The sequence below is a fragment of the Pseudolysinimonas sp. genome (assembly GCF_051954455.1).
Classification (GTDB): domain Bacteria; phylum Actinomycetota; class Actinomycetes; order Actinomycetales; family Microbacteriaceae; genus Pseudolysinimonas.
This window is the reverse complement of sequence record NZ_JBQCHS010000012.1, coordinates 111,159-165,991: the sequence shown is the minus strand read 5'-3', so window position 1 is coordinate 165,991 and position 54,833 is coordinate 111,159. Positions and strand designations below refer to the sequence as shown.

Genomic DNA, 54,833 nt, shown 5'->3' with positions numbered 1-54,833 from the left:
AGCGCGGCCTGGGTGATCCACAGGGCGCCGAACACGTTGGTCTCGAGCTGAGCGCGGGCCTCGTCCTCGGCGAGCTCCTCGATCATGCCGAAGTGGCCGTACCCGGCGTTGTTGACCACGACGTCGAGACGGCCGAACGCCTCGGCGGCGTGCTGAACGGCGACGACATCCGCCGCCCGGTCGGTCACATCGAGGGTGATGGGGAGGATCGCGTCCCCGTAGCGCGCCACGAGGTCGTCGAGAGCCGAGGTGTCGCGAGCGGTGGCCGCGACGCGATCGCCGCGCTCGAGGGCGGCGATCGTCCACTCGCGGCCGAACCCGCGGCTCGTCCCGGTGATGAACCAGTTCTTCGTCATCCCCCCATCCTACCGGAGGCTGCCTCCGCCTGTGGCGACGGGCGGCGACCCTGACAGCCGGCCGCGAGCGGTGGGCGAGTCGGTCGGCCGGCACCTACCGTCGCCGCATGAGCGATCTGAAGGTCGGCGACCGGGTCAGCTGGGGCACCTCGCAGGGGCGCACACGCGGGCGGATCGTGGCGAGCCGCGAGAAGGACTTCACGTTCGACGGCCAGCACTTCACGGCCTCCGCATCCCGGCCCGCCTACATCGTCGAGTCGGAGAAGACGGGCGCGAAGGCGGCCCACAAGGGCTCGGCGCTGCGACGGCTCAAGGACTGAGGCGCGCAGCACACGCCCACCCGCGTGCGTAGGGTGGAACGGATGCGACCGCTCACCATCCCCGAGATCCGCGGGTCCATGGTCAACGCGACCGTGGCCGAGATCGAGCGCATGCCGATGCCGGGCCTCCACGAAGTCGTCTGGTCCGACCGCGAGTACCTCGGCTGGCGCGACCCCTCCGCCGCCCAGCGCGGCTACCTCGTCTACTGGCGCGGCGACCGTCCGGTCGGGCTCGTGCTGCGCTCCGCCACCTCGCCGCTCCGCGCTGGAGCCGCGATCTGCTCCCTCTGCAGCACCGGCCAGCCGGGCGGCCAGGTCACGCTGTTCTCGGCGCCGCGCGCCGGCGAAGCGGGACGCCGTGGCGACTCCGTCGGCACCTACATCTGCGCCGACCTGTCGTGCTCGATGCTCATCAGGATCGCCCCGCGCTACTTCGAGCAGATCGGCGGCGCCGACCAGGTGCTGGCCCGCAAGTCACAGCGGCTCGAGACCCGCCTCGACGCGTTCGTGTCGCGGGTGCTGCAGGAGGCGTAGCGCTCAGCGCGCGCGGCGCCGGACCTCGGCGACGAGCCCGGGCAGCACGTGCCGCATGTAGGGGCCCCAGAACGCCTTGACGATGCCGGCCACCACGAGCCCGCGACCGGGCTTGGCGAAGAAGGTGTAAGTCCAGCGCACGCGGGTGCGCTGCTCCTCCTCCGCGAACAGCCACTCGGCGCGGGCGTGATCGACGAGCACGCCGAAGACGCCGCGGAAGTCGGTCAGCTCGTAGACGAAGCGGTACGGCTTCTGCACCGACTTGAGCGTTTCGACGACCGATCCCCCGTCGGAGAGCACGAGCTGGCGGCTCTGCCCCTCGGCGTCCCAGTCGCCGGTCTGGTCGCGCACCGCGACGGTCGCCGGGATGACACGGAATCGCGGGTAGAAGTCCGACGGATCGACGGGCGTCATGATCGCGAACGTCTGCGACGGCGAGGCCGGCGCGAGCGCGCTCACGGTCGCACCCGATCCGCGAACAGCCATGGGAGGGATTCGGAGCCGCAGGCCCCGCGGTTCAGTCGGCCTTGCCGAGGAAGTGGAACGGGATGGCGAGCGAGACGCAGATGGCGGCGATGCCGCCGAAGAAGACCCACGGCGCCGCGGCCTCGACCGCGCTGAACGCGAAGCCGAAGAGCAGCATGCCGCCGAGGAACAGCACGAACGCGACGACGAACGCGAGGATCTTCATGGCTCCACAGTACCGGAGCCCGCGCCGCCGCCCGGCGCGCGCCGCCCGGAGATCCGGCCTGTTGTATAACCGAGCGGTTATGATAACTTCACGGTTATGGACGACGTGCTGAGCCCGGTGTTCGCCGCGCTCGCCGACCCCACCCGCCGCGCGATCCTGCAGCGGCTGCGCGGGGGCGACGCGACCGTTGCCGAGCTGGCCGAGCCGTTCGACGTCAGCCAGCCGGCGATCTCCAAGCACCTGCGCGTGCTGGAGTCCGCGGGGCTCATCTCGCGCTCGCGCGTCGCGACCGCGCGTTACAGCCACCTGGAGCTGGGCGGCCTCGAGGAGGCGACGGAGTGGATGGACGCCTGCAAGCGCGTCTGGAACGACCGCTTCGACCGCTTCGACGCCGCCCTAGCCCGTCACCAGGACCCGACTCCCGAACCGGACCAGCAGGAGGAGACCGCATGACCGTCCCCGACATCCCCGTCGCCGCCGACACCGACGTGCTCATCACGCGCGCATTCGCCGCGCCGCGGCACGTCGTCTGGCGCTTCTTCACCGAGGCGGAGCGGCTGGCCGAGTGGTTCGGTCCGGTCGGCGTGCAGGTCGACCTCGCGACGACGGTCGTCGAGCCGCGCGTCGGCGGCCGCTGGGAGCTGGCCATGGTCGACGAGGACTGCAAGTACTCCCCCATCATCGGCACGTTCACGGCGTTCGACCCCGAGGACTACCTCGAGATCCGGATGAGCGCGCGCCCCGACCCGGGCGTGGAGCTCGACGACATCGTGATCCGGCTGTGGTTCCACGACCACGGCGAGCGCACCCGGCTGACCCTGCTGCAGGGGCCGTTCGCCCCCGGGTTCCGCGAGCGCACGGCCGAGGGCTGGGAGCTGTCGTTCGGCAAGATCGATGCGCTGGTGGGTGCCTGATGGCGGCGACCGCGGCGCTCACGACCGAGTTCGCGACCTCGGCCGACGGGACGCGCATCGCGTTCGACCGGCTCGGAGCGGGGCCGGCGCTCATCCTCACGGACGGCGCCCTGTGCTCGCGGGAGTTCGGGCCGGCCCGCGACCTCCAGAAGGTCATGAGCGCGGGCTTCACCGCCATCGCATGGGACCGGCGGGGCCGCGGGGAGTCGGGCGACACGCAGCCCTACGCCCCCGATCGGGAGGCCGAGGACCTGCACGCGATCATCGAGGCGGTCGGCGGCGACGCGTTCGTGTTCGGCCAGTCCTCCGGCGCCGCGCTCGCCTTCCGCGCCGCGGCAGCCGGGGTGCCGATGCGCAGGGTCGCCGGATTCGAGGCGCCGTGGGTCGGACGCCGCCCCGGCGAGGACTACCTGCAGACGCTCGACCGGCTCCTCGACGGCGACGAGCGCGGCAAGGCCGTCGACTACTTCCTGACCACGATGGTGGGCGGGCCCGGGTTCCTCCCCGTGATGCTCCGGCTCATGCGCGGGCCGTGGCGCTCGATGCGGGAGGCCGCCCCGACGCTGCGCTACGACGCCCGGGTGATGGGCGCGGACTTCGCGGTGCCGACCACGGTGCTCGCGCGGATCGCCGTCCCGGCCCTGGTGCTCGTCGGCGGACGCAGCCCCGTGCGGATGGCCGCCGCCCAGGAGCAGGTCGCCGCCGCGATCCCGGGCGCCGAGCACCGCGTGCTCGACGGCCAGAGCCATCAGGTGAGCGCGGCGGCGCTCCTCCCCGGGCTGACCGCGTTCTTCGGAGGATAGGGCCGTGCCCACCTTCACCTGGACCCTCGAATCGCAGGGCGGCAACAACACCGGCTTCGTCGTGCCCGAGGACGTCGTGCTCGCGTTCGGCCGCGGCCGCCGGGTGCCCGTCGTCGTCACGATCGGCGACTACACGTATCGCACGACGATCGTGTCGATGGGCGGCCGCTTCCTGTTCGGCGTGAACGCGCAGCAGCGCACGGACACCGGGCTCGCCGCGGGCGACGTGGTCACGCTGACGATCGAGCCGGACGACGCCCCACGCGAGGTCGAGATGCCCGCGGAACTGCAGGCGGCGCTCGACGCCGACCCGGCGGCGAAGGCGGCGTTCGAGAAGCTGTCGTTCACGAACCGCAAGGAGGCGGCGCGTCAGGTCGGCGAGGCGAAGGCGGAGGAGACCCGCGCGCGACGCATCGCGAAGATCCTCGACTCGCTCCGCGGCTAGGGACGGCAGCCGGCGGTCAGCGCCAGGTCCTCGGACCGCCGGTGCCCGCCGGATAGCTGTCGAGCGGGACCGCGTTCTTGCGCCACGCCGCGAGCACCGGTGTGACGATCCTCCAGCAGTCCTCGGCGATGTCGCCGCGCACCGAGAGCGTCGGGTCGCCGGCCAGCAGCTCGGCCAGGACCTCGCCGTAGGCCGTCATCCCGGTCGGCTCGAACCCGGCGGTCATGGTGCTCCACTCGAGGTCGAACGGGTCGCCGCGCCCGTTCGTCACGACGTCGAGCGAGAGCTGTCCGGGGGTGTTGATGCCGATGCGCATCTGCGCCTGCCGGGACGGCCCGCTGAACCCGATCGGCAGGTGCGGCACGTCGCGGAAGGTGACGATGATCTCCTGCCGCGCATCCCCGATCGCCTTGCCCGAGCGCAGCGTGAACGGGACACCGGCCCAGCGCCAGGTGTCGATCGCGACCGTCATCTCGGCGAGCGTCTCGGTGCCGCGCGACGGGTCGACCCCGTCCTCCGACGCGTACGACGCGAACTCGCGCCGCCCGACCTTGCCCTTGGTGTAACGGGCACGACGGCTCGCCGTGCCGTTCTTCAACCACGGCCGCGTCGCCCGCAGCACCGCCGCCATGGCGCCGCGCAGGTCTTCGGAGGAGACCGACGACGGCGGCTCCATCGCGGTGAGCGCCAGGATCTGCAGCAGGTGGCTCTGGATCATGTCGACGAGGGCGCCGGCCTTGTCGTAGTAGCCGGCGCGACCCTCGAGACCGAGGGCCTCTTCGATGACGATCTCGACCTTCTCGACGTTGGTGTTCGAGAACACCGGCTCGAAGATGATGTTCGCGAAGCGCAGCCCGATGAGGTCGAGCACCGTCGACTTGCCGAGGAAGTGGTCGACGCGGAAGATCTGCTCCTCGGGCAGGAAGCGCTGCAGCAGGCGGTTGAGCGCCTGCGCCGACGCGAGGTCGGTGCCGAAGGGCTTCTCCAGGGCGAGGACGATGCCGGCGGGCAGGTCCATCCGGGCCAACTGCTCGCAGAGCTTCTCGGTGATCGCAGGCGGCAGCGCGAAGTAGAGGGCGACGCGGCCGCTCGCGGCGTCGAGCACGCGTTGCAGGTCGTCGCGGTTCGTCGCATCGGCCTGCAGCCAGCGGGCGCTCTCGGCGACCGCGGTGCCGGCCGGCGAAGCGGTGCCGGAGAAGGCCTTGGCGACGCGCGAACGCCAGCGGGCATCCGTGACCGCGTCCCGGTCGACCCCGATCAGCTGCAGCTTCTGGGCACGCCGCGACGAGAGGAACGACCCCAGTCCCGGGAGCAGCAGGCGCGAGGTGAGGTCGCCTCCCGCCCCGAAGATGACGAGCGTGTCGATGGGGGCTCCGGGCATGGTGCGAGGCTACTCCGCGCGCTGTCAGGACCCGCCCTGAGCATCGGCCGAGAGCGCTGACGGACACTCAAGAGGGGGTAGACCTCGCGTTCCGTCCGGCGTATCGTGCCCTGCACAACGACGGATGACCAGGGGGTGGTCTGACCGTGGATCAGGGGGCGATCGCCGAACCGGGCGGTCGACGGACGTGGACGCCGCTGCGCGCGATGCTCATCGCGCTCGGAGCGGTCGCCGGCGGCATCCTGCTGAGCGTCGCGCTCGGCGGTCCGGCCCACGCCGACACCCCCGACAGCCCGTCCCGGCCTGCTGCCACGAGTTCGGGCACCTCGCTCGTCGACCGGGTGTCCGGAGCGCTCACCGGCGTGACGGGCGCGGTGGTCGCCCCCGTGGACCACGTCGTCACGACGACCGTGACCGCCGTGCTCCCGACCCGGGCAGCCCCGCCGCCGGCCGCGACGCCGAGCCGCCCGGCTCCGACCGCCCCGGTGGCCCGGGCCCCGCTCGCTCCGGTCACGGCCGCCGTCTCCGAGCTCCCGGCGGCACTCGACGGCGCGCTCGCGCAGGTGCCGATCGCCACCACGCCTCTCTGGCAGGGCGTGCTCGGGCCGCACCCCGTGGAGAGCCTCACGAGTCCGCTGGCCGTGACCCTCCGTCCGGTCGCGCCCGGCGTCGTCGATCTGCTGGCGCCGACATCCGCCGTCACGGTCGCGACCGCGGCCGCGGCCGCCTCGGCTACCGAAAGAGCCGTTGCTCCGGCCGCACCGGCCTCGGCGGCCGCCGCCGGTTTCCCGGCGCCCGCCTCGCACGCCGACACGTCGGGAGTCACGGCCCGGCCCGACGCCGCTCCCCCGATGCCCGGACCGGCCGCGCCCTCGGGCGCCGTCGACGGGATGCTCGTGAGCGTGCCGACGGCATCCGCGACCGGCGCCGCCCTGCTCATCGCGGCCTTCGCGATCCTCCTGCTCGTCGCGACGACGGCCCGTCGTCGCGGCTGGACCCTGCCTGCGGCGCCCGTCTTCGGCGCCGACGTCTCGCCCGACTGATCCCGGTCCGCCGCGCCTTCTCGCGCGGCTTCAGGACACCCGCGCCCTCGGGCGCATTCGGATCAGGAACGACGGGCGCCTCGGCGCGCCCGGAGATCAGGCAAGGAGCAGTACGAAATGAACAGGATCATCTCGCGGGGGCTCGTCACCCTCGCCGTCAGCGGAGGCCTCGTCCTCCTCGGGGCGGGCGTCGCGCACGCCGACCCCGGTACATCGGGCCAGGACGGCACCGGGTCGGGGACCCAGGCCATCCTCGGCATCCACCTGCCCATCACGATCGGGGGCAACGGAATCTCGGTCATCGGCGACTCGTCGAGTGCCGGGTCGTCCGTGCCCGCCACGGGATCGGCACCCGCTCCGGCAGCTCCGGCAGCGCCAGCAGCGCCAGCAGCGCCCGCGCCGGCGGCTCCCGTCGCTCCGGTGTCGGTCTCGCCGTCCACCTCGGGCCTCGGCGGGCTGCTAAGCGGCAGCCAGGCGCTCGTCCACGCGGACGCGCCTGTCACCGTGAGCGGCAACGCGATCTCGGTGATCGGGCAGAGCGGCACGGCGTCGTCCACGGTGACGAGCCCGTCGGCGGCTCCCTCCGGCGGGACCGCCTCGACGTCCGGGCAGGACGCGACCGGGTCCGGGACCCAGGCGCTGGTCGACGCGCACGCGCCGGTCACCGTCGGCGGCAACGCGATCTCCGTGCTCGGCGACTCGTCGAGCACCGGCTCGACGGCCGGCTCCGGCTCGATGGCCGGGGCGAGCGGTTCCGGCGCCGGGTCGGCGTCGGGATCCGCGCCGACGACCTCCGGATCGGACGGCGCGCTGAGCGGCTCGCAGGTCGGTCTCGGCGCCGTGGCCCCGGTCACCGCGTCGGGCAACGCCGTCTCGGTGATCGGCGACTCCTCGAGCGCCGACTCGAACAGCACGCCGGGCTCGTTCGTCATGCTGCCGGTCGGCGGCGGCGCGCCGAGCACCTCGGGCTCGAACGGCACCGCGAGCGGCACCCAGGCGGTCGTCGACGCGGTGGCGCCGGTCACCGCGGGCGGCAACGCGATCTCCGTCGTCGGGGACTCCTCGAGCACGGGATCGACGGCCGGCTCCGCGGGTTCGTCGGGATCGGGCGCGACGCCGGGTTCCGGCGGTGCTCCGGCCACGTCCGGCTCCGACGGCACGGCGAGCGGCACCCAGGTCGTCGGTGGCGCCTCGGTGCCGGTGACGGTCGCGGGCAATGCGATCTCGGGCGTGGGTGACGCGACCAGCACGTCGTCGACCACGGGCGGCGCGGGCACCGGCACGAGCGGCTCCGGTCCGATCACCAGCGGCAACGGCGGCCTCCTCGGCGGCACGCAGATCGCGCCCGTGCTCGACGTCCCGATCGTCATCTCGGGCAACGCCGGCTCGGTCCTCGGCGACACGACGACGACCGGCTCCACGACGGGCACGACCCCGACGGAGCCGACGACGCCGGTCACTCCGGTGACTCCGGTGACGCCGGTCACCCCGGCTGCGCCGACGACCCCGTCGGTCCCGGGGCAGGCGATGACGGCGGCGCTGTCGCAGTCGGTGCTGGCGCACACCGGGGTGGACGCGATGCCCGCGCTCGCCCTCGCGCTGCTCGCGCTCCTCTCGGGCGCGGCGATCGCGATCTCGCGGTCCGTGCGGTCGCGCCTTCTGCGCGGCTGACCCGGACGCTCGGGGCCGACGGCCGTCAGGTCGTCGGCCCCGAGCCGAGTTCTGCTCGGATAGCGTCGCGAGGCTCCCTCCGGCTACGCTCGCCGCATGCCCGCCGTCGCCGTCGACGCCGCGAACCGATGATGATCCGCACTCCCGTCACCTCCTCGGTGATCCGCGCCATCGGGTACGACCACGCGACAGCGGAGCTCGAGATCGAGTTCCGCAGCGGCGACGTCTACCGCTACTACGCGGTCCCGCCCTCGGTGCATCGCGACCTCATGGCGGCCGAGAGCCCCGGCGCATACTTCAACCGGCACGTGAGCGACCGCTACCCGACCCGGCAGCAGTACGAGCACTGAGGATCCGCTGAACGGGGAATGCCCCGGCCGCCGGGGCGATTGCCCCTCACATGGTGAATGCGGTGTACACGGCGGTGGCGACGAGCCTGGGCGACGGACGGAACGGGACGGCGCGCACGAGCGACGGCCGGCTCGAGGTGACGCTGGCGACCCCGACCGAGATGGGCGGGTCCGGCGAGGGCACCAACCCGGAGCAGCTCTTCGCCCTCGGGTATGCCGCGTGCTTCCACTCGGCGATGAAGGGCGTCGGCGGTCAGCTCGGCATCCCGGTGATCGACTCGGCCGTCACGGCGGAGGTCGGCATCGGCGCCCTCGACGACGGCCCGGGCTACGGCCTCGTCATCACCCTGCACGTCGAACTCGGGGGCGGGATCTCGCAGGCCGACGCCGACCGGCTCGTCGAGGCAGCCCACCGGGTCTGCCCCTACTCCAACGCGACGCGCGGCAACGTCGAGGTGACCCTCGAGGTCGAGACCGCCTGAGGGCGGGGCGACGTCGGGCAGACTGACGTCGTGCCGACCCGTCTCGTGATCGTCAGCGACACGCACGTTCCCCAGCGAGCGCGCAGCGTGCCGGAGCTGCTCTGGCGGGCGATCGAGACGGCCGACATCGTGATCCACGCCGGCGACTGGAACGCGCTTCCGCTCCTCGACGAGATCGAGGGGCGGGCGGCTCGGCTCGTCGCGGTGCGCGGCAACAACGACGGCCCGGAGTTCGACGACCGGCTGCCGGAGGAGGTGCACGTCGAGATCGACGGCATCCCGGTCGCCGTCGTGCACGACTCGGGTCCGTCGACCGGCCGGGAGGCGAGGATGGACGCGCGCTTCCCGGCGGCGCGGCTCGTCGTGTTCGGGCACAGCCACATCCCGTGGGACACCACGACCCCGGCGGGGCGGCGCCTGCTGAACCCGGGTTCCCCCACCGACAAGCGACGGCAGCCCACCGGCACCTTCCTCACCGCGGTCGTCGACGCCGGGGCGCTGCGCGACGTGGAGCTCGTGCCCATCCCGCGTTGAGCCCCCGCCCGGGTGGCACCCGAAGACGCGCTAGAACGCCCCCGCTCGCCGCGAGCACACTGGCGTCATGGGCACGGGGGCGGCCCGCGCGAGGGGAGCAGCCGTGGCTGCGGGCGGAACGACGATCGATGCGGCGCGCGAACGCGAGATCGCCGACGACAGGGCTCGCCTGAGCGCCGTCGCCCGGCAGCTCGCGGCCGGATTCCGAACGGCCCACCCCGGGCGCCGCCTCGCGCAGACGCTGATCGAGCTCGAGCCCCTCGGGTGGGCGGTGCTCGCCGACCGGCGCTGGCCCGGATCCCTCACCGCCAACATCGACCTCGTGCTCGTGGGCCCCGGCGGCGTCATCATCGCCGACGCCCGCGACTGGCGCGACGTCACGGTCGGCGCCGACGCCGTCGTGCGCGGGACGAGCGACGTCACCGACGAGATCGCGCGTTTCGCCGACCTCGTCTACCGCGTGCAGGGCCTCCTCGCCGAGGCCGGGGTCGCCCCCGGCGAGGTGAGCGGGCTCGTCGCCTTCCCGGGCCCCGACGCCCCGGACGCGCACCTGTTCGGGCTCCGGCTCCTCGGCGAGGCCGCCGCAATCGCCGACGTCGCCGCCCGCCCGCGTCGGCTCGACGAGCGCCGGATCGCCGCCATCCGCACCGAGATCGAGCGGATCCTCCCGCCCGCGGCGACGACCGGCCCGCTCGCCGTCGTCGTCCCGGACGCCGACGCGCCCCGACCGGAGCCCGCCGACGCCGACGCCGAGCTCCGGGATGCGGAGATCGACGTCGCCGCTCTCGAGCGGGCCCTGCAGGGCGCCGCCGCGGCCGAGCCCGTCGAGAGCTGGATGACCTCCCTCCACCCCGACCAGGCCCGCCTCGCGCGTCGCTCGTTCTCCGGTCCGGCCCGCGTGCGCGGCGCCGCCGGCACCGGCAAGACCGCCGTCGCGCTGCACCGGGCCGCGTATCTCGCCCGCACGACCGCGAGCCGCGTGCTCGTGACGAGCTACGTCCGCGCCCTCCCGCGCGTCCTCGCGGCCCGGATGCAGCAGCTCGCGCCCGACGTCGCCGACCGCATCGAGTTCGTCAACGTGCACGCCCTCGCCCGCCGCATCCTCGTGGAGCGCCGCGGCGAGATCGACATCGACCCGCGTCAGGCCGACGACGTCTTCCGCGAGCTGTGGGTGCGACTCGGCAGCGACACCCCGCTCGTCGCGATCGACCCGGCGCACCAGTACTGGCTCGAGGAGCTGCACCACGTCATCAAGGGCCGCGGCCTGACCCGGTTCGAGGAGTACGAGAGCCTCCCGCGCACCGGGCGCCGCCGGCCGATGAACCGCGAGCAGCGCGCGGCGATGTGGCGCCTCTACGTCGCCTACGAGCAGGAGCTGCGCCGCCGCGGCATCCTCGACTTCGACGACATCGTGCTGGAGGCGGAGGCGGGCCTGCTCGACGAGCCGCTCGACCGCTACGACGCGATCATCGTCGACGAGGCGCAGGACCTCTCCTGCGCCGCCCTGCGGCTGCTGCACCTGCTGGTCGGCGACCGGCCGGACGGGCTGCTCCTCGTCGCCGACGGCCGGCAGTCGATCTACCCGGGCGGCTGGACCCTCGCCGAGGCCGGCATCTCGGTCGCCGGCCGCGGTGCCGTCCTCACCACCAACTACCGGACCACCGCGGAGATCGCTGACTTCGCCGCCGCGATGCTCGGTGACGACACGGCCGTGGACCTCGAGGGCGCAGCCGACGACGAGCCCGCGACGAGCCTCCGCCACGGTCCCGAGCCGGTGCGCCGCACCTTCGAGTCGCGTGCCCTGCACGACGCGTCGTTCATCGAGCACGTCCGCGGCATCGTCGCGGCCGGCGGCCGCCTCGGCGACATCGGCGTGCTCGCGCTGTCGAACGTGGTGGCGCAAGAGGCCGCGGCCGCGCTCGAGGAGGCGGGCATCCGCGTCGTCGACCTCGAGCGCTACGACGGCCGCCCGGTCGACGCCGTGAAGGTCGGCACGATCAAGCGCGCCAAGGGCCTCGAGTTCACCGACGTGCTCGTCGTGCGGGCGCCCCTCCACCTCGTGCAGCCGATCGTGGGCGACGTCGACCCCGGCGTGGTCGAGCGGCGCGACCTGCAGCGGCGCGAGCTCTACGTCGCCATGACCCGGGCGCGCGAGCACGTCTGGGTGGGCGTGGCCTGACCCCGACCGTTCAGCGCTCGGTCGCGCGGAGCGACGCCTCCTCGGCGTCGATCGAGGCGAGCACCGCGAGGATCGCGGGCTCCTGGTAGCGGTTCTCGCGCCGCGCCTGGAGGACGGCCGCGCGCTCCGCCTGGATCATCGACCGGCGCAAACGCTGGTACGCCTTGATCGGGTGCTCCACGCCCTCCTCGAACGCGACGCCGTCGAGCTCGCCGTGGAAGTCGGCGGCCTGGCGCAGCTGCTCGACCACCCGCTCCGGGTCGTCCCCGGTCACGATGCGGTCGAGTTCCGCGGCGCCCGCCGCCTTCGCCTCGCTCATGAGGTTGCCGCGCTCGGAGTACTCCTGCGCGATGTTCGGCGGCGGCATCCGCAGCGCCCGCAGGATGAACGGCAGCAGCAGGCCCTCGAGGAGCGTTCCGACGACGACCACGAACGCCAGGAACTGCAGGAACGGCCGCTGCGGGATGTCGGGCAGCAGGAACGCCGCGACGAGCGTCACGACCCCGCGGATCCCGGCGGACGAGACGGCGGTCGCGCTCTTCCAGCTCCAGCTGCGCGCCCGGATGAACATCGGGCCGTGCCGGTAGAGCAGCGTCGTGCCGAACACCCACGCGGTCCGCGCGACGATGAGGGCGAGCAGGATCCCGACGCACGCGAGGACGGTCTGCCCCACGCTGTAGCCGCTGTCGAGCGCGCCGACGACGATCGGCCGGAGGTTCAGGCCGATGTAGAGGAACACCGCGTTCTCGAGCAGGTACTCGATGGTGCGCCAGTTGATCCGCTCGGCGATGCGCGCCTCCGCCGACTGCACGCTCGGCGAGCGGTAGCCGAGGAACAGGCCCGCGATGACGACGGCGAGCACGCCGGAGCCGTGCAGCAGCTGCGCGACGATGAACGCCAGGTACGGCGTGACGAGCGAGATGCTGGTGTCGAGCACGGGGGCGTGCAGCTGGCGCCGGATGAGCGAGAGAACCCAGCCGACGAGCAGCCCGATCCCGACCCCGACGACGACCTCGAGCACGAACTCCAGCGCGATCTGCCCCGGGTTCAGCACCCCGCCGATCGCGGTGATCGCCGCCGTCAGGGTGACGAGCGCGGTCGCGTCGTTGAGCAGGCTCTCCCCTTGCAGGATCGTGACGACCCGGCGCGGGAGCGGGGTGCGGCCCACGACGGCGGTCACCGCGACCGCATCGGTGGGGGCGATCACCGCGCCGAACGCGACGGCGGCGGCCAGCGAGAGCCCCGGCACGAGCGCCCACGTCGCGACGCCGGCGACGAACGCGGTCGCGATGACGAGGCCGACCGAGAGCAGCAGGATGCTGTCGCGCCGGGCCCGCACGTCGCGGAACGAGGTCTGGATCGCGGCCGCGAACAGCAGCGGCGGGAGGACCCCGTAGAGGATCAGGTCGGGGTCGAGCTCGATGTCCGGCACGCCCGGAATGAACGACACCCCCGCGCCGACGAGGACGAGCGCGACCGGCGCCGACCAGTTGACGCGTCCCGACAGCCCCGTGACCGTGACCGTGACGAGCACGAACCCGACGATCCAGATGATCGACTCGACCGTGGTGGTCATCGCGAGGGGCTCTTTCGGGGCGCCGGACGCATGGGCTCACGGTAGCGGAGGCGCGGGCGTGCCAGGATCGGCGTCGTGCGCGTGCTGGGGCGGACGGTGCCGCTCGGGGCGGCGCTCGTCGTGATGTACGCGCTGTCGCGCGCCGTCTCCACCGGGTTCCTGCTCCTGGCCTGGCTGCTCCCCCATCACCGCCCCGCCGCCTACCTGCAGCCGGGGCCGGGGTTCACCGGGTTCCTGAACGCGTGGGACGCGCTCTGGTACCGCGAGATCGCGCTGCACGGCTACCCCGAGCAGCTCCCGCTCTTCCCGAACGGCGACGTCTCCTACAACGCCTGGGCGTTCTTCCCGGTCTTCCCGGCCGTCTCGCGGGGCCTCATGACCGTGACGGGGCTGCCGTTCGAGATCGCCGGGCCGCTCGTCGCGACGATCGCCGGCGGGGCCGCGGTGTTCGCGCTGCACCGCGTCGTGCGGATGCGGTTCGGCACGCGTGCGGCGTGGTGGGCGTCGGTATTCTTCGCGTTCGGGCCGATGGCGTGGCTCCTGCAGCTCGCGTACGCGGAGTCGCTCGTCCTCTTCCTGATGTTCTGCGCGATCGCCGCGATGATGCGCCGGAAGTACTGGCTGATGATCCCGTTCGCGGTGCTCGCGTCGTTCACGCACCCCGGCGCCCTCGCGCTCGGGGCCGCGCTCGTCATCAAGGCGGTCGTGCGCCTGGTGCGGCGGCAGCCGATCCGCGCGCATCACTGGGCCGGGGCGGGGATGGCGATCGTCGTCGTGATCGCCGCCGGGCTCGCGTGGCCGATGATCGCGGCCGGGGTGACGGGCGACCCGAGCGCGTACTTCGACACCGAGTTCGCCTGGTGGCAGGACTTCATCGGGCGCACGGTGCTCGTCCCGTTCTCGCCGTCGTTCCGGCTCTGGACGCGAGTGCTCGGGGTGGGGGGCGCGGTGCTCGTCGCCGCGGTGCTGGCGGCGTTCGTGACGCTGATGGTGAGCCGCGCGGGACGGCGGCTCGGCACCGACCTGTGGGCCTTCGTGTTCAGCTACGGCGGCTACCTCGCGGCGGTGTTCCTGCCGACGCAGAGCCTGCTGCGGATGCTCATGCCGCTCTCGCCGCTGTTCGGGCATCCGTTCTTCACCGGCTCGGCGCCCCGTCGCTGGATCTCCTTCGGGCTCGGGGTGGCGCTGCAGTTCGTCGCGATCGAGCTGCTCTGGGTCGTCTACCCGCCCTGAGCGGAGGCGCGCAATAGGGTCGCAGCATGGCGCAGCGCGGTCCGACCCTCGCGGGCGTCGCGGACGAGCTGTACGCCCTGCCGCCGCAGGAGTTCATCGCCGCGCGCGACGCCCGGTCGAAGGAGCTGCGGGCCGGCGACCGGGACCTCGCGGATGCCGTGAAGGCGCTCCGCCGCCCGGCGCCGGTCGCGTGGGCGGTCAACCTGCTCGCCCGCGACGCCGACCTCCGCGACGTCGACCGGCTCGGCGAGCGGCTGCGGGCCGCGCAGGCCTCCGCCGACCGCGAGGCGCTGACCGCCCTCGGGCGCGAGCGCCGCGACCTGGTCCGGTCTCTGGCGGCGCGCGCCGGCGAGCTGGCCGACGCCGCCGGACGCGCGCTCGCGCAGGGCGTTCTCGACGAGGTCGCCGAGACCCTGCAGTCGGCGATGGCCGACCCGGAGGCGGCGGCCGCGGTCCGCTCGGGCCGGCTGCTCCGCGGGCTGGAGGCGGTCGGCTTCGACCCGGTCGACCTCGACGGCGCGGTGGCCGTCCCCGACGGCGCCGCGACGGCCCCGCGTCCGGCTCGGCGGACCGGCCCGCGCGCCGTGGTCGACCCGGAGGCCGAGCTGAAGCGCGCTCGGGCGGATGCCGACGCCGTGGTGGCCGATGCACGCCGCGCCGCGGGCCGTGCCGAGGCCGCCACCCGCGAGCTCGGCGAGCGCGCCGCGGACGTCGATCGGCGCCGCGAGGAGCTCGCGACCGAGGTCGACGATCTGGAGACCGAGCTGCGCGCGGCCCGCCGCGGGCTCGCGGGGGCCGAGCGCGAGCTCCAGCGCCTCGACCGCGATCGGGGCGGCGCCGAGCGGCGCGCCGACCAGGCGCGCGCGGCGCTCGCCCGCGCCGAGGCCGCCCGCGCGAAGCTCGGCTAGCCGCCCATCACCTGCCGCAGCACGAGCTGGAAGTCGCTCGGCCCGATCGCGATCGTGCCCGAGTACGGGTGATCCATGCTCGCCGTCTCGTAGATGAGCAGCCCGACGTAGAGCGCGATGAGCCCCGCCATGACGACGTGGATCGTGAGCCGCTTCACCTGGATGAGGGCGAGCATCACGGCGTTGATGACGGCGCCGGTCCAGAGCACGCCCCAGAGCAGCCCCGGCAGCGCGACCTCGGTGTCGGCGATGCGCGAGCGGCGGGCGGCGACGAACGAGTTGTACTCCTGGATGGTCTGCCCGAGCAGCGCCTGGTCGCCCGGCGAGCGCGGCTCGAGCGCGAGCAGCCGGGTCTGGAACGAGGTCAGCGCCGCGTTGCCCTCGTTCGGCGGCACGTCCATCCGCTGCAGCGGCCAGTCCTGGGCGATCACGATCTGCGTGTAGTGCCGCAGCCCGTCCTGCAGCGGCGCGCTCTGGTCGTGCGGGAATCCCGACACGTCGCGGTAGAGCGCCGCGAGCTGCGAGGTCTCGTTCAGCACGTCCTGGTGCACGGCGGTGAAGTTGTTGTAGACGGAGACCGCGACGAGGGCGAGCAGGATGCCGTAGAACAACCCGAAGGACGCGATCGCGTAGCCGAGCACGCGGTCCCACTCCTCGTGGTCGGCCGCCAGCCGGCGCACGAGGGGCCGCAGCGCGAGCAGCACGACGAGCGACAGGATCACGAACAGACCCACGAACAGCGGCAGCGACACGGCCTCCGGCAGGCCGTAGAACCAGTCCATGGCGACACCCTAGGCCGGGCTAGGCTCGCCCCATGGCCGAACCCTCAGACGGGCGCGTCGGCGTCTACCTCGACTTCGACAACGTCGTGATCTCGCGCTACGACCAGCTCTTCGGGCGGGGCGACTTCTACCGCGACAACGCCCGCCGCAGCGAGACGGACACCGCGAAGCAGCGGCTCGAGGAGGCGCGCGTCGACATCGGCGCGATCCTCGACTACGCGACCTCATTCGGGACGCTCGCCGTCACCAAGGCCTACGCCGACTGGTCGGCGCCGGTGAACGCCAACTACCGCAGCCAGCTCGTCAACCGCGCGGTGGACCTCGTGCAGCTGTTCCCGGTGACCTCCGGCGGCAAGAACGGGGCCGACATCCGCCTGGCCGTCGACGTGCTCGACGACCTGTTCCGCTTCGACGACCTGTCGACCGTGGTGCTGGTCGCGGGCGACTCGGACTACATCGCCCTCGCCCAGCGCAGCCGCAAGCTCGGCCGGACCGTCATCGGCATCGGCGTCGCCGGCGCGACGAGCCGGGCGCTCATGGCGGCGTGCGACGAGTTCATCGACTACGACGCGCTGCCGGGCGTCGAGCCGCACGCGCCGGCGCCGCGCCGTGCCGAGAAGACGGCGCCGGCCGTCGAGCCGGAGCCCGCGGTCGAGGAGCCGGTGGAGCCCGACGCGGAGGCGCCCGAGTCGTCGACCCCCGAGGGCGCCACGGCGCTCCTCCTCCGTGCTCTGCGCGTCGTCGAGTCGCGCGGCGACGACGACTGGGCCTCGAACTCGCAGCTCAAGAACCAGATGCTCCGCATCGACCCGACCTTCAACGAGAAGACGCTCGGGTTCTCGACGTTCACGAAGTTCCTCGACTCGCGCACCGACGTGATCCGGGTGAAGAAGGACGCCGCGCCGAACGGGCCGCGGGTGCAGACGAAGCGCTGACGTGACCGACGCCCTCACCGCGACCCTCATCGGGGGCCCGACGATCCTGCTCGAGGTCGCCGGCATCCGGATCCTCGTCGACCCCACCTTCGACCCGCCGGGCGAGTACCCGAGCGGTCCGAGCGTGCTGGTCAAGACGACCGGGCCGGCGCTCGGCGCTGCGGAGGTCGGCACGGTCGACGTCGTCCTGCTGTCGCACGACCAGCATCCCGACAACCTCGACCGGGCGGGCCGCGAGTACCTCGCCACGGTTCCGCTGACGGTGACCACGACCGCCGCGGCCGAGCGCCTCGGCGGCACCGCGCTCGGGCTCGCGCCGTGGACCCACACCGAGACGACGCTGCCCGACGGGCGCACGCTCACGATCGGCGCGGTGCCGGCGCAGCACGGACCGGACGGGATGGAGGCGAGCTCGGGCCCGGTGATCGGCTTCGTGCTCGCCGGTGACGGCGTTCCGACGACGTACGTCAGCGGCGACAACGCGTCGGTCCGGGTGGTCGAGGAGGTCGTCGACAATCAGGGCCCGATCGAACTCGCGGTGCTGTTCGGCGGCGGGGCGCGCGCGAAGCGGCTCGACGCCTACCTGACGCTGCGCGCGCATCAGGCGGTGAAGGCGGCCGAGCTGCTCGACGCCCGGGCGATCGTGCTCGTTCACGCCGAGGGCTGGGCGCACTTCACGCAGGGGCAGCAGGACTTCGCGGACGCCTTCGCGGCAGCCGGTCGGTCGGAGCTCGTGGTGCTCGCGCCCGGCGAGAGCCGCACGCTCTGAGGCGGCGGTCCCGCTAGCCGATCGCGGCGGCCTGGCCCTCCAGCGCCGCCCACCGCCGGTCGCCCGCGGCCTCGTCGCGCGCCTGCGCCGCGAGGCCGCGGTCGACGTGATTGCCGGCGAAGTAGGAGCCGTTCGGGGCGTCGACCCGGGTCGAGGCGAGCATCACGAGCAGGCGCGCGCCCTGCTCCGGGGTGTTGATCGCGGCGCGCACGAGCGGCGCGAGCGGGCTCTTGTCGAGGTTCGCGAACCCGGTCGCGACGGCGCCCGGATGGAAGGAATAGGACCGCAGCTCCGGCTCCCGCTTCGCGTACTGCCGGGCGAGCATGATGTCGGCGCGCTTCGCGGCACCGTAGGCGGGCGTGCCGCGCAGCCAGGCCTTGCCGTCGCGGTTCGGGTTCGCGGGGTCGACGGTGCCCCACTTGTTCGCGGCGCTGCCCGTGAAGATCAGCGTGGATCCCGACTCCCGCAGCGTCGGCAGCAGCGCGTTGGTGAGCACGAACGGCGCGAGCACGTTGTGCTGCCAGGTGCGCTCTACGCCGTCGGCGCTCATCCCGCGGGAGCTGATGATGCCGCCCGCGTTGTTGGCGAGCACGTCGATGCGCGGGTAGGCCGCCGCAAGCTTCGCGGCGAGCTCGCGCACGTCCGCGATCCGGTCGAAGTCGGCGACGAACGGGTCGCCGTCGACCTCGCGGGCGACGCTCGCCGTCCGCTGCGGATCGCGTCCGACGACGACGATGTCGTGGCCGAGCGCATGGAGCATGTGGGCGGCCGCGCGGCCGATGCCGGAGCTCGCTCCGGTGATGACGATGAGCACGCATCCAGTCTGTACCGTCGAGGCATGCACCTCCCCGAGCCGCAGCACGTCATGGCGAGCGACGGGGTCCGCCTCGCGACGTACGACTTCGGCGACGACCCGCTCGCGCCGGTCGTGGTCGCGGTGCACGGGTTCTCGTCGAGCGCCTCCGACAACTGGGTCGTCACGGGCTGGGTCCGCGATCTGACGCGCGCGGGCTTCCGGGTGCTGGCCTACGACCAGCGCGGCCACGGCGAGAGCGGCAAGCCGCACGACCCCGCGGCGTACTCCATGCGCCAGTTCGTCGCCGACCTGGAGTCGGTGCTCGACACCTGGATACTCGACGACGCCGCCTACCTCGGCTACTCGCTCGGCGGCCGGGTCGGCTGGTTCGGCGCGATCGCGCTGCCGCACCTCATCACCCGCGCGGTGCTCGGCGGCATCTCCGACGGCGACAGCCTCACGGGCTTCGACGTGGGGGCCGCCCGCCGGCACGCCGCCGACGGGTCACCGATCGCCGACCCGCTCACGCGCGCGTACACGAAGCTCGCGGAGCGCAATCCGCGCAACGACGTCGAGGCGCTCATCGCGCTCATCGAGGGCATGAACGGCGGAGCGCAGCCGGACCCGCACGAGACGCCCACGCAACCGGTGCTCTTCGCGACCGGCACCGAGGATCCCATCATCGACATCTCCCGGGAACTCGCGGCCGCGACGCCGCAGGGCGCCTTCCTCGAGATCCCGGGCCGCACCCACTTCAACGCCCCCACCTCGGGCGAGTTCCGTCGCGCGGGCGTCGCCTTCCTCCGCGGAGAGCCCCTCCCCCCGGTCGAACAGCCGCAAAGCACCCTCCCGCGGGTCGAGTAGGCGCGAAGCGCCGCATCGAGACCCCCGACACGGAAGCGGCCCGCTCGCCGAGATGTGGACGAGCGGGCCGAGGGTCGCCGGCTGGGAGTTCCGGCGACCCCCAGGATTCGGAGACCCTCGCTCCCCCGGTTTGGATCGATTCCGGACCTTTCTCAGCCCCGATCGTGCAGCGTGATCCGGTACCCGTCCGGGTCGGCGAACGTGAACGTGCGCCCGAAGGGACCATCGATCGGCTCCGCGACGATCCGGTGCCCGTCGGCGACGAGCGCGTCGTGGATGGCCTGCACGTCGGTCGCGTGCAGCCAGACCGCGACGCCGATGCCGGGCTGGTCGACCGCGTCGAGGTCGGTGCCGGCGACCAGGTCGCGGAGCGCGAAGGCGATCGGGGCGGTCGCGAACACGACCGCGTGCGGCGGGCCGGCCGGCGAGCGGACGAGGCCGAGGTAGCGCTCGTAGAACGCCTGCGAGGCGTCGAGGTCGCGCACCTGGAGGGAGATGAAGTCGGGGCCGGTCACGGGCATGGGAGGTTCCTCTCTCGTCGTGTCAGTTATCTGACACAAAGAGAGTATGTCAGGCTACTGACATGGTGGACGACTCCCCCGGCATCGACCTCGACACCTCGCTCGGCTACCTCCTCAAGGAGGCGGCGAGCGCCCTCCGCGCCGCGATGGAGGAGGCGCTGCGCCCGCTCGGCCTGACGGTCACGCAGTACTCCTGCCTCGAGCTCCTCGCGCAGCGCCCGGGGCTCTCCAACTCCGACCTCGCCCGCGGCGCGTTCGTGACCCGCCAGTCGATGAACGTGCTGCTGCAGGCGCTCGAGTCCGACGGCGTCGTCACGCGCGAGGCTCCGGTCGGCAAGGCGCTGCCCACGCGCCTCACCTCGAAGGGAGCCCGGATGCGCGAGGCCGCGAGCGCCGCCGTCCGCGGGGTCGAGCTCCGCATGGTCGCCGACCTCACCGCCGCCCAGCAGGCCGCCGCCCTCGATGCCCTCCGCACGATGACCGCCGCCCTGCGCACCCCCATGCGGGTCGAGTAGGCGCGAAGCGCCGTATCGAGACCCCGATTACACCCGCGCGAGCACCGCGCCGAGGTCGCCGCCCGCCGGCAGGGCTCCGTACAGGTGCCCGTACCGCGCCCCCTCCCCCAGCCGCGACTCGACGAAGAGGTCGGAGACGGCCGCCGGCGCGTGCCGGATCAGCAGCGACGCCTGCAGCGCGAGGGCGAGGTCGGCGACGAGCATGCGCGCGTTCGCGGCCGCGGTGACGGGGTCGAGGTCCGCCGCCTCGCGCACCACCTGCTCCGTGATCGCGAGGTGCTCGTCGAAGACCGGGTTCTCCCCCGCGGCGAGCGCGACCTCCGCGAAGAACGCGTCGACCGACTCCGGCTCGGTGTTCAGCGCCCGGATGAGGTCGAGCGCGATCACGTTGCCCGACCCCTCCCAGATCGCCATGACCGGCTGCTCGCGGTAGCGGCGCGCGAGCGGGAAGCCCTCCGTGTAGCCGTTGCCGCCGAGGCACTCGAGCGCCTCGTAGGCGTGGCCGGGGCCGCGCTTGCAGATCCAATACTTGGCGACGGCGGTCGCGATCCGCCGGAACCCCCGATCGCCGTCCGGCGCGTCGACGTCGTAGGCGCGGGCGATCCGCATCGCCGTCGCGGTGGCCGCCTCGGTCTCGAGCGCGAGGTCGGCGACGACCGCTGTCATCGCGGGCTGGTCGACGAGCTTCGCCCCGAACGCCGAGCGGTGGCGCACGTGCCACGCGGCCTCCGCGGTGGCCTGGCGCATGCCCGCGATGCTCCCGAGCATCGAGTCGAGGCGCGTGCCGGACACCATGTCGATGATCGTGCGGACGCCGCGCCCCTCCTCCCCGAGCAGGAAGCCGACGGTGCCGTCGAACTCCACCTCGGAGCTCGCGTTCGACTTGTTGCCGAGCTTGTCCTTCAGCCGCTGGATCGCGAACGCGTTGCGGCTGTGATCGGGAAGGATGCGCGGCACGAGAAAGCAGGTGACGCCCGCGTCGGTCTGCGCGAGCACGAGGAACCCGTCGGACATCGGGGCCGAGCAGAACCACTTGTGGCCGGTGAGCACGTAGTGGTCGTCGCTCTTCTCGGCGCGCGTGGTGTTGGCGCGGATGTCGCTGCCGCCCTGCTTCTCGGTCATCGCCATCCCGAACAGCGCGGACTTCTTGCCCGGCCGCAGCTCGGGGTCGTAGTCGGTGCTGAGCAGCCGCGGGATCCACTGCGCGGCGAGCGCGTCGCTGTGCCGGATGCTGGCGACCGCCGAGTGCGTCATGCTCACCGGGCATGCGTGGCCGGGCTCCACCTGCGCGAAGAGCATGAACATCGCCGCGCGCGCCACCTCGGCGCCGGGCCCGGGATCGTTGTGCGCGGAGGCGTGCGCACCGCGCTTCAGCGCCGCCGCGATGACGCGGTGATACGACTCGTCGTACTCGACCTCGTCGATGCGGGTGCCGTAGCGGTCGAACTGACGCAGCTGCGGCGGATTGGTGTTGGCCAGCTCGGCGTCGCGCTGGAACGCGGCGGTGCCGACGTAGCGGCCGGCCTCGCGGAGGCGATCCTCGGCCCAGGCGGCATCGTGGCGCAGGACGGCTTCGACGAGGGGGATGTTGGTGCCGTACTCGTCGACGTCGACGCGGGGCGGGGGTTGGTTGGTTACCTCGTGGGTCGCCATGGGATTGAGGCTACTTTGACAGCGGCGACATCATGGTCGGCATATGAGGATCGTTAGCGTCCGCACCGAGAACGTGGGCGGTTTGGTGGATGGGTACACCGAACTACCGAACTCAAGCGTGATCGCTCTCGCAGGCTCGAACGGATCCGGAAAGTCCCGCTTTCTCCGATGCCTCGCTGCTCCCTGGGTCTATCAGGGACCGGAACCGGCTGACCCGGAACGGGCCGCGGTGACAGAAGTGACGATCGAGTTCGACGCTGCCGAACAAGCTGCCCAGGCGAACTACGCGATTCAAACCGGAATAATCGCTGCAATCGGGATCCCGTTGGTAACGATCAAGAACGTGCGGAGCCCCTTGGGGGGCAACCGAACCGAGACTGTTCCGGCAAGTCACGCTTGGGTCGCAAACATGCTCAAACAGGAGCAGATCGCTCGCTTTGTCCCAAGCCTCAGCTTGGTATACGTGCCAGCGGAAAGACGTCTCAACTCATACAACAACCCGTTCACCATCGTAAGCCTGAGTCCCGAGGACAATGCTCGGAGTGTTGCGGCAATGCGCGAGAGCCAAGGCGGGTTTGGACTCCTCGACGATTACGAATTCGAGGACTACGCGCGAACGTTGTGCGTAGCGGCTTATCTCCCGAACGAACATGGTGCGATTGATGGCGCCGCACGTCAGGCCTGGGATCGCTTCAAGTCTGGAATCGATGAAATCTTGGCGCCCAAGAGGCTTCTCCCACTGACTCAAGAATATCCTTCGAGTCTTCGAATTCAATTGCCGAGTGGCCAAACTCACGGCATCGAGGGGCTGTCCAGCGGAGAAAGGCAAGCCCTCATACTCGTCAGTCGCATATTTCGGGCCGGCGAGGGCCACAGTTCGGTATTGGTTGACGAGCCCGACGCGTACCTTCACCCCTCTCTTAGCTCCAAACTCATGCGCGCCCTGAAACTGGGATTGCCATCCGACAGCAGGCTCATTGTCGCTACACACAGCCCCTCAATTCTTGACGACGTCGAACCGACGGCGATCCTTCGGTTCGAGCAGGCCCAAAGCCCGTCTACCGTCCGCACCGACGATGAGCGTCTGCAGCTATATAGGCAGGCAGGATTCCGCGCAAGCGCGCTCACTCAGAGCGACTTTCTGGTAGTGACCGAAGGAGACCTCGATAGGGCAGTTCTCGGGGACTTGATCCCAGAGATGTCGCGGGGAGCGAGCCGTTCGGCAGGAGGTCGAGACCTTGTGCTACGAGACGTCGCCGCCTTGAAGCGATTTGAACTACCCATCATTGGTGTCGTTGACGCGGACGTCCTCGCGGCGCGTCCGTCGCCCGCAATCTCGAACAATGTACACGTTTGGTCAAAAGCCGATATTGAAGGCGTATTACTGTCTTCTTCCGAATTTCTTGCCGCTGCAATTGAGACTCGGTTGATCGATCCTTCTATTACCGATCCCTCCTACCTTCGGGAATATTTCCGAAACCTGGCCCTCGCTCGGCAAGAAGAAACAATCAGAGAGTTTGTTGTCAGGTGGCTTCGCGCACGGGCTTCCGCAGAATGGCCCTCTCCGCAACATGAGGATATTGAATCGGCACTCAAATCCGTTGGACGATCGCTATCCGCCGCCGTGAGCCAGGAAAGCATCGCTTCAGCCTTTGAAGAGGCGCACCGAAAATGGGAAGAAAATGCTACGGAGCCACTCGCGCTAGTAAGGGGGAAGCACCTTCTCAGTTCTGCGCGAAGCGCCGGTGTGGTGATGACTACCACCTCCGAAAGCTTTATCCGTGCGGCTCTGGTCAGCCGCCCCCGCATCCCAGAGATTGAATCGGTGAATGCAATGCTTTCCAGCCTTACGTCGTAGCTGCCGCGGACATCCAGCCGCCCTCGGCACGTACGCGGAATCGCCGCGAGCGCATCTGCCTTGAGGCGCTCGCTGAGCGTCCACCCATCACCACTCCGCCTTCCGCAGCATCGGCCAGTTCTGCGGACGAAACCGCCCCGCCCACTTCGACACCCCGAGCGTTTCGGTCGCCGGCAGGTGCAGCTCCGCGATCGTCCCGTCGTCGCGCTTCGCCCGCACGACGAGGCGCAGCCACGTCACGCGCCCCATCCCCCAGGTGAACATCATCGCCCAGCGGTCGAGGCCGTTGAGCACCCGCTCCTCGTGCCGCGGGCGGTCGCCGGGCGCGACGGCGAGGTTCGTGATCCGGTCAGCCGGGATCCGCAGCACCACCGGCCCGGTTGACGATGGCAGCAGCGCCACGCCGGCGTCGTCGATGCGGATCCACAGCCGCTCCGGGATCCCGCGCAGCACCGCCTCCGGGTCGCCGAACATCGGGCCGGCGTCGCGGAGATCGCGCTCCAGCGTCGGGGTGCGCCACGAGCGGATCAGCAGCGGTGCGAGCTCCTCCGTCATGTCAGCCGAACCTAGCGCGCACCCGCGCACCCCTCCGCCGCGATTCTTACCGTCTCCTTACGATCGACCGTCCTCGCTCTGATCCGGGGCGAGCATTCTGCGGTCATGGAGAGCTCGCCCGCCGCCCCGATCGTCGTCTCCTATGGCGCGGCCGATGTGCCGGAATCGTGGGAACTCGTGGCACGGGCGCTCGACGGAGCCCACCCCATCGAGGTCCCCCGTCGCGTCACCGGCACCGACCCGGTCGCCCAGCTGCTGGCCGTCATCGAGGCGCAGCCGGTGCCGCCGATCGTGATCGGGCACTCCTACGGCGGCCTCCTCGCCCGCCTCGCCGCGGGCTACGCGACCCGGCCCGTCGCGGGGCTCGTCCTCGTCGACGCGACCTCCTCCCGGGCCGCCGCCTCGCCGATGGCCCGCACCGTGCTCGGGTCGGCAGCCCTGGGGCTGCGGCTCGCGAAGCCGCTTGCCCGGACGCCGCTCGGATGCGTGCTCCTCGACCGCGACGCGGTGCGGTTCGTGCCCCGGCAGCGGTCGCTGCGGCAGGAGCTCGGCGCGGAGGGCTACGCCGCCTGGTGCGCGGAGATCCGACGCGGGATCGCCGACGGCACCGCCGCCGCGGAGCTCGCGGCCGTCGTCCCCACCGCCGCGCGCGCGGCGGGCCTCACCCCGACGAGCGCGCCGATCGCCGTCGTGCACAGCCGCAGCCTCACCCGGCGGCTCGAGCGGCCCGCCGCGACGACCACCCGGCGCGCGATCCACGTGACCGACACGCGCGACGGGTTCCACAACATCCACCTCGTCCACCCGGAGGCGATCGCCGACGCCGTGCGGGTGATCGCGGCGCTGACGGCCGACACCCCGGCCGCCGACGAGGAACCGGCCGTGGAGCCGGTTGTTGCCGAGCCGGTTCTCACCGAGGCCGCCTAACGCGCGACCGCCTGCGGGAGGAATCCCTCCAGCGCCGCGAGCAGCACTTCGGGGGTCTCGAGCTGCGGCACGTGCCCGGTGCGCTCGAGCAGCTCGAAGCGCGCGCCCGGGATCGCGGCGGCGTAGGCGCGACCGTAGTCGGCATCCGCGATGCGGTCCGACTCGCCCCACACCACGAGCGCGGGTACGTCGACCGCCGCGAGCCGCTCCCGCAGGGTCGGGTCGGTCATCCCGCCGCCGTAGACGGCGAGCGCGGCCTGGTTGCCGAGCAGGATGTCGCGCGCCGCCGGCGGAAGCGCGGCCGGGTCGGGAACAGTCGCCTTCGACGGGTCGTGCCACGCGAGCTGCGCGAGCTCGGCCGGCGACGACGCCTGCGCGACCGGGTGGCCCTCCACCTCGATGCCGACGCCGTTCACGATCGCGAGGCGGCCCACGCGGGGCGAGCGCCGCAGCGCCAGCTCGGCCGCGATCCATCCGCCGATCGAGTTGCCGATCACGGTGACGTCGGTGAGGTCGAGCGCGTCGAGCAGGCCCGCGTAGAGCTCTGCGAGGCCCGCGACGGAGTCGAGGTGCTCCGGGCGCTCGGTTCCGCCGAAGCCCGGGTGCACCGGCACCATGACGCGGGAGCCGGTGCGCTCGGCGAGCAGGTCGGCGAATCCCGTGACGGAGACCGGGCCGGCCCCGCCGTGCAGGAGCAGGATCGCGGGGCCGTCGCCGCGCTCGTCGGCGGTCAGGGGCACGTCGCCGCGCGAGGTGGGGACGGTGAGGGTGAGCGGGGTCGTCATGGCGGTCAGGCTATATCAACATGCTTATATAAACAAGCTGACTTCTGCGCTACGGTGGTGCCCGTGGCGACATCCCTCTCCGAGCTCGGGCTCACGGTCAAGCGCGTGCAGGCCAAGCAGCACCGCACGGCGACCGAGGCCCTGCGCCCCCTCGACGTGACGCTCGTCCAGTGGGATGCGCTCCGCCACCTCCACGCGAATCCGGGCGCGTCGCTGCACGGCCTCGCCGTCCTGACCTTCCAGACTGACCAGGCGTTCGGCACGCTCGCGGCCCGGCTCGAGGCGCGGGGGCTCATCACCCGCCAGAGCGGAGCGGGGCGCGCGATCCGTCCGGAGCTCTCCGCGGAGGGTGAGCGGGTCTACACGGCGGGGCAGCGGATCCTCGACGGCGTGCTCGCGGAGCACTTCGCTCCGCTCGGTGCCGACGAGCGCGAGGCGCTCGCGGGGATGCTCGCGCGGCTGCTCGAGGGGTGAGCGCCGCGCGGGTGCGTCAGGCCTGCGCCCGCTCCAGCACGAGCTCCCGCACGCGCGCCGCGTCGGCCTGGCCCTTCATCGCCTTCATCACCGCGCCGATGACCGCGCCGGCGGCCTGCACCTTGCCGTCGCGGATCTTCTCCAGCACGTCGGGCTGCTGCGCGAGCGCCTCGTCGATCGCCGCGATGAGCGCGCCGTCGTCCGAGACGACCTTGAGGCCGCGGGCGGCGACCACCTCGGCGGGCGTCCCCTCCCCCGCGATGACGCCCTCGACGACCTGGCGGGCGAGGCGGTCGGTCAACTCGCCCGACTCCACGAGCGCCACGATCTCCGACACCGCGAGCGGGGTGATGAGGGAGGCCGGCTCGGCGTTCCGCGCATTCGCGAGGCGGGCGATCTCGCCGGTCCACCACTTGCGGGCCTGGGCGGGGGCGGCGCCGGCGGCCACCGTCTCCTCCACCTCGACGAGGAGGCCGGAGTTCTGCACGTCCTGGAACTCAAGGTCGGTGAAGCCCCACGCGTCGCGCAATCGTCGACGTCGGACGGCCGGCGCCTCGGGCAGGGTCGCCCGCAGCGACTCGATGAGCTTCGGGTCGGGTTCGATCGGAAGGAGGTCCGGCTCGGGGAAGTAGCGGTAATCGTCCGCGTCCGACTTCGGGCGCCCCGGCGACGTCGTGCCGGTGTCCTCGTGCCAGTGGCGGGTCTCCTGCGTGATCGTGCCGCCGGCGGCGAGGATCGCGGCCTGGCGCTGGATCTCGTAGCGCACCGCGCGTTCCACGGAGCGCATCGAGTTGACGTTCTTGGTCTCGGTGCGGGTGCCGAGCTTCTCCTGCCCGCGCGGGCGGAGGCTGACGTTCGCGTCGCAGCGCAGGTTGCCGCGCTCCATGCGCGCCTCGCTGATGCCGAGGGCGCGCACGATGTCGCGGATGGTCGACACGTAGGCCTTGCCGACCTCGGGAGCGCGCCCCTCGGCTCCGATGATCGGCTTCGTCACGATCTCGACGAGCGGCACGCCCGCGCGGTTGTAGTCGACGAGCGAGTACTCAGCGCCCTGGATGCGGCCGGTCGAGCCGCCGACGTGGGTCAGCTTGCCGGCGTCCTCCTCCATGTGGGCGCGCTCGATCGGCACGGTGAAGACGGAGCCGTCCTCCAGCTCCACCTCGACGGAGCCCTCGAAGGCGATCGGCTCGTCGTACTGGCTGATCTGGTAGTCCTTCGCCAGATCGGGGTAGAAGTAGTTCTTCCGGGCGAAGCGGCTGCTGCTCGCGATGCTGCAGCCGAGCGCGAGGCCGAGCGAGATCGAATACTCGACGGCGGTCTCGTTGACCACCGGAAGGCTGCCCGGGAGCCCGAGGTCGACGGGCGTGATCTGCGTGTTCGGCCCCGCGGACTCGTTCTCGCTGTTGGCCGGGTTGGGCGCATCCGAGAACATCTTCGTCTTCGTCGACAGCTCGACGTGCACCTCGAAGCCGAGCACCGGCTCGTACAGCTCGAGGGCCTTGTCGAAGTCCATGAGATCCGCCTGGGCCATGGGTTCGATCCTATTTGCGCGGAGAGGGGGCGGTCGTCCGCCGCGATCCCTCCCCAGGCGCTCCCGCGCCGACTTCTTCTACTACCGAACATATGTTCGAAGGTCGAGAATGGACCCATGGACCTCGCGGCGCTCGACGATCGGCAGTTGCTCGATCGTCAGCGTGCGCTCGCGCTCGACCGGCGGCGGCTCGACGCGGAGCTCGCGGCGGTGGCGGCGGAGATCGCGCACCGGTCGCGGCGTGAGCTCGGGCACGAGGGGCTGGCGCAGCGGCTCGGGGCGCGGACGGCCGAGCGGCTGGTGCAGCAGGTCGCGCGCGTCTCGGCGCACGACGCGGGCGTCATGGTGCGCGTGGGCGGCCTGAGCGGGCCGGTCGCGGCGGCCGTGTCTGCCGGCTCGCTGTCGCTTGATGCCGCGGACGTCATCCGCGCGGTGCAGACGCCCGCACTCGAGGAGCAGCTGATCCGGGATGCCGGCTCGCTCCCGCCGGACCGGCTCGCCGCCCACGCGCGGCGCCTCCGCGACGACCTCGACCGAGCCGGCGTCGCCGAACGCGAGGCGGAGCTGCGGGAGCGGCGGTACCTGCATCTGACGCCGCAGGCGGATGGGATGACGCGGGTCTCCGGGCTGCTCGATCCGGAGTCGGCGGCCGTGGTGGCCGCGGCGGTGGATGCGGCGACCTCGCCGCGACGCGGGGTGCGGTTCGTCGACCCCGCCGATCGCGCCCGGGATGAGGCGCTGGCGGCAGCCGACGAGCGCACGCTCGAGCAGGTGGCGGCCGACGCACTCGTGGAACTGGTGCGCATCGGATCGGCGGCGGGCGCGGAGGATGTCCTCGGGGCGCACCGGCCGTCTGTGAGGGTGCACGTGACCTTGACCGACCTCGAGTCGCGGCACGGCTCGGGCGAGTTCGAGGGGCAGACCGCGGGAGTCTCCATCGCGACGGTCGAGCGGCACGCGTGCGCGACGGGGGTGGTGCCGATCGCGTTCGACCGCGACGGACAGCCGCTCGACGTCGGGCGCGATCAACGGCTCTTCACGGCGCGGCAGCGGATCGCGCTGGCCGCGCGCGACGGCGGCTGCCGGTTCCCGGGGTGCGATCGGCCGCCCTCCTGGTGCGAGGCGCATCACGTCCGGCACTGGTATCGCGACGAGGGGCGCACCGACGTGGCCGACGGCGTGCTGCTCTGTCGACATCACCATCTACTCGCGCACAACAACGGGTGGCGGGTGGTGCGCGACGGCGCGCGGTATGCGGTCGTGCCGCCGCGGTCGGTGGATCCGGCGCAGCGACCGGTGGACGCGCCGCCGAAAGGTGCGTTGGCGCGACGATACGCGGTGAGCGCGTGACGGGGGTGTGCGAGCGGGGCGGGACTCTCGCGCGGCGAGCCGCCGAGTGGCAGGCTCGCCGCGTGAGCGACGGTGCGCGTCACCTCATCGGGCCGGGGCGGTCTGCGATCGGGTCGGCGGCGGGGTCGGCGACGGGGTCGGAGACGTGGTCGGTGCGGCGGCGTCGCGGAGGCCGCGCGTGACGTTCGAAGTGTCCGCCGACGATCGCGGAGCGCTGACGACGGGCGCAGGTTGCGGGGCTGGATCCGGGGCCGCCCCGATCTGAAACACGACTCTCGACAGCCCTCAACACGGCCGAAACACGCCGATGCGACGCTGAAGCATGTTCGAAGTCGACGACGACCAGGCCGGGAGCGCAGCCCCCTGGGCGGACAGGCTCGCCGGTGTGTTCCTCGCCCGGCTCGCACCGCGGCCGGCGATGCACGCCCTCGACGTCTGCGCCGGCACGGGGGCCCTCACGGAGCCGCTCGTCGACGCGCTCGGCATCGACGCGGTCGCGGCCATGGCGTCGACACCCTCCGAGGCCGATGCGCTCGCGGCGCGACTGCCGGGGCTGGAGGTGCACCCGGGCGACGGACGCGAGCTCCCGTTTCCGGATCACGTCTTCGGGCTGGTGGCGGCCCAGCTCGTCGTACACCGCATGGCCGACCCGGTCGCGAACCTCCGCGAGATGGCGCGGGTCGCCGCCCCGCACGGCCACGTCGCCGCGACGGTCTGGGACCTCGCCGGGCACCGCGCACCGCTCTCGCTGTTCTGGGAGGTCGCCGGCGAACTCGACCCCGACCTGAGCGACGGGTCGACGCTCCCCGGCGCGTGCCGCGGCGCCCTGGAGCAGCTCCTCGCCGACGCCGGCATGGACCACGTCGAGGGCGGATCGCTTCGCGTGCACCTGCCCTACGACGACCCCGAGGACTGGTGGTGCGGTCACGTGCTCGCCGACCCGGCCGCAGCCGCGTACGTCGCGTCCCTGGACCCGGCCGCGCAAGGGGAGCTGCGCCGGCACTGCGTGGAGCGGCTCCACGACGGACCCGGTGCGATCGAGGCGACGGCGTGGCTCGCCGTGGCGACCGTCTGAGCCTCGCGACTGTCTGAGCCTCGCGACCGTCTGCGCGCGGCCCGCATCGCCCGGCGCACCGACGGACGCGGTGGCAGAGTGGCGGCATGAGCGGTACCGACGAGCTGCGCACCGAGTCCCCCGCACGGTCCACCACGGGATCCACCACCGGGCCCACCGCCGAGTTCTACGCCGGACTCGCGCGCGAGATCCTGCAGCACTACCCGCGCGGTCCGGTAGCGGTCGCGGTGACCGGGCCCGAGGCCGCGACCACCCGCGCGGTCGCAAACGCATTCGCGGAGGCGGTCGGCGAGCTCGGGCGCCGTGCGGCGCGTGCCGGCGGGAGCGGTGAGTCGCCCGACGCGGCGCGTGCCGAGATCGCGTCCTTCCGCGGTGCCGGGGGCGACGTGCTCGTGGTCGACGGACCGCAGCTGCTGCGTCCCGCGCTCCGCGGCTCGTGGAACGCGAGCATCTGGCTGGAGAGCGGTCCCGTCCTCGCCGGCGAGGCGCTCGAGTCGGAGCGCGCCTACGTGCGCGACGGCGACCCGCGGGGCGCGGCATCGGCCGTGCTGAACGTCGCGGACCCCGACCGCCCGCTGCGCGTCTTCTCCGATTCGTGCTGACGGGCCGGTGCTGACGGACTCGTGCTGACAGGCACGCGCTGACGGGCCGGCGCTGACGGGCTCGCGCCGACCGACGGCGCCCGCTGACAGTTCCATCAGCAGACCGCCGCCGTTCTCCGGGGCGCGCTCAGACTGGATGCATGACCGTCGAGACCGTGGCCGAACGCCTGCAGATCCATCCCGGTGACCGCGTCGCCGTCATCGGAGCCGACCAGGACGCGGAGGAGACGATCCAGCCGCTGCCCGACGTCGAACTGGTCGACGACCCGGCCGACGCCGACATCGTCCTCGCGTTCGGCGACGACCTCGAGCAGCTCGAGCTGCGGATCGCCGACGTCGAGTCGGCCTCGTCGGCCGCTCATCTCTGGATCATGTTCCCGAAGGACGCCGCGATCGACCTCGACGCGTTCGAGGAGGTCGCCGACCGCAACGGCTTCGAGGTCGGGGCGAAGGAGTCGCTCGACGCGACGTGGGAAGCGCTGCACCTGGTGCGGTGAGAGCGGGACGGCCGGTCTCGATACGGCGCGTCGCGGCTACTCGACCCGCTCGGGCGCGGCGTCACTCAGCTCGGGGCGGGTCGGGAGATCCGGGCCCGCGCGGGAGACGGTGATCGCCGAAGCGCGCGCCGCGAACCGGGCGAACTCCTGCAGCTCCTCGCGCGACGGGTCCCACGATCCGGACGACGCGACCGCGGAGATCAGCGCCGCCATGAAGCTGTCCCCCGCTCCGACCGTGTCCACCACGCGGTCCGCGAGCGCCGGCACCGTGACGCGGGCGTCGACGGTCGCCAGCACGGCGCCGTCCCCGCCGCGGGTCATCGCCGCGATGGTGGCGCCGAGCCCGAGCAGGTGGTCGAGCACCCCCTGCGGCGACAGCCCCGGGTAGAGGTACTCCGCGTCCTCCTCGCTCAGCTTCACCACGTCGGCGAGGCGGAGGAACGGCTCGATCCGTGCCACCGCGAACTCGCGCGGCAGGAACGCCGGCCGCACGTTCGGGTCGACGGTCAGCCGCACGTTCGCGGGGCGGTTCTCGAGCAGCTCGTGCACGTGCCCGGCGCCCGGCTGCAGCGCGATCGCGATGGAGCCGGTGTGGACGACGTCGATCCCGGTCCAGTCGAGCGCGGTCGGCGCGTCCCAGGTCACCGCGAAGTCGTAGCGCGCGTCGCCCGACGGGCTCAGGTGCACGTCGGCGACGGAGGTGGCGGGCGCGGTCAGCGCCCCGGACTGCTCCCGCACGCCGTTGTCGCGCAGGTGACGCCGGAGCAGCTCGCCGTACTCGTCCTCGCCGAGGTAGCAGAGCTCGCTCACCTCGTGGCCGAGCCGCGCGAGACCGACCGCGACGTTCGTGGGGCTGCCTCCCGGGTGCGCGATCGCATCGTCCGCACCGTGGATGACGTCGACGAGCGCCTCGCCGACGACGAGGAAGCGCGGGCCGGTCGCGCCCTGGCCAATCGCGCCCAGCTCGGTCACGGCCCGCTCGGTCACGTCCCGACCAGCCGCCGCAGCTCGGGTCGCGGATCGTCCGCGTCGCGGAATGCGCCGAGGGACGCGAGGAACTCGGCCACGAACCCGGGATCGTCGGCGAGCGCCGCGAACCAGTCCGGGTTCCGCAGGAAGCCGACGGGCTCCTCCGTCATCCGCGCCACCGCGTCGCGCACGGCCGGCTCCTGCCGGTCGCGGAACGGGAGGGCGTCGTCCCCGCCGACCACGCGCTCGGCGTAGCGCGCCCAGCCCGCGACGATCGAGGCGCTGAGCGGGGTCGCCGCCCCGCGCTCCCGCAGCTCGCGGATCACCGGCACGAGCCACTTCGGGATCCGGTCGGAGGCGTCGGTCGCCAGACGCCCGAGCGTGTCGCGCACGTACGGGTTCGCGAACCGCTCGATGAGCCGGTCCTTGTACGCGTCGAGGTCGACGCCCGGCACCGGGTCGAGGGTCGGGGTCGCTTCGCGATCCATGTAGGCGCGTAGGTAGGCCGCGATCGCGGGATCGCCGGCGCCCTCGTGCGCGAATTCGTACCCGGCGAGCAGCCCGCTGTACGCGAGCGCCTGGTGCGACGCATTGAGCAGCCGCAGCTTCATGAGCTCGTACGGGCGCACCTCGTCGACGAGCTGCACGCCGACGGTCTCCCACGCGGGGCGGCCGAGCGGGAACTCGTCCTCGAGCACCCACTGCACGAAGTCCTCGCAGAGCACCGGCCAGGCGTCGTCGACGGGGGCGCCGTCGAGCTCGTAGTTCTCGCGCACCCACGCCCGGTCGGCGTCGGTCGTGACCGGGGTGATCCGGTCGACCATGCAGTTCGGGAACGCGACCTCGCGCTCGATCCACGCGGCGAGCTCGGCGTCGACCAGCCGCGCGAACGCGGTGAACGTGCGGCGGGCGACCTCGCCGTTGCCCTCGATGTTGTCGCACGACATGACGGTGAAGGGGGCCACCCCGCGCTCGCGACGCCGCCGCAGACCGGCCACGACGAGGCCGAACACGGTGGCCGGATCGCCGGCACCCGCACCCGCACCCGCACCGTGATCACCGCGCAACGCCTCCGCGTCGGCCACGATCGCGGGATTCGCGACGTCGAACTCCCCCGTCACGTCGGAGATGTTGTATCCGCCCTCGGTGATCGTGAGCGACACGATCCGCACGGCCGGGTCGGCGAGACGCTCGAGCACCGCCTCCACGTCGTCCGGTGCGTGCAGCACGTCGACGATCGAGCCGACCCGGGTCGCCGGCGCCGCGCCGTCGGGGTGCCGCTCCACGAGCGTGTACTCGAACCCCTGGCCGGCGAGCGCGTCGCGCATCGCCCGGTCGCCGGGCAGCACGCCCACCCCGCAGATGCCCCAGTCGCGCGCGGCACCGAACGTCGCGGGATCCCGCAGCAGCCGGTCGAGGTACATCGCCTGGTGCGAGCGGTGGAAGTTGCCCACCCCGAAGTGCAGGATCCCGACCGAGATCTCGGAGCGGTCGTAGTCGACGTCGACGACGGAGGCGGTCATGGTGCCGCTACCGCGATCCCAGCGCCGGCGCCTGCGCGAGCAGCGGCCCGCCCCACGCGTCCACGAGCGCCTGTTCGAGCGCCGCACCGACGGTGTACAGCCGGGCGTCCTCCCGGGCCGGGGCCATGAACTGGATGCCGGCCGGCAGCCCGTCCTCCGGCGCGAGCCCGGAGGGAAGGGAGATGCCCGGCACGCCCGCGAGGTTCGCCGGGATCGTCGTCAGGTCGTTGAGGTACATGGCCAGCGGGTCGTCGACCTTCTCGCCCAGCTTGAACGCGGTGGTCGGCGCCGACGGTGTGGCCAGCACGTCCGCCTGCTCGAATGCGGCCGCGAAGTCGCGCTGGATGAGCGTGCGGACCTTCTGCGCGCTCCCGTAGTACGCGTCGTAGTAGCCGGCCGACAGCGCGTAGGTGCCGAGGATCACGCGCCGCTTCACCTCGGGGCCGAAGCCGGCCTCGCGGGTGGCCGACATGACGTCCTCGACGGTGCCGCCGCCGGGTGGGGTGACCCGCAGCCCGAAGCGCACCGAGTCGAACTTGGCGAGGTTGCTCGACGCCTCCGCCGGCAGGATCAGGTAGTACGCGGCGATCGCGTACTGGAAGTTCGGGGCGCTCACCTCGACGATCTCGGCGCCCTGGCGCTCGAGCACCTCGAGCGACTCGCGGAAGCGCTGCAGCACGCCCGGCTGGAAGCCCTGCGCCTCCTGCGACAGCTCGGAGATCACGCCGATGCGGAGGCCCTTCACCGCCCCGTCACGGGTGCCGGCGCGCGCGGCGTCGGCGAACGACGGCCACGCGTCGGGGATGCTCGTCGAGTCGCGGCGGGCGTGGCCGCCGATGACGTCGTGCAGGAGGCCCGCGTCGAGCACGGTCCGGGTGACCGGTCCGACCTGGTCGAGCGAGGACGCCAGCGCGATCGCGCCGTAGCGCGAGACCCCGCCGTAGGTGGGCTTCACACCGACCGTGCCGGTGACGGCGCCCGGCTGACGGATCGAGCCGCCGGTGTCGGAGCCCAGCGCGAGCGGGGCCTCGAGGGCCGCGACCGCCGCCGCGGAGCCGCCGCCGGATCCGCCCGGGATCCGGTCGAGGTCCCACGGGTTGTGGGTGGCGCCGTAGGCCGAGTACTCGGTCGACGAGCCCATCGCGAACTCGTCCATGTTGGTCTTGCCGAGCGGCACGAGCCCGGCCGCACGGAGCTTCGCGACCGTGGTCGCGTCGTACGGCGGCACCCAGCCCTCGAGGATCCTCGACCCGGCGGTCGACGGCATGTCGAGGGTGCAGAGCACGTCCTTGATGGCGACCGGCACCCCGGTCAGCGGCTGGACGTCCTCCCCCGCCGCACGACGGGCGTCGGCGGCCCGGGCGGCATCGAGCGCGCCGGCGTTGACGTGGAGGAACGCGTGGACGTCGCCGTCGACGGCAGCGATCCGGTCCAGGTGCGCCTGGGTGAGCTCGACGCTCGTGACCTCGCCCGCGGCGAGCGCCTCGGCCATCGCGGAGGCGGAGGCGGTGATGTCCGGGCGCACGTCGCTCACTGCTCCTCCCCCAGGATCGAGCTGACCTTGAAGAAGTCGCCGTCGCGCTCGGGGGCGCCGCCGCGCGCCTGGTCCGGCGTCAGGGTCTCGCCCGGCACGTCGGCGCGGGTGACCATGCCGAGCGGGATCGGGTGGCTCGTCGCCGGCACGTCGGGCGTCGCGACCTCGCCCACGGTCGCGACCGCGTCGACGATGGCGCCGAGCTGGCCGGTGAGCCGCTCGATCTCCTCGTCGTCGAGGCCGATCCGGGCCAGCGTCGCCAGATGACGCACGACATCGGGGGTGATCTCGGACATGCCTCCAGCCTAGGAGGCGCGCTCAGCCGCGAAGGACCAGGTCGCCCCGGTCGATGCCGATCAGCTCGATGTTGCGCAGCGACTCGGTGCCGGGCACGAAGTAGTCGATGTGGGTGGTCGCCGCAGCGAGCTTCCGCCCCGTCAGCGGGTCGGTCGCGCCGTCGACGCCGAACCGGTGCGCCCCGTAGGAGGGGGACGTCGGGTGGCTGCCGAACGCGCCCGTGGCGGGCACCGGATCCCACGACGCGGCGCCGACCCAGACGTTGCCGTCGGTCACCGACAGCTGCGACACGTTCTGCGCCGGACTGCCGGGCGATCCGGCGATCGCGAGGGCGTCGACGGAGAGGCCGCCGGACTGCAGCGCGAGGAGCGCGGCGGTGGAGCCGTAGGAGTGCGCCATGAGGGAGATGAACGGCTCGTGCCCCACCCGTCCGGCGCGCAGACCCGCGACCGACGCGGTCAGCTTCTTCTGCGCCTGCTCGGCGAGGGCGAGCGTTCCGACGTTGGAGATGTCGGGCGTCCGATAGCCGATCCATGCGACGACGGCGGCGGTCGGCGCGGGCTCCGCCGAGTCGGCCGGGTGGAGCTCGCGGAGCATCCGGTTCTGGTCGTCGACGATCTGCTGCGCGCTCGCGGCGAACTTCACGATCTGGGTGTCGACGCTCGAGAGCATGCCCGGGATCAGGTAGCCCACGTAGTCGGCGGTCGTCACGTCGCCCACGGTGACGACCGCGGTGCCGTCGCCGTCGGGGTCCAGGTTGATCAGCTCGCGGGCGGCGTCGCCGGAGGGCCCGGCGAGCGAAGCGCGCACCTGCTCCAGCATGTGCAGCCGGCGGGCGAGCTCGTCCGACGCCGCGCGGCCCTGGCCGGCCTTCAGCTCGGCGCGGACGGTCGCCTCCGCCTGCGAGAGCGAGGTGCGGTTCGCGCGGTCGCGGACGCTGTACGGCACGCCCTCCAGGTTGCCGACGAGCCGCGGGACCGCGGAGAGCAGGTTCTTCTGCTCGGCGGCCGGCACGCCGGTCCACCACGCGCTGACGTCGGCGGCGGCCTGCGGGCGGGCGCTCAGGGTCGCGAGGACGTCGCCGTGCTTCGCCGCGAAGTCGACGAGCTGAGCGCGGCTGAGCAGGCCGAGCTGCTGGAGGAGCGGGAGTCCGCGCATCGACGGCAGCTGGGAGGCCGGGACGCGCGCGGGCTGGGCCACCACGATGGAGGCGGGACGCGGTCCGGTGACGGGGTCGACGGCGGTGCCGTCGGTCGTCGAGGAGCCCGAGGCCGCGACGGGCTCGACGGCGACGGGCTGGGCCGCGACGGGCAGGGCCGCGGCCGGCTGCAGCACGACGGCGGATGCGCGGTCCAGCTCGGCGTGGAACTCCTGCTGCGCGACGGGGAGCACGACGGTCTGCACGACCGCCGTCCGCGGGGCGGACGCGAGCACGCTGAAGGCCTCGGCGACCGAATTCGGGTTCGCCGAGGACAGCAAAGCTGTGACGTCCACCAGCACGTCGGGTATCCCCTCGTCAGGGCCGTGCGCACCCGGAGCTTCCGCCCAGTCGGAATCCGTAGGGGTGCGCCCCCAAATATAGGGGCAATACGCACCCCGAAAGGGGGACTCGGAGGAAGAATTCTTCCGAGTGTCGTGGATTCAGCCGATTTTCAGGTCGATCCGGGGCCGTGGCCCCACATCGGAGGACACGCGACGGCGTGTCGCCCGTGATCTCGGGGCTCGCCGATCAGGCGGTCGTGTCCCCCGATTGCGGGGAGACGTCGTCGTCCACCGGTCCGTCCGCCGCCCCGTCGCCGACCGCCGCCGGGCCGCCCGCGAGGAGCGCCGCGAACTCCGCCGCGTCGAGGATGCGGAGCCCGAGCTCCTCCGCCTTGGTGAGCTTCGACCCGGCGCCCGGCCCGGCCGCGACGTAGTCGGTCTTCTTGCTGACGCTCGACGCGGCCTTGCCGCCCGCGGCGAGGATCGCCTCCTGCGCGCCCTCTCGGCTGAATCCCTCGATCGCCCCCGTCACGACGACGGTGAGGCCGGCGAGCGGGCCGCCGGCCGCAGCCGCATGCCCCGGCCCGGGGTGGCCCGGGATGGCGAACCGCACCCCGGCGCGCTCCCAGCGCTCGACGATCTCGCGGTGCCAGTCGACCTCGAACCACTCGAGGAGCGCGTCGGCGATGATCGGCCCCACGCCCTCGACGGCCGCGAGCTCCTCGCGCGACGCCGCGCGGATCGCCGCGAGCGACCCGAAGTACGACGCGAGCGCGCGCGCCGCGACCGGCCCGACGTGCCGGATGCTGAGCGCGACGAGCTGGCGCCAGAGGTCCTTGGTCTTCGCCTTCTCGAGCTCGTCGACGAGCTTGAGCGCCGCCTCGCTCGGCTGGATGACCCGGAAATCCTTCTTGAACCCGGCCCGCCGCCGCTCGGCGGGGTCGAGTCCCGCCGCCTCCGGCGGGTACTCGAGGCTGACCTTCTGGAACGGCGCACGACGGTGCACCGTTCCGTCCTTGTCCTCCTTGACGAGGCCCGTCTCCACGTCGCGGACGACGACCTCGATGGGCAGGAGGTCGTCGAGGGTGAGCTCGAACAGCCCGGCCTCCGTGTCGAGGGGCGGGGTGGACGGCACGTCCGGCTGGGTGAGCGCCGACGCACCGACCTCGCCGAGCCCCTCGATGTCGAGCGCACCCCGCGATCCGACGTGCTCCACCCGCCCGCGCACCTGCGCCGGGCAGGCCCGGGTGTTGGGGCACCGCAGGTCGATGTCGCCCTCCTTGGCGGGCGCGAGGCGCGTGCCGCAGACCGGGCAGAACTCCGGCATGACGAACTCGCGCTCGGAGCCGTCGCGCAGCTCGACGACGGGCCCGAGCACCTCGGGGATCACATCGCCCGCCTTGCGCAGCACGACGGTGTCGCCGATCAGCACGCCCTTGGCCTTGACCTGGTCCTGGTTGTGCAGGGTGGCCTGCCGCACCGTCGAGCCCGCCACGCGCGCGGGCGCCATCTGGGCGAACGGCGTCGCCCGGCCGGTGCGGCCGATCGAGACGACGATGTCGAGCAGCTTCGTGTTGACCTGCTCCGGCGGGTACTTGTAGGCGATGGCCCAGCGCGGCGCGCGGGTCGTCGCGCCGAGCTCGGAGTGCAGGGCCAGCTCGTCGACCTTGACGACGACGCCGTCGATCTCGTGCTCGACCGCGTGCCGGTTCTCGCCGTAGTGCGCGATGTACGCGGCGGCGCCCTCGGCGTCCGGGCGCACCTCGAAGTACGGGCTCGTCGGCAGGCCCCAGCCTTTGAGGACCTCGTAGACGCCCGACTGCGTGCCGATCGACGCGTCGGACCAGACGCCGATCCCGTGCACGTACAGCTCGAGCGACCCCAGACGCGCCACCGCACCCTCGAGCTCGAGGCCGGACTTCTTGTCGAGCTGCTGGCGGAGGCCGCCGCTCGCCGCGTTCCGAGGGTTCGCGAACGCCGCGAACCGACGCGAGGCGCTCAGCTCGGCCTTCTCGCGATCCACCCCGCGGGCCGTCTGCTCCTCCGCGGCCCGCCGGCGCAGCTGCTCCTGGAGCTCGTTGAGACGATCGAAGGCGGCGACCGGGAGGAAGACCTCGCCCCGGACCTCGACCAGTGCGGGCGGGTTCGGGGTGTCGAGTCGCTGCGGGATCGACGCGATCCGACGCACGTTCTCCGTCACGTCCTCCCCCGTGATGCCGTCGCCGCGCGTCGCGCCGCTGACGAGCACCCCGTTCTCGTAGCGGAGGTTCATGGCGAGCCCGTCGATCTTGAGCTCGCAGAGGTAGTCGACCCGCCGACCGGCGTCGCGCTCCACCTTCGCGGCCCAGGCCAGGAACTCGTCGCGGCTGAACACGTTGTCGAGGCTCAGCATCGGCTCGGCGTGCACCACGGGCGCGAAGAGCGTGTTGCGCGCGGCGCCGACGCTCTGGGTCGGCGAGTCCTGGCTCTGCAGCTCGGGGAAGAGCCGCTCCAGCGTCTCGAGGCGCTGCATCCACCCGTCGTACTCGGCGTCGTCGACGAGGAGCGTGTCGCGGCCGTAGTACGCGTCGCGCGCCCCGAGGATGCGGCCGGTCAGCTGGTCGGCCTCGGCCTTCGCCGCCGCGAGATCCGGGGCGGTGGACTCGGGGACCTGCTCGGGTTCGGGGGCTGCTCCGCGTCCTCGGGCCATGCCGTCAGTCTAGGAAGCACCTCCGACGCCGAACGCGGCGCGCCAGCGGGCCAGCAGCTCCTCCTCGGAATCGAGGTGGTCGGGCCGGATGATGCGGTCGTCCGCCACGAAGTAGAAGGCCGCGTCGATGCGGTCGACGGGCACTCCCGCCCACCGCGAGTACGCGAGCCGGTACAGGGCGAGCTGGAGCTGCTTGCGCTCGAGGTCGTCGGCGTCCTTCGGGGCCTTGCCGGTCTTCCAGTCGACGATCTCGAACCGCTCGGGCTCGAGATCGTCGCGGTACACCGCGTCGATCTTGCAGATGACGATGCGGTCGTCGAAGGGCAGGTGGATCTCGCGCTCCACCTCGACGGGACGGCGGTCGGCCCAGGGCGACGCCGCGAACGTCGCCTGGAGCCGCGACAGCTCCTCCGCCTCCGGCTCGACTCCGATGGCGGACCCGCCGAACCCGCCGAGCCCGGCGGCGTCGTCACCGAGGTCGTCGAGCTCGTCGGGGGCCGCGTCCAGCTCGTCGGCACCGGCGCCGATGCCGTAGCGCTCCTCGACCCAGGCGTGGAAGAGCGTGCCGAGGCGGGTGGCGCGGTAGGGCCGCTCGGGCATCGGCCGGAGCGTCGACGACGCGACCGCCCCCGGCTCCGACACGAAGTCCTTGAACCGGGACGCCGCGACGCGCACCGGCAGCGTCACGCGCCCCTCGCCCGCCGCGCGGGCGGCGCGCTCGGCCAGCAGCAGCGTCAGCTCCTCGGCGAGCCGGCCCGCGATCCCGGGCGTCGCGGCCCGCACCGCCTCCGCGGCCCGCTCCACCGCCGCGCGACGGTGCCCGAGGGGGTCGCGCGGCCAGCGGAAGGTCTCGAGGTCGTCGCCGAGCGGGTTCTCGTCGCTCGTCGGCGCGTCCGGCGGAGCCGGCACGACGCCGGCCGCGGCGATGTCGGCCACGAAGGCGCTCGCGCGCCGCGGCTTCTGCGGCGTCGACCAGAACGATCCCGAGAGCAGCAGCTCGTGCCGCGCGCGCGTCACCGCGACGTAGGCCAGGCGGCGCTCCTCGTCGTCGACGCGCTGCGCGACCGCGGCCTTGAAGTCCTTGCGCGCGGCGGCGACCTCCTTGCGGGTCGCCGCGCCGCGCCAGGCGAAGTCGGGGAGGTCGTCGCGGTCGCCGCGGAAGGGCCAGGGCAGCTGCCCGAACGCGAGCCAGCCGTTGGTGCCGTCGACGGGCTTCATCGGCAGCTCGTCCTGCACGAGGCGCGGGACGGCCACGAGGTCCCACTCGAGCCCCTTCGACCCGTGGATCGTGAGGATCTGGACCGTGCCCGGCTCCGGATCCTCGGGGCGCGGCGCGAGGTCCTCGCGGTCCTCGGCGGCCCGGAGCCAGGCCAGGAACCCGCGGAGGCTCGCGCTCTCGCCGCCGACCTCGAGCGCCAGGTAGCCGTCGATCGCGTCGAGGAAGGCCTCCATGGCGGCACCGTCGACGCGGCGGGTCTCGTTGGCGATCGCCTCGACGTCGAGCCGCAGCTCCTGCTCGACGAGCGTGACCAGATCCGGCAGCGGCATTCCGATCCGGCCCCGCAGCCGACGGACCGTCGCGCCCGCGTCGCGCAGCCGCAGGAGGCCCGCCTCCGTGAAGCGCGCGAGGGCGCCGTGCCCCTCGGGCGCGCCGGCGATGAAGTCGAGCGCGTCGACGATGGAGCCGGACTCCCCCTCGGTGAGGCTCGCGCGCAGCTTCTCCTGCAGCTCCTCGTCGTAGGGCCGCTGCGCGTGGTCGCGATCGCGTAGCCAGGAGGCGAGTCGGTTCAGCGCGTGGAGGTCCTGCACGCCGATGCGCCAGCGCGACCCGGCGAGCACCCGGATCAGCTCGAGCCCCGCGCCCGCGTCGTCGAGCACCGCCAGCATCGCGACGAGATCGGCGATCTCGGGCTCGGCCATAAGGCCGCCGATCCCGAGCACGTGGTACGGCACGCCCCGCTCGCGCAGCGCCGCCAGGAACACCGCCTGGGTCGCGCGGGCGCGGAAGAGGAGCGCCGCCGACGGCGGGCTCGCGACCGGGCGCTCCGCCGTGCCGACGCGCGCGGCGAACCAGTCGGCGACGGTCGCCGCCTCGGTCTCGATGTCCTCGTCGAAGGCGAGCCGGACGGCGTGGTCGGAGGCGACCGGCGACGGCGTGAGCTCGGCGACCGGCACCCGCGAGGCCGCCGCGAGGGGGGCGACGAGCGCGTTCGCGGCGTCCAGGATCCGATGACCGTTCCGCCAGCTCGTCGAGAGGGCGTAGGTCGGCCCGGAGGCGCCGAACTGCCCCGCGAACTGCTCGAGGTTCGAGGCGGAGGCGCCGCGCCATCCGTAGATCGACTGGTTCGGGTCGCCGACCGCCATGACGGGGTGGTCGGCGAAGAGCTCGGCGAGCAGCCAGGTCTGCACCACGGAGGTGTCCTGGTACTCGTCGAGGAGCACGACCTTGGCGCGGGCGCGCAGCTCCTCGCGAACGCGCGGCGCCTTGCGGACGATGCGGAGGGCGAGCGCGACCTGGTCGGAGTACTCGACGGCGCTCCGGGCGAACTTGGCCTCCTCGTACTCCGCGACGAGGTCGACGAGCACGTCGAGCGCCGCGACCTGGGAAGTGAACGCGAGGTCGGCGTCGCGCGGGAAGCGGTCGCCGTAGGGCAGGTCGGCGAGTGCGGCGATGTCGCGGGAGAGCGCGCGCACCTCCTCGGGGTCGGCCAGGTTCTCGGCCATCGCGCGGCTGAGGTTCAGCACCGCCGAGGTCACCGGGTCGAGGTTCTTGTCGAGGTCGGGCAGGCGCGGGTCGGCCGACCTCGTGACGACCCGGCGGACCAGCTGCCACGCGCCGGCCTCGCCGAGCACCGGGCCGTCGCCGTCCCGGCCGACGAGCACCGCGTTGTCGCGGAAGATCGCGTTGGCGAAGGAGTTGTAGGTCGCGACGTCGGGTGCCTCGAACGGGTCGTGGTCGCCCGGCACGAGACCGACGGCGGCGAGCTGCTCGATGCGCGTGCGGATGCGCGCCGCGAGCTCGCCGGCCGCCTTGCGGGTGAAGGTGAGCCCGAGCACCTCCCCCGGCCGCACGTGCCCGTTGGCGAGCAGCCACAACACGCGGTTCGCCATCGTCTCCGTCTTGCCGCTGCCGGCGCCGGCGACGACGAGGGCCGGCTCGAGCGGCGCCTCGATCACGGCGATCTGCTGGTCGGTCGGCGGCGGCAGCTCGAGCGCGGCCGCGATGTCGCGCGCCGAGACGCTGGGGTTCTCGCTCACGACGCCCCCTCGTCGCTCGAGATCGCCGGCACGCGGTGCATCCGCAGCCGCGGGATGGTCGGGAGGCCGCCGTAGCTGTCGAGCTCGAGCCGGCCCTCGTACGCGGCCGCCGCGATGAGCACCGCCGCTTTGCGGATCCGCTCGCGGATCGCCTCGAGCCCCGCCTCGTCGAGAGCCGCCTGCGCCCCCTCGCGGTAGAGCTTCTCGCCCTTGCCCGCTCGGACGTAGAGCAGCTTCGCCCCGCCCGGCCGGTGCGAGGCGATGCCGGCGAGCCGCTCGCCGAGGTGGCCCTCCGCGTAGGCGAGCTGGTAGGCGCCGAGCTGCGGCAGCTCGTCGATCACCGCCTGCGAGGTGATGGGCCGTCCGGTCTTGAGGTCGACGATGACGACCGAACCGTCCGGGCCGATCTCGACGCGGTCGATGGAGCCGCTCACCTGGATGCCGGGGCGGTCCGGCCGCCGCTCGCCCTCGTCGCCCTCCTCCCCCGGCATGGTCGGGAACTCCTCCGTCGAGTACTGCAGCAGGAACCGCTCCTCCGCCGCGACGAGCGTCTTGCCCTCGCGCGCGAAGTCGCCGAGGTACTCGGCGAGCGCGCGCGTGAACCCACGGGCCAGGCGCTGCTGCCGCTCGGCGAACCACGGCGACTCGAAGACGAGCTCCGTCCAGCGCGCCTCGACCGCCTGCCAGAGGCTGTCGAATGTCGGATCGGGGGTCGTCTCCATCGCCCAGTGCAGGATCGTGCCCACGTTCGCCACGACGCCGGAGTCGCCGCCCGCGATGGTCTCGAGGAACCAGTCGAGCGGCGACTCCTCCAGCCGCTCGATGCGCGACGGCGAGACCCGCACCGGCTCGCCCGCGAAGAGGGGCCCCTCGGACGAGATCGGCGCGAGCCCGTGCCAGTCGGCGGGGTCGGCGCCGGGCAGTCCGAGCCGGGCCAGCTCGGCGAGCGACGACGCCGCGGCGTCGACCTCGGCGCGCGGGGCGCGGGGGTCGGTGAGCGTGCGCCGGAGCCGCCCGACCGCGCCGCGGAGGGTGAGCGGCACCGCGGCGGTCGCGTCGACGAGCGGGACGCCCTCGGGCAGGAGGGAGAAGAACACGCTCCGCGCCTCGTCGTCGTTCGCGACGGCGGCGAGCACCACGCGCTCCCGGGCCCGCGAGACGGCGAGCGCGAACATCCGCAGCTCGTCGTCGAGGACGAGCTTGCGCTCGTCGAGCTCGGTCTCCCCGGACCCGACCGCGGCACGGACGAGGTGCTGCGGCCCGAGCAGCGAGCCGCGCGGACGGAGGTTCGGCCACACGCCGTCTTGCAGGCCCGCGACCACGACGGTGCGGAACTCCAGCCCGACGGCGCCCGACGGGGTCGTCACCAGCACGGCGTCGTCGTCGCGGCGGGGGGCGAGCACGTCCTCGGGGACGTCGGGGCTGAGCGTCTCGGCGATGAACTCCTCCGCGACGGCGCGCGAGGTCGCCCCCTCGTGCTCCCGGCGCTCGACGTAGTCCTTCGCGGCGGCGAACAGGGCGACGATCGCGTCGAGGTCGCGGTTCGCCTCCGCCGCGGGGATACCGGTGCCGAGCGCCGTCTGCCGCCACGACTCGGCGAGGCGCGAGCGCTCCCACGCCAGCCAGAGCAGCTCCTCGATCGTCGCCTGCGCCTCCCGGAGCTGCGCGAGCGTCTCCGCCAGCCGCCCGGCCGCCCGCGCCGGGGCGCTGTCGATGGTGGCGAACCGGCCGCGGTCGCGGAGGCCCTCCACGAGCAGCTCGCCGCTCGGCCGCACCCCGCCCCCCGCCAGCTCCTCGGCGCGCAGGCTCAGCCTCAGCCGCCGGAGCGAGAGGGCGTCGAGCCCGCCGAACGGGCCGAGCAGGAGGTCGACCGCGCGCTCCGGCGTCAGCTCGACGGCGCCGATGCCCGCCTGCACGAGCTCGAGCAGCGCCCGCGCCGCCTTCTCGTCGCGGAGCGCGAGGCCGCCGCTCGTGGTACGGGTGGGCACCTCGGCGAGCGCCAGTGCGCGCGCGAGCCCCGGTGTCTGGGCGCCGCTGCGCACCACCACGGCGAGCTCCGACCACGGCACGCCGCGAACGAGGTGCTCCTGGCGCAGCACCCGGGCCACCGCGGTCCACTCGCGCGCCGGCGACGGGGCCTCGATGCGGAGGAGCGGTATCGCCGCGTCCTCGGCCCCCGCGACGGCGCGGCGCTGCACACCCGCGGCGGCGGCGCCGATGCGCTCCGTCGCGGCGGCGGTGAGCGCCCGGAGCACGGGCCCCTGCCGGTGCACGGTGGTCAGGACGATGCGCCGCGCCGGCACGCCGAGCTCCGCCGAGAGCCGGCCGAGCGCGTCGGGCTCGCCGCCGCGGAACGCGTTGGCCGCCACGTCGGGATCCCCGAACGCGACGACCGCGACCCCGCGCGATGCGAGCGCCCGCAGCATCGCGAGCGCGCCCTCGGTCGCCTCCTGCATATCGTCGACGACGACCAGCCGGAGCCGCGCGATGCGGTCGTCGGCGCCGCCGTCCCGGATCGCGGTGACCGCGTACCGGGCGAGCTCCGCCGGGTCGTACTCCTGCGGCCGGACGAGGCCGACGAGCCGCTGGTAGCCGGCGACGAAGTCCGCGGCGGCGACCCACTCGGGCCGGCGGGTCGCGCGGCCGAGCTCCCGCAGCCGCTCGGGGCTCACGTCGTACTCGGTCGCGCGCGCCATCAGCTCGCGCAGCTCGCCGCGGAATCCGCGGAGGCGCCGCACCTGCGCGTCGAGCGGCTCGGGCCAGTCGGGGCCGGTGCCGTCCTCCTCCTGGCCGGCCAGCAGCTCCGCGAGGTCGGCGTCGAGCGCGGCACCGGTCAAGAGCCTCGGCGACTCGGCGCCGGCCGCGCGCGCCGCCGAGCGCACGAGCTCGAACGCGAGGGAGCTGAACGTGCGCGCGAGCGGACCGTCGGTCGGCCGGTCGATCCGCAGCGCCAGACGGTCGCGCAGCCGGGTCGCGGCGGCGCGCGACGCCGTGAGCGCGAGCACCTCGCCGGGGCCGTAGCCGAGCTCCCGCACCCGGTCGGCGACGAGCTCGACGAGCGCCGTCGTCTTGCCCGTGCCGGGGGCGCCGAGCACCGCCGCGGACTCCCCCTCGGCGAGATCGACGACCTGCTGCTGGGCGGCGTCGAGCACCACCCGCGGGTCGGCGTCGGACGCCCCGCGCACGAAGCCGATCGAACTCACGCGGCCACGCTATCCGCGGTCGGCGACATCGGAGGCGAGGCATCCTCTCCGGCGAGAGGGCGGGCGCGAGACTGGGCGGGTGGAGCTCGAGGACCTGCAGAACGACATCGAGGGGGTCTCCGCGTACTACGCGGAGCGCCACCGCATCGACCGCACGGACGACTGGTTCGTGCTGAAGCTGAACGAGGAGGTCGGCGAGCTGACCCAGGCCTACCTCGCTCGAACCGGGCAGGCGCGCGACAAGGGCCGCGGCCCGGAGGAGCGCGACGCCGACTTCCGCGCCGAGGTGGCCGACGTCCTGGCGCAGGTGCTGCTCGTGGCGGAGCGGTTCGACATCGACCTCGCCGACGAGATCGCACGGAAGTGGCTGATCTGGAGGCGTCCGACCCCGGCGTCCTGAGCCCGCCGTCTGCCGTGGGCGAACCGCCGGATCGCGCGCGCGACGATCCCCTAGCCTCGTGACGTGGACATTCGCATCGGTATCGTCAACAGCCCCCGCGAGCTGAACTTCGAGTCGTCGCAGACCGCGGCCGAGATCGAGAAGATCGTCGCCGACGCGCTCGCCTCCGATGCGAAGTTCATCAAGCTCGCCGACGACAAGGGCAAGCTCTACATCGTCCCGACCGCGAGCTTCGGCTACCTCGAGGTCGGCAGCGAGGAGTCGCGCCGCGTCGGCTTCGTCGCCTGACGCCGGGCACCGACGCCCGGCCCCCGGAGTCGCGCGCTAGTCTTCCCCGCGTGGAGCTGCTGTTCGTCCTGGTGATCGCCGCCGGCATCGGCGGTCTGGTGCGCTACGCGCTCCCCGGTCGCCACAGCTACGGCCTGTTCCTCCTGCCCGCCGTCGGCGTCGTCGTCGCGGCGGTCGTGTGGGAGGGCCTCACCTGGCTCGGCTGGAAGTACGACGGCGGCTGGATCTGGGTCGTCGCCCTCGGCGTCACCCTGCTGGCGTGCGTGGCCGTGTGGCTCGCCGTCTGGCAGGGCCGCACCCGCGGCGACCAGCGGCTGCTCCACGAGCTCAGCCGCGGCCGGGCCTGATCGCCGATCCCCCGACGCGCACGTCGGCAGGACGCGATCCGCGTCAGGCGGTGAGCCCGAGGGCGTCCATCCGCCGGGTGTGCGCGCCGATCAGCTCGGCGAACGCGGGCTCCACGCGCTCGACCTCGAGCTCCGCGTGCGCCGCGTCGATCGCGAGCGCCGAGCGCGCGATCAGCATCGTGTCGCCGATGAGCCGGCGCCCCCACATCGCGAGCCGCGACGCGATCCGCGGGCTCTGCTCGATGACGGTGCGCAGCTGCGCCTCGAGCACCCGCTCGCCGTGGTCGACGTCGAGCAGCACGCCCACCCGCTCGGCGAGGCCGTCGGGCAGCCCCGCAGCCAGCCCGGTGAAGAAGTCCGCGAGGAATCCCGTCGTCAGGTAGCAGGTCACGAGGGTCTCGGGCCAGTCCGCGCCCTGCACGCGCGCCAGGTACTCGTCGAGGCCGGCCCGGAACGGGTCCATCGCCGCGATCGGATCGGCGCCGAGCCCGCGGAGCTCCGTCACGAGTCCCTCGTGCGCCTCCAGCACCTGCGCGGCCGCCGCACCGAGCGCGGTTTTGGCGGCCGTCGTCGGCGCGGTCTGCACGGCGCGCCCGAGGTTCTCGAACAGCACGAGGGCGAGATAGGCGGCCTGGCCGAGGAACGGCTCGGGAGCCGGTGTGAGCTCCGCCAGTTCGACGCGCACGGCGGAGACCGCCTCCGATCGCGGCGTGAGCACGGGCGCCGCGGCGGGGCGACGGCGACGCCGGAACAGCCTCAGCACGGCGATCAGCCTACTGTCGCCGGTAGACTGGCCTCCTCTCATCTTCAGACAGGCATTCCTTGACTTTCAGCGACCTGAACATCGACCAGGACATGGTCGACGCGCTCGCGGCGAAGGGCATCATCGAGCCCTTCCCGATCCAGAGCCAGACCATCCCTCTCGGCCTCGCCGGCCAGGACATCATCGGCCAGGCCAAGACCGGCACCGGCAAGACGTTCGGCTTCGGCCTCCCGATCATCCAGCGCCTCGGACCGGACCCCGAGCCCGGCGTGAAGGTGCTCGTCGTCGTCCCCACCCGCGAGCTCTGCGTCCAGGTGGCCGAGGACCTCGAGCTCGCCACCTCGAACCGGCCCACCAAGGTCACCGCCATCTACGGCGGCAAGGCCTACGAGGGCCAGATCGAGGAGCTCAAGGCCGGCGCGCAGATCGTCGTCGGCACCCCGGGCCGCCTCCTCGACCTCGCGGGGCAGCGCCTGCTCTCCCTCAAGGACGTGCAGGAGATGGTGCTCGACGAGGCCGACAAGATGCTCGACCTCGGCTTCCTCCCCGACGTGGAGAAGCTGTTCGCGCAGACGCCGCCGACCCGGCACACGATGCTGTTCTCGGCGACGATGCCCGGCCCGGTCGTCGCGCTGGCCCGTCGGTTCATGAACCGGCCGATCCACATCCGCGCCACCGACCCCGACGAGGGCCAGGTGCAGGCCAACATCAAGCACCTCATCTATCGGGCGCACTCGCTCGACAAGGACGAGGTCGTCGCCCGCATCCTGCAGGCGGAGGGCCGCGGCAAGACCGTCATCTTCACGCGCACCAAGCGTGCGGCGGCCAAGCTCGTCGAGGAGCTCAACGACCGCGGCTTCAACGCCGGATCGGTGCACGGCGACATGAGCCAGGAGGCGCGCGAGCGCTCCATGGCCCGCTTCAAGGCCGGCAAGCTCGACGTGCTCATCGCCACCGACGTCGCGGCCCGCGGCATCGACGTCGACGACGTCACGCACGTCATCAACCACACGATCCCCGAGGACGAGAAGACCTACCTGCACCGCGCCGGTCGCACCGGCCGCGCCGGCAAGACCGGCATCGCGGTGACGTTCGTCGACTGGGACGACCTGCACAAGTGGGCGCTCATCAACCGCGCCCTCGAGTTCGGGCAGCCGGAACCCGTGGAGACCTACTCGTCGTCGCCGCACCTCTACAGCGACCTCGACATCCCCGCGGGCGCGAAGGGGCGGCTGAAGCCGACCCCCGCGGCGCCGCACGTCGACCGTCCTCCGCGCGAGCGGTCGTCGGCGGGCGACGGCTCACGCGCCGAGGGCGACGGGTCGCCCCGGGGCCGGCGGCGCCGAGGCGGCTCGGGCCGCTCCGGCGGGGGCTCGACCTCCGCCGGTGAGGCCCGCGAGTCGGCACCGGCCGGCGAGGCCGCCCGTGCCGAGGGCGGCGGGACGCACGACGGAGAGACGCCGACGCGGCGGCGGCGCACGCGGCGCCGACGCGGCGGCGCAGGCGGCGGCGCACCGACCCCGTCGGGGGGCGTGGCATGACGACCGCCGAGGCGGCGATGCCGCTCGGCCAGCCCGTCCACGGGGCGACGTTCCGCCAGGCGGTGACGCGCTTCTACGCCAAATACGCGACCTTCTCGGGGCGCGCCAGCCGGTCCGAGTTCTGGTGGGTCGCGCTGTTCTTCGCGCTGCTCTACGCGCTCGTGTGGGTGGTCGCCGGGCTGGCGCACCTCGCCGTGCACGACCCCGCGGGCGGACAGGTCGTGTTCGCCGTGTTCGCGGCGATCAGCGCCGTGATCGCGATCGGGTCGATCGTGCCCGCGATCGCGATCCAGGTCCGCCGGCTCCATGATGCGGACCTCAGCGGGTACTGGTGGTTCCTCCACCTCATCCCGTCGATCGGCTCCCTGATCGTGCTCATCCTCAACCTGCTGCCGTCCAAGCCCGAGGGCGCCCGCTTCGACGCGTGACCCGACCGCCGTCGGGACCGTTCGTATGCTGGGCGGGATGACGACGACACCGGGAACCGACCGTCTCGACCTGCCGCTCTACGGCGCGTCGTTCGGGCAGGCGATCGCGCGGTTCTACCGCAACTACGCGACGTTCTCGGGGCGCGCCAGCCGCAGCGAGTACTGGTGGACGGCACTGTTCTTCGCCGTCGTCGACGTTGGGCTGTACGTGGTGACGCTCACCCTGGGGTTCAGCCTCGGGCAGGGCGACACCGTGGCGAGCTCGGTCATCGTGAGCGTCTTCGGCGGCCTCCTGGCGATCGTCTTCCTCGGGTCGATCGTGCCGGGCCTGGCGATCACCTGGCGCCGACTGCACGACGCCGGCTACGGCGGCACCTATGCGCTGCTCGGGGTCATCCCGTGGGTGGGGGGCATCATCCTCATCGTGCTCTGCGCCTCGGCGTCCCAGCCGAGCGGCGTGCGGTTCGACCGCGGCTACGCCGAGTGGTACGCGGCGAATGTGCCCCCGGCCGTCCCGCCGCCCGTCGCGGAGCAGCGCCGCGACTGACGAGCGGGATCAGCCGGTGACGGGTGCGGAGCCGGTCGCGCGCTCGACGATGCGCGCGTAGGCCTCCGGATCGGTCGTGTTCTCGCCGAGCCGGTTGGGCTTGCCGGCACCGTGGTAGTCGCTGGATCCGGTGGTCAGGAGGCCGAAGCGCTCGGCGAGGGCGCGCAGCCGCTCCCGCGACGCCGGCGGGTTGTCGCGGTGGGCGATCTCGAGGCCCGCGAGCCCGGCGTCGACGAGCCCGCGCATCCGCGCGTCGCTCAGCACGCGCTCCGGCCCCCGCGCGCCCGGGTGGGCGATCACGGGCACTCCCCCGGCGGCGACGATGAGCCGCACGCCCTCGAGCGGCGGCGGCGCCTCGTGCGGACGGTAGTAGCCGCCCTGCCAGTGCAGGATCGAGCCGAAGGCGGCCGTGCGGTCCGGCACGTGACCGAGGGCGACGAGCGCGTCGGCGATGTGCGGACGGCCGACGGTGGCGTCGGGCGTCGTGTGCTCGAGGACGCGCTCCCAGCTGAGGTCCGGGTAGTCGACGGCGATCCGCTCGACCATCGACCGGGCCCGATGCAGGCGCTCCTCGCGGATCCGCTCCGTCTCGGCGACGAGCCCGGGATCGGCGGGATCGACGAGGTAGCCGAGCACGTGGACGCTCGCGTAGTCGAGCTGGGTGCTGAGCTCGAGGCCCGGCACGACCGTGATCCCGGTCCCCCGCGCCGCCGCGAACGCCTCCTCCCACCCCGAGGTCGCGTCGTGGTCGGTGATCGCCACGACGTCGAGGCCGGCGTCGACCGCGGCCCGCACCAGCTCCCCCGGCGCCTCGGTGCCGTCGCTCACGCTCGTGTGGGCGTGGAGGTCGATGCCGGGCACCTGGTCATCGTAGGGCGGGCGCGCCGACGCCCGCCGGTCGACGCGGACGGTTACGCTCCCCCTCGATGTTCGGACGGGTGGTGGGGGCGATCGCGGTGGTGGCGATCGCTGTCGCGCTGCTGCTCATCGCCTGGCCGCAACTGCTCGGACTGCAGCAGCAGCCGGTCATCGCACAGGTGGTCTCGCTCCGCGGGATCGCGGTGTGCGTCGCCGCTCTGCTGCTCGTGCTGCTGCTCATCGCCGCCGCGACCTCGCGCGGGGCGCGCCGGTTCGCCGGGGCGCTCGCGGTCGTGGTCGTCGCGTTCGGCGGCCTGCAGCTCGCGGTGCTCTCGACGCGCGGCGTCGACACCGCCCCGCTCCCGGCGAAGGCCCTCGGCGAGCTGACCGTCCTCAGCTGGAACACGCTCGGTGATGCGCCGGGCTCCGAGACCATCGCGCAGCTCGCCCAGGCGCAGCAGGCCGATGTCGTCGTGCTCGCCGAGACGAGCGTCGCGACGGCGCAGGAGGTGCGCGACCAGCTGGACGCGGCGGGGATGCCGATGCAGCTCCTCCACCTCAGCTACGACCAGGTCTCGAAGGCCCGCACCACCGATCTCCTCATCAGCACGAAGCTCGGTGCCTACCGTGACGCCTCGGGCGGGAGGACGACCGACACGATCCCGACGGTGTACGCCGTGCCGGCCGACGGCACGGGCCCGTCGTTCCTCGCCACCCACACCGTCGCCCCCGTCCCGGGCGAGATGAGCGCCTGGCGCCAGGGCCTGCGCTGGGTCGCGGATCACTGCGTCGGCAACGCGATCGCGGCGGGCGACTTCAACTCGACCCTCGACCACTGGGACGGCCTCGGCGCGAACGGCGGCCAGCTCGGCTCCTGCCGCGACGCCGCGAAGCTCACGGGATCCGCCGCCGTCGGCACCTGGCCGACCCGGCTGCCGACGCTGCTCGGCGCCCCGATCGACCACGTGCTGGCGACGGCGCAGTGGAAGGTCGTCGCATTCCGCGTCATCGACACCCAGGACGGCGCGGGCAGCGACCACCGGCCCGTCGTCGCCCGGCTCGCCCCGACCGGATAGCGCTCGTCCGCGCCGCGTCAGCGCAGGTACGCGTCGACGAACAGCGACCCGCGGATCTCGCGGAGCGCGTCGAGGATCCGCGGGTACAGCCGGCTCGACACGCCCGCCGCGACCACGTCGTGCGGCCCGATCGGGAGGAGCCGGCCCGTCCGCACCCGCACGACCTCCCACCCGACCGATCGCAGCAGCCGGTCCTTGCGCCGGTCGGCGTCCTCGCGCGGGCCCACGTGCTCGAGGCCGTGGCGGCCGGTCGTGTCGTACTCGATCGCGACCCGCAGCTCCGGCAGGAGGATGTCGGGCCACGCCTCGAGGTGGTCGAAGAACGCGCGACGGAGACGCACCGCCGTCGGGGTCGGATCGAACTCCAGGCGTGCGGAGAGGCCCTGGCGCAGCTCCGCCTCGGCCGCCGACGACGGGGCGGGCGCGCAGCGGCTGACGAACGGCTCGCCCGGCGGCAGCGCGGGCGTCAGCTCGCACCAGCGCGGCTTCACCGAGGGCCGTGCGGGCACCGGCGGCGGAGGCGGGGGTCGCCACCCCGCCGGGCGCGGCGCCCGCGGAACGGCCTCGGCCGCGCACTCCGGGCACCACGAGGAGCGGCGCCGCTGCCGGCCGGGGCGGGCGCGCTGCTCCGACGGTGTCGCGGCGAACAGGTGGCCGACGTCGCACTGCCACAGCACGAGCACCTCGGCGACCGGCGGGATCTGGCTGAGCGCGACCCCGGCGTTGAGCTCCGGGTGGTACTGCTGCTGCAGCACCGGGAACCGCGCCCACTCCTGCCGGTACCTCCCGACCGCGTAGGGCAGCGCCGACCCGGTGACGCGGCACCGCCGCCGCCACCACGCCTCCACCGACTCCGGCATGCCGCTGACGCTACGACCGACCCCCGACGGGGTCTGCGGTTCCCGGTCCTGACAGGGCCCCGGGACGTCTCCCGACGCGCTCCTACCGTCGAGGCATGGACATCACCTCACGCACCGTGGTCATGGTCGGCGGCACCTCCGGGATCGGTCTCGAGCTCGCCCGCAGATTCCGCGCCGCCGGCAGCACCGTCATCATCGGAGGCCGTCGCGCCGAGCTCCTGGAGGATCTCACCGCCGAGGGCTTCGGCACCGTGCCGGTCGACGTCGCGGACGACGCGTCCGTCGTCGCGGCGCGCGACGCCGTGCTCGCCGAGCATCCCGACGTCGACACCGTCGTGACCATGGCGGGCGTGCTCCTCACCGAGGACCTCCGCGACCCCGCCCACTTCGACATCGCCCGCACCACGGTCGAGGTGAACATCCTCGGCACGATCCGCGTCGTCGACGCCTTCACCCCGCACCTCATCGCGCGCGGCGCCGGCACGGTCGTCACCGTCAGCTCCGGCATCGGGTTCCTCCCCTTCCCGCTCATGCCGACCTACGGCGCCTCGAAGGCCGCCGTGCACGCCTACAGCGAGTCGCTCCGCGCCCAGCTCGAGGGCACCGGCGTCGAGGTGGCGGAGCTCGTGCCACCGGCGGTCGCCACCGTGCCGGAGGCGCGCGACGTCAACCCGCACGCCCTCGACCTCGGCGAATTCGCGACGGACGTGATGGACCTGCTCGCGCAGGAGCCGACGCCGCACGAGATCCTCGTCGACGGCGTGCTCATGCACCGCTGGGCCGAGCGGGACGGCACCTACGCGGACCTCGTGCGGCAGCGCTCCGGAGCGCTCGCGATGCTGCCGGGCCGGGCGAAGGGAT

56 protein-coding genes (2 of these 56 cut by a window edge) are annotated in these 54,833 nt (G+C 73.1%); 33 read left to right on the top strand and 23 right to left on the bottom strand.

Going from position 1 to position 54,833, the window contains the following annotated elements:
• Positions 1-356 carry the start of an SDR family oxidoreductase gene (locus tag ACTHM3_RS04785; RefSeq protein ID WP_440404951.1) on the bottom strand. It extends 487 nt beyond the left edge of the window, so the window shows 356 of its 843 coding nt (coding positions 1-356); it begins with the start codon at positions 354-356; the stop codon falls past the left edge of the window.
• Positions 357-463: 107 nt separating this feature from the next.
• Here ACTHM3_RS04785 and ACTHM3_RS04780 point away from each other — a divergent pair, with 107 nt between their 5' ends.
• Positions 464-676 carry a DUF2945 domain-containing protein gene (locus ACTHM3_RS04780; protein ID WP_440404950.1) on the top strand — a complete coding sequence of 71 codons (213 nt, stop codon included), beginning with the start codon at positions 464-466 and terminating at the stop codon, positions 674-676.
• 42 nt (positions 677-718) lie between these two features.
• Entirely contained in the window at positions 719-1,210 is a 492-nt protein-coding gene (locus ACTHM3_RS04775) for an FBP domain-containing protein (protein WP_440404949.1), read from the top strand.
• Between the two features lie 3 nt (positions 1,211-1,213).
• On the opposite strand, the gene ACTHM3_RS04770 is transcribed toward ACTHM3_RS04775, so the two are convergent.
• Both ACTHM3_RS04770 and ACTHM3_RS04765 read right to left on the bottom strand, forming a co-directional pair.
• Positions 1,214-1,669, bottom strand: a complete 456-nt coding sequence (locus ACTHM3_RS04770) for an SRPBCC family protein (protein WP_440404948.1) — start codon at positions 1,667-1,669, stop codon at positions 1,214-1,216.
• 58 nt (positions 1,670-1,727) lie between these two features.
• Positions 1,728-1,901: a hypothetical protein gene (locus ACTHM3_RS04765; RefSeq protein WP_440404947.1), complete on the bottom strand. Its 174-nt coding sequence runs from the start codon at positions 1,899-1,901 to the stop codon at positions 1,728-1,730.
• 96 nt (positions 1,902-1,997) lie between these two features.
• Here ACTHM3_RS04765 and ACTHM3_RS04760 point away from each other — a divergent pair, with 96 nt between their 5' ends.
• The 4 genes from ACTHM3_RS04760 to ACTHM3_RS04745 are packed head-to-tail and all read left to right on the top strand — an operon-like array spanning position 1,998 to position 4,063.
• Complete coding sequence (locus tag ACTHM3_RS04760) at positions 1,998-2,354, top strand: ArsR/SmtB family transcription factor (protein WP_440404946.1); 357 nt, start codon at positions 1,998-2,000, stop codon at positions 2,352-2,354.
• Positions 2,351-2,815, top strand: a complete 465-nt coding sequence (locus ACTHM3_RS04755; protein ID WP_440404945.1) for an SRPBCC family protein — start codon at positions 2,351-2,353, stop codon at positions 2,813-2,815. Before ACTHM3_RS04760 ends, ACTHM3_RS04755 begins: the two co-directional genes overlap by 4 nt.
• Positions 2,815-3,618 carry an alpha/beta fold hydrolase gene (locus ACTHM3_RS04750; RefSeq protein WP_440404944.1) on the top strand — a complete coding sequence of 268 codons (804 nt, stop codon included), beginning with the start codon at positions 2,815-2,817 and terminating at the stop codon, positions 3,616-3,618. The genes ACTHM3_RS04755 and ACTHM3_RS04750 overlap by 1 nt, the downstream gene beginning before the upstream one ends.
• A gap of 4 nt (positions 3,619-3,622) precedes the next feature.
• The gene (locus ACTHM3_RS04745) at positions 3,623-4,063 is read left to right on the top strand and encodes a YdeI/OmpD-associated family protein (protein ID WP_440404943.1); all 441 of its coding nucleotides are present in this window, start codon (positions 3,623-3,625) and stop codon (positions 4,061-4,063) included.
• Between the two features lie 16 nt (positions 4,064-4,079).
• Here the strand turns inward: ACTHM3_RS04745 and ACTHM3_RS04740 are convergent, their stop codons facing one another.
• Entirely contained in the window at positions 4,080-5,444 is a 1,365-nt protein-coding gene (locus ACTHM3_RS04740; protein ID WP_440404942.1) for a glucose-6-phosphate dehydrogenase, read from the bottom strand.
• A gap of 146 nt (positions 5,445-5,590) precedes the next feature.
• Here ACTHM3_RS04740 and ACTHM3_RS04735 point away from each other — a divergent pair, with 146 nt between their 5' ends.
• From ACTHM3_RS04735 to ACTHM3_RS04710, 6 genes are all read left to right on the top strand, one after another.
• Entirely contained in the window at positions 5,591-6,487 is an 897-nt protein-coding gene (locus ACTHM3_RS04735) for a hypothetical protein (RefSeq protein ID WP_440404941.1), read from the top strand.
• 117 nt (positions 6,488-6,604) lie between these two features.
• On the top strand, positions 6,605-8,158 hold the full coding sequence (locus ACTHM3_RS04730) for a chaplin family protein (protein WP_440404940.1): 1,554 nt from the start codon (positions 6,605-6,607) through the stop codon (positions 8,156-8,158).
• Positions 8,159-8,289: 131 nt separating this feature from the next.
• A complete protein-coding gene (locus ACTHM3_RS04725) occupies positions 8,290-8,508 on the top strand; it encodes a KTSC domain-containing protein (RefSeq protein WP_440404939.1) in 219 nt (72 codons plus the stop codon).
• Positions 8,509-8,561: 53 nt separating this feature from the next.
• Positions 8,562-8,990, top strand: coding sequence for an organic hydroperoxide resistance protein (locus ACTHM3_RS04720; protein WP_440404968.1), 429 nt, complete (start codon positions 8,562-8,564; stop codon positions 8,988-8,990).
• 30 nt (positions 8,991-9,020) lie between these two features.
• Positions 9,021-9,524 carry a metallophosphoesterase family protein gene (locus ACTHM3_RS04715; RefSeq protein ID WP_440404938.1) on the top strand — a complete coding sequence of 168 codons (504 nt, stop codon included), beginning with the start codon at positions 9,021-9,023 and terminating at the stop codon, positions 9,522-9,524.
• A gap of 103 nt (positions 9,525-9,627) precedes the next feature.
• Positions 9,628-11,703, top strand: coding sequence for a UvrD-helicase domain-containing protein (locus ACTHM3_RS04710; RefSeq protein ID WP_440404937.1), 2,076 nt, complete (start codon positions 9,628-9,630; stop codon positions 11,701-11,703).
• 10 nt (positions 11,704-11,713) lie between these two features.
• Here the strand turns inward: ACTHM3_RS04710 and ACTHM3_RS04705 are convergent, their stop codons facing one another.
• Positions 11,714-13,279, bottom strand: coding sequence for a cation:proton antiporter (locus ACTHM3_RS04705; RefSeq protein WP_440404936.1), 1,566 nt, complete (start codon positions 13,277-13,279; stop codon positions 11,714-11,716).
• A gap of 75 nt (positions 13,280-13,354) precedes the next feature.
• Between ACTHM3_RS04705 and ACTHM3_RS04700 the strand changes: the two genes are divergently transcribed.
• Positions 13,355-14,512 (top strand): hypothetical protein, encoded by a 1,158-nt coding sequence (locus ACTHM3_RS04700; RefSeq protein WP_440404935.1) that lies wholly within the window; start codon positions 13,355-13,357, stop codon positions 14,510-14,512.
• A 26-nt stretch (positions 14,513-14,538) separates the two neighbouring features.
• Positions 14,539-15,420: a transposase gene (locus ACTHM3_RS04695; RefSeq protein WP_440404934.1), complete on the top strand. Its 882-nt coding sequence runs from the start codon at positions 14,539-14,541 to the stop codon at positions 15,418-15,420.
• Here the strand turns inward: ACTHM3_RS04695 and ACTHM3_RS04690 are convergent.
• The gene (locus tag ACTHM3_RS04690; protein ID WP_440404933.1) at positions 15,417-16,202 is read right to left on the bottom strand and encodes a bestrophin-like domain; all 786 of its coding nucleotides are present in this window, start codon (positions 16,200-16,202) and stop codon (positions 15,417-15,419) included. The genes ACTHM3_RS04695 and ACTHM3_RS04690 overlap by 4 nt on opposite strands.
• Before the next feature lie 32 nt (positions 16,203-16,234).
• On the opposite strand from ACTHM3_RS04690, the gene ACTHM3_RS04685 reads away from it, so the two are divergent.
• Positions 16,235-17,137 carry an NYN domain-containing protein gene (locus ACTHM3_RS04685; RefSeq protein WP_440404932.1) on the top strand — a complete coding sequence of 301 codons (903 nt, stop codon included), beginning with the start codon at positions 16,235-16,237 and terminating at the stop codon, positions 17,135-17,137.
• A gap of 1 nt (position 17,138) precedes the next feature.
• Positions 17,139-17,906 carry an MBL fold metallo-hydrolase gene (locus tag ACTHM3_RS04680; RefSeq protein WP_440404931.1) on the top strand — a complete coding sequence of 256 codons (768 nt, stop codon included), beginning with the start codon at positions 17,139-17,141 and terminating at the stop codon, positions 17,904-17,906.
• Positions 17,907-17,919: 13 nt separating this feature from the next.
• Here ACTHM3_RS04680 and ACTHM3_RS04675 read toward each other — a convergent pair whose 3' ends face one another.
• Positions 17,920-18,720: an SDR family NAD(P)-dependent oxidoreductase gene (locus ACTHM3_RS04675; protein ID WP_440404930.1), complete on the bottom strand. Its 801-nt coding sequence runs from the start codon at positions 18,718-18,720 to the stop codon at positions 17,920-17,922.
• Positions 18,721-18,744: 24 nt separating this feature from the next.
• On the opposite strand from ACTHM3_RS04675, the gene ACTHM3_RS04670 reads away from it, so the two are divergent.
• Positions 18,745-19,566 carry an alpha/beta fold hydrolase gene (locus ACTHM3_RS04670; protein ID WP_440404929.1) on the top strand — a complete coding sequence of 274 codons (822 nt, stop codon included), beginning with the start codon at positions 18,745-18,747 and terminating at the stop codon, positions 19,564-19,566.
• A 152-nt stretch (positions 19,567-19,718) separates the two neighbouring features.
• Here ACTHM3_RS04670 and ACTHM3_RS04665 read toward each other — a convergent pair whose 3' ends face one another.
• On the bottom strand, positions 19,719-20,087 hold the full coding sequence (locus ACTHM3_RS04665; RefSeq protein ID WP_440404928.1) for a VOC family protein: 369 nt from the start codon (positions 20,085-20,087) through the stop codon (positions 19,719-19,721).
• Positions 20,088-20,149: 62 nt separating this feature from the next.
• On the opposite strand from ACTHM3_RS04665, the gene ACTHM3_RS04660 reads away from it, so the two are divergent.
• The gene (locus ACTHM3_RS04660; protein WP_440404927.1) at positions 20,150-20,602 is read left to right on the top strand and encodes a MarR family winged helix-turn-helix transcriptional regulator; all 453 of its coding nucleotides are present in this window, start codon (positions 20,150-20,152) and stop codon (positions 20,600-20,602) included.
• Positions 20,603-20,629: 27 nt separating this feature from the next.
• On the opposite strand, the gene ACTHM3_RS04655 is transcribed toward ACTHM3_RS04660, so the two are convergent.
• Entirely contained in the window at positions 20,630-22,255 is a 1,626-nt protein-coding gene (locus tag ACTHM3_RS04655; protein WP_440404926.1) for an acyl-CoA dehydrogenase family protein, read from the bottom strand.
• Positions 22,256-22,493: 238 nt separating this feature from the next.
• On the opposite strand from ACTHM3_RS04655, the gene ACTHM3_RS04650 reads away from it, so the two are divergent.
• Positions 22,494-24,113: an ATP-dependent nuclease gene (locus ACTHM3_RS04650; RefSeq protein ID WP_440404925.1), complete on the top strand. Its 1,620-nt coding sequence runs from the start codon at positions 22,494-22,496 to the stop codon at positions 24,111-24,113.
• Between the two features lie 87 nt (positions 24,114-24,200).
• On the opposite strand, the gene ACTHM3_RS04645 is transcribed toward ACTHM3_RS04650, so the two are convergent.
• Positions 24,201-24,668 carry a hypothetical protein gene (locus ACTHM3_RS04645; RefSeq protein ID WP_440404924.1) on the bottom strand — a complete coding sequence of 156 codons (468 nt, stop codon included), beginning with the start codon at positions 24,666-24,668 and terminating at the stop codon, positions 24,201-24,203.
• Positions 24,669-24,773: 105 nt separating this feature from the next.
• Here ACTHM3_RS04645 and ACTHM3_RS04640 point away from each other — a divergent pair, with 105 nt between their 5' ends.
• The gene (locus ACTHM3_RS04640; RefSeq protein ID WP_440404923.1) at positions 24,774-25,595 is read left to right on the top strand and encodes an alpha/beta fold hydrolase; all 822 of its coding nucleotides are present in this window, start codon (positions 24,774-24,776) and stop codon (positions 25,593-25,595) included.
• Here the strand turns inward: ACTHM3_RS04640 and ACTHM3_RS04635 are convergent.
• Entirely contained in the window at positions 25,592-26,380 is a 789-nt protein-coding gene (locus tag ACTHM3_RS04635) for an alpha/beta fold hydrolase (RefSeq protein WP_440404922.1), read from the bottom strand. The genes ACTHM3_RS04640 and ACTHM3_RS04635 overlap by 4 nt on opposite strands.
• A gap of 63 nt (positions 26,381-26,443) precedes the next feature.
• On the opposite strand from ACTHM3_RS04635, the gene ACTHM3_RS04630 reads away from it, so the two are divergent.
• A complete protein-coding gene (locus ACTHM3_RS04630) occupies positions 26,444-26,854 on the top strand; it encodes a MarR family winged helix-turn-helix transcriptional regulator (protein WP_440404921.1) in 411 nt (136 codons plus the stop codon).
• A gap of 16 nt (positions 26,855-26,870) precedes the next feature.
• Here ACTHM3_RS04630 and gatB read toward each other — a convergent pair whose 3' ends face one another.
• On the bottom strand, positions 26,871-28,385 hold the full coding sequence (gene gatB, locus ACTHM3_RS04625; RefSeq protein ID WP_440404920.1) for an Asp-tRNA(Asn)/Glu-tRNA(Gln) amidotransferase subunit GatB: 1,515 nt from the start codon (positions 28,383-28,385) through the stop codon (positions 26,871-26,873).
• Between the two features lie 117 nt (positions 28,386-28,502).
• On the opposite strand from gatB, the gene ACTHM3_RS04620 reads away from it, so the two are divergent.
• The 4 genes from ACTHM3_RS04620 to ACTHM3_RS04605 all read left to right on the top strand — a co-directional run bounded on the left by ACTHM3_RS04620 (position 28,503) and on the right by ACTHM3_RS04605 (position 31,909).
• Positions 28,503-29,735 (top strand): DUF222 domain-containing protein, encoded by a 1,233-nt coding sequence (locus ACTHM3_RS04620; protein WP_440404919.1) that lies wholly within the window; start codon positions 28,503-28,505, stop codon positions 29,733-29,735.
• 322 nt (positions 29,736-30,057) lie between these two features.
• On the top strand, positions 30,058-30,810 hold the full coding sequence (locus ACTHM3_RS04615) for a class I SAM-dependent methyltransferase (protein ID WP_440404918.1): 753 nt from the start codon (positions 30,058-30,060) through the stop codon (positions 30,808-30,810).
• A gap of 86 nt (positions 30,811-30,896) precedes the next feature.
• A complete protein-coding gene (locus ACTHM3_RS04610; RefSeq protein ID WP_440404917.1) occupies positions 30,897-31,412 on the top strand; it encodes a hypothetical protein in 516 nt (171 codons plus the stop codon).
• A gap of 140 nt (positions 31,413-31,552) precedes the next feature.
• Positions 31,553-31,909: a hypothetical protein gene (locus ACTHM3_RS04605; protein ID WP_440404916.1), complete on the top strand. Its 357-nt coding sequence runs from the start codon at positions 31,553-31,555 to the stop codon at positions 31,907-31,909.
• Between the two features lie 36 nt (positions 31,910-31,945).
• Here ACTHM3_RS04605 and ACTHM3_RS04600 read toward each other — a convergent pair whose 3' ends face one another.
• From ACTHM3_RS04600 to ACTHM3_RS04565, 8 genes are all read right to left on the bottom strand, one after another.
• Positions 31,946-32,896, bottom strand: coding sequence for a carbohydrate kinase family protein (locus tag ACTHM3_RS04600; RefSeq protein WP_440404915.1), 951 nt, complete (start codon positions 32,894-32,896; stop codon positions 31,946-31,948).
• Positions 32,893-34,401: a mannitol dehydrogenase family protein gene (locus ACTHM3_RS04595; protein WP_440404914.1), complete on the bottom strand. Its 1,509-nt coding sequence runs from the start codon at positions 34,399-34,401 to the stop codon at positions 32,893-32,895. The genes ACTHM3_RS04600 and ACTHM3_RS04595 overlap by 4 nt, the downstream gene beginning before the upstream one ends.
• Before the next feature lie 7 nt (positions 34,402-34,408).
• Positions 34,409-35,893: an Asp-tRNA(Asn)/Glu-tRNA(Gln) amidotransferase subunit GatA gene (gene gatA, locus ACTHM3_RS04590; RefSeq protein ID WP_440404967.1), complete on the bottom strand. Its 1,485-nt coding sequence runs from the start codon at positions 35,891-35,893 to the stop codon at positions 34,409-34,411.
• A gap of 38 nt (positions 35,894-35,931) precedes the next feature.
• Positions 35,932-36,231 (bottom strand): Asp-tRNA(Asn)/Glu-tRNA(Gln) amidotransferase subunit GatC, encoded by a 300-nt coding sequence (gene gatC / locus ACTHM3_RS04585; RefSeq protein ID WP_440404913.1) that lies wholly within the window; start codon positions 36,229-36,231, stop codon positions 35,932-35,934.
• 22 nt (positions 36,232-36,253) lie between these two features.
• Positions 36,254-37,732, bottom strand: coding sequence for an alpha/beta hydrolase (locus tag ACTHM3_RS04580; RefSeq protein WP_440404912.1), 1,479 nt, complete (start codon positions 37,730-37,732; stop codon positions 36,254-36,256).
• A 229-nt stretch (positions 37,733-37,961) separates the two neighbouring features.
• Entirely contained in the window at positions 37,962-40,403 is a 2,442-nt protein-coding gene (ligA, locus tag ACTHM3_RS04575) for an NAD-dependent DNA ligase LigA (RefSeq protein ID WP_440404911.1), read from the bottom strand.
• A 9-nt stretch (positions 40,404-40,412) separates the two neighbouring features.
• On the bottom strand, positions 40,413-43,661 hold the full coding sequence (locus ACTHM3_RS04570; protein WP_440404910.1) for a UvrD-helicase domain-containing protein: 3,249 nt from the start codon (positions 43,659-43,661) through the stop codon (positions 40,413-40,415).
• Complete coding sequence (locus ACTHM3_RS04565) at positions 43,658-46,864, bottom strand: ATP-dependent helicase (protein ID WP_440404909.1); 3,207 nt, start codon at positions 46,862-46,864, stop codon at positions 43,658-43,660. The genes ACTHM3_RS04570 and ACTHM3_RS04565 overlap by 4 nt, the downstream gene beginning before the upstream one ends.
• A gap of 79 nt (positions 46,865-46,943) precedes the next feature.
• On the opposite strand from ACTHM3_RS04565, the gene ACTHM3_RS04560 reads away from it, so the two are divergent.
• The 3 genes from ACTHM3_RS04560 to ACTHM3_RS04550 all read left to right on the top strand — a co-directional run bounded on the left by ACTHM3_RS04560 (position 46,944) and on the right by ACTHM3_RS04550 (position 47,899).
• Positions 46,944-47,264: a pyrophosphatase gene (locus tag ACTHM3_RS04560; RefSeq protein WP_440404908.1), complete on the top strand. Its 321-nt coding sequence runs from the start codon at positions 46,944-46,946 to the stop codon at positions 47,262-47,264.
• Positions 47,265-47,327: 63 nt separating this feature from the next.
• Positions 47,328-47,552, top strand: a complete 225-nt coding sequence (locus ACTHM3_RS04555) for a DUF3107 domain-containing protein (protein ID WP_440404907.1) — start codon at positions 47,328-47,330, stop codon at positions 47,550-47,552.
• 50 nt (positions 47,553-47,602) lie between these two features.
• Positions 47,603-47,899 carry a hypothetical protein gene (locus tag ACTHM3_RS04550; protein WP_440404906.1) on the top strand — a complete coding sequence of 99 codons (297 nt, stop codon included), beginning with the start codon at positions 47,603-47,605 and terminating at the stop codon, positions 47,897-47,899.
• Positions 47,900-47,942: 43 nt separating this feature from the next.
• On the opposite strand, the gene ACTHM3_RS04545 is transcribed toward ACTHM3_RS04550, so the two are convergent.
• Positions 47,943-48,662, bottom strand: coding sequence for a ferritin-like fold-containing protein (locus ACTHM3_RS04545; RefSeq protein ID WP_440404905.1), 720 nt, complete (start codon positions 48,660-48,662; stop codon positions 47,943-47,945).
• Between the two features lie 59 nt (positions 48,663-48,721).
• Here ACTHM3_RS04545 and ACTHM3_RS04540 point away from each other — a divergent pair, with 59 nt between their 5' ends.
• Genes ACTHM3_RS04540 through ACTHM3_RS04530 form a run of 3 tightly spaced genes read left to right on the top strand, consistent with a single transcriptional unit; the run spans position 48,722 to position 51,178 of the window.
• Complete coding sequence (locus ACTHM3_RS04540) at positions 48,722-50,203, top strand: DEAD/DEAH box helicase (RefSeq protein WP_440404904.1); 1,482 nt, start codon at positions 48,722-48,724, stop codon at positions 50,201-50,203.
• On the top strand, positions 50,200-50,631 hold the full coding sequence (locus tag ACTHM3_RS04535) for a DUF805 domain-containing protein (RefSeq protein WP_440404903.1): 432 nt from the start codon (positions 50,200-50,202) through the stop codon (positions 50,629-50,631). Before ACTHM3_RS04540 ends, ACTHM3_RS04535 begins: the two co-directional genes overlap by 4 nt.
• Positions 50,632-50,668: 37 nt before the next feature.
• Positions 50,669-51,178 carry a DUF805 domain-containing protein gene (locus tag ACTHM3_RS04530; RefSeq protein ID WP_440404902.1) on the top strand — a complete coding sequence of 170 codons (510 nt, stop codon included), beginning with the start codon at positions 50,669-50,671 and terminating at the stop codon, positions 51,176-51,178.
• Positions 51,179-51,187: 9 nt separating this feature from the next.
• On the opposite strand, the gene ACTHM3_RS04525 is transcribed toward ACTHM3_RS04530, so the two are convergent.
• Positions 51,188-52,039 (bottom strand): PHP domain-containing protein, encoded by an 852-nt coding sequence (locus ACTHM3_RS04525; protein WP_440404901.1) that lies wholly within the window; start codon positions 52,037-52,039, stop codon positions 51,188-51,190.
• 65 nt (positions 52,040-52,104) lie between these two features.
• Here ACTHM3_RS04525 and ACTHM3_RS04520 point away from each other — a divergent pair, with 65 nt between their 5' ends.
• Positions 52,105-53,112, top strand: a complete 1,008-nt coding sequence (locus ACTHM3_RS04520) for an endonuclease/exonuclease/phosphatase family protein (RefSeq protein ID WP_440404900.1) — start codon at positions 52,105-52,107, stop codon at positions 53,110-53,112.
• A 17-nt stretch (positions 53,113-53,129) separates the two neighbouring features.
• Here the strand turns inward: ACTHM3_RS04520 and ACTHM3_RS04515 are convergent, their stop codons facing one another.
• On the bottom strand, positions 53,130-53,972 hold the full coding sequence (locus tag ACTHM3_RS04515; protein WP_440404899.1) for a zinc-ribbon domain-containing protein: 843 nt from the start codon (positions 53,970-53,972) through the stop codon (positions 53,130-53,132).
• Between the two features lie 95 nt (positions 53,973-54,067).
• On the opposite strand from ACTHM3_RS04515, the gene ACTHM3_RS04510 reads away from it, so the two are divergent.
• Positions 54,068-54,833, top strand: partial view of an SDR family oxidoreductase gene (locus ACTHM3_RS04510; protein ID WP_440404898.1) — the 5' portion only. Its footprint extends 2 nt past the window's final position; 766 of the gene's 768 nt are visible here — the first part of the coding sequence; its start codon is at positions 54,068-54,070; only part of the stop codon is in view: it crosses the right edge, with 1 base visible at position 54,833.

Coding starts and splice junctions, on each gene's coding strand:
- ACTHM3_RS04515 (WP_440404899.1), bottom strand. CDS start 53,972: ATGCCGGAGTCGGTGGAGGCGTGGTGGCGGCGGCGGTGCCGCGTCACC.
- ACTHM3_RS04665 (WP_440404928.1), bottom strand. CDS start 20,087: ATGCCCGTGACCGGCCCCGACTTCATCTCCCTCCAGGTGCGCGACCTC.
- ACTHM3_RS04615 (WP_440404918.1), top strand. CDS start 30,058: ATGTTCGAAGTCGACGACGACCAGGCCGGGAGCGCAGCCCCCTGGGCG.
- gatC (WP_440404913.1), bottom strand. CDS start 36,231: ATGTCCGAGATCACCCCCGATGTCGTGCGTCATCTGGCGACGCTGGCC.
- ACTHM3_RS04535 (WP_440404903.1), top strand. CDS start 50,200: ATGACGACCGCCGAGGCGGCGATGCCGCTCGGCCAGCCCGTCCACGGG.
- ACTHM3_RS04740 (WP_440404942.1), bottom strand. CDS start 5,444: ATGCCCGGAGCCCCCATCGACACGCTCGTCATCTTCGGGGCGGGAGGC.
- ACTHM3_RS04730 (WP_440404940.1), top strand. CDS start 6,605: ATGAACAGGATCATCTCGCGGGGGCTCGTCACCCTCGCCGTCAGCGGA.
- ACTHM3_RS04705 (WP_440404936.1), bottom strand. CDS start 13,279: ATGACCACCACGGTCGAGTCGATCATCTGGATCGTCGGGTTCGTGCTC.
- ACTHM3_RS04635 (WP_440404922.1), bottom strand. CDS start 26,380: ATGACGACCCCGCTCACCCTCACCGTCCCCACCTCGCGCGGCGACGTG.
- ACTHM3_RS04695 (WP_440404934.1), top strand. CDS start 14,539: ATGGCGCAGCGCGGTCCGACCCTCGCGGGCGTCGCGGACGAGCTGTAC.
- ACTHM3_RS04655 (WP_440404926.1), bottom strand. CDS start 22,255: ATGGCGACCCACGAGGTAACCAACCAACCCCCGCCCCGCGTCGACGTC.
- ACTHM3_RS04595 (WP_440404914.1), bottom strand. CDS start 34,401: ATGACCGCCTCCGTCGTCGACGTCGACTACGACCGCTCCGAGATCTCG.
- ACTHM3_RS04530 (WP_440404902.1), top strand. CDS start 50,669: ATGACGACGACACCGGGAACCGACCGTCTCGACCTGCCGCTCTACGGC.
- ACTHM3_RS04645 (WP_440404924.1), bottom strand. CDS start 24,668: ATGACGGAGGAGCTCGCACCGCTGCTGATCCGCTCGTGGCGCACCCCG.
- ACTHM3_RS04640 (WP_440404923.1), top strand. CDS start 24,774: ATGGAGAGCTCGCCCGCCGCCCCGATCGTCGTCTCCTATGGCGCGGCC.
- gatB (WP_440404920.1), bottom strand. CDS start 28,385: ATGGCCCAGGCGGATCTCATGGACTTCGACAAGGCCCTCGAGCTGTAC.
- ACTHM3_RS04685 (WP_440404932.1), top strand. CDS start 16,235: ATGGCCGAACCCTCAGACGGGCGCGTCGGCGTCTACCTCGACTTCGAC.
- ligA (WP_440404911.1), bottom strand. CDS start 40,403: ATGGCCCGAGGACGCGGAGCAGCCCCCGAACCCGAGCAGGTCCCCGAG.
- ACTHM3_RS04520 (WP_440404900.1), top strand. CDS start 52,105: ATGTTCGGACGGGTGGTGGGGGCGATCGCGGTGGTGGCGATCGCTGTC.
- ACTHM3_RS04755 (WP_440404945.1), top strand. CDS start 2,351: ATGACCGTCCCCGACATCCCCGTCGCCGCCGACACCGACGTGCTCATC.
- ACTHM3_RS04775 (WP_440404949.1), top strand. CDS start 719: ATGCGACCGCTCACCATCCCCGAGATCCGCGGGTCCATGGTCAACGCG.
- ACTHM3_RS04670 (WP_440404929.1), top strand. CDS start 18,745: ATGCACCTCCCCGAGCCGCAGCACGTCATGGCGAGCGACGGGGTCCGC.
- ACTHM3_RS04765 (WP_440404947.1), bottom strand. CDS start 1,901: ATGAAGATCCTCGCGTTCGTCGTCGCGTTCGTGCTGTTCCTCGGCGGC.
- ACTHM3_RS04605 (WP_440404916.1), top strand. CDS start 31,553: ATGACCGTCGAGACCGTGGCCGAACGCCTGCAGATCCATCCCGGTGAC.
- ACTHM3_RS04780 (WP_440404950.1), top strand. CDS start 464: ATGAGCGATCTGAAGGTCGGCGACCGGGTCAGCTGGGGCACCTCGCAG.
- ACTHM3_RS04690 (WP_440404933.1), bottom strand. CDS start 16,202: ATGGACTGGTTCTACGGCCTGCCGGAGGCCGTGTCGCTGCCGCTGTTC.
- ACTHM3_RS04620 (WP_440404919.1), top strand. CDS start 28,503: ATGGACCTCGCGGCGCTCGACGATCGGCAGTTGCTCGATCGTCAGCGT.
- ACTHM3_RS04760 (WP_440404946.1), top strand. CDS start 1,998: ATGGACGACGTGCTGAGCCCGGTGTTCGCCGCGCTCGCCGACCCCACC.
- ACTHM3_RS04610 (WP_440404917.1), top strand. CDS start 30,897: ATGAGCGGTACCGACGAGCTGCGCACCGAGTCCCCCGCACGGTCCACC.
- ACTHM3_RS04725 (WP_440404939.1), top strand. CDS start 8,290: ATGATCCGCACTCCCGTCACCTCCTCGGTGATCCGCGCCATCGGGTAC.
- gatA (WP_440404967.1), bottom strand. CDS start 35,893: ATGGCCGAGGCGCTCGCCGCGGGCGAGGTCACGAGCGTCGAGCTCACC.
- ACTHM3_RS04750 (WP_440404944.1), top strand. CDS start 2,815: ATGGCGGCGACCGCGGCGCTCACGACCGAGTTCGCGACCTCGGCCGAC.
- ACTHM3_RS04660 (WP_440404927.1), top strand. CDS start 20,150: ATGGTGGACGACTCCCCCGGCATCGACCTCGACACCTCGCTCGGCTAC.